This is a genomic window from Phenylobacterium sp. (assembly GCF_030693625.1).
GTDB classification, from domain to species: domain Bacteria; phylum Pseudomonadota; class Alphaproteobacteria; order Caulobacterales; family Caulobacteraceae; genus Phenylobacterium; species Phenylobacterium ferrooxidans.
The window spans coordinates 1-54,146 of the sequence record NZ_JAUYAF010000014.1; the positions used below are offsets into that span (position 1 = coordinate 1).

Annotated in this window: 56 protein-coding genes and 2 pseudogenes; 31 read left to right on the forward strand and 27 right to left on the reverse strand. The window is 68.3% G+C overall.

From position 1 onward, the window contains the following. Positions 1–122, forward strand: a pseudogene (locus tag Q8N10_RS02065) (IS630 family transposase); the annotation flags it as partial. Positions 123–134: 12 nt separating this feature from the next. Here the strand turns inward: Q8N10_RS02065 and Q8N10_RS02070 are convergent. From Q8N10_RS02070 to Q8N10_RS02085, 4 genes are read right to left on the reverse strand one after another with little or no spacing between them, the layout of a single operon-like run. Continuing rightward, positions 135–584, reverse strand: coding sequence for a DUF3429 domain-containing protein (locus tag Q8N10_RS02070; RefSeq protein WP_304700736.1), 450 nt, complete (start codon positions 582–584; stop codon positions 135–137). Positions 585–592: 8 nt separating this feature from the next. Continuing rightward, the gene (locus tag Q8N10_RS02075; RefSeq protein ID WP_304779717.1) at positions 593–1,375 is read right to left on the reverse strand and encodes a TIGR02186 family protein; all 783 of its coding nucleotides are present in this window, start codon (positions 1,373–1,375) and stop codon (positions 593–595) included. Beyond that, the gene (locus Q8N10_RS02080) at positions 1,375–2,295 is read right to left on the reverse strand and encodes a sulfite exporter TauE/SafE family protein (protein ID WP_304779720.1); all 921 of its coding nucleotides are present in this window, start codon (positions 2,293–2,295) and stop codon (positions 1,375–1,377) included. Before Q8N10_RS02080 ends, Q8N10_RS02075 begins: the two co-directional genes overlap by 1 nt. 26 nt (positions 2,296–2,321) lie before the next feature. Then, positions 2,322–5,303 (reverse strand): peptidoglycan-binding protein, encoded by a 2,982-nt coding sequence (locus Q8N10_RS02085; RefSeq protein ID WP_304779724.1) that lies wholly within the window; start codon positions 5,301–5,303, stop codon positions 2,322–2,324. A 311-nt stretch (positions 5,304–5,614) separates the two neighbouring features. Here Q8N10_RS02085 and Q8N10_RS02090 point away from each other — a divergent pair, with 311 nt between their 5' ends. Next, positions 5,615–5,806 (forward strand): hypothetical protein, encoded by a 192-nt coding sequence (locus Q8N10_RS02090; protein WP_370689262.1) that lies wholly within the window; start codon positions 5,615–5,617, stop codon positions 5,804–5,806. Here the strand turns inward: Q8N10_RS02090 and Q8N10_RS02095 are convergent. Continuing rightward, positions 5,790–7,475 (reverse strand): bifunctional lysylphosphatidylglycerol flippase/synthetase MprF, encoded by a 1,686-nt coding sequence (locus Q8N10_RS02095; RefSeq protein ID WP_304779726.1) that lies wholly within the window; start codon positions 7,473–7,475, stop codon positions 5,790–5,792. The two genes, Q8N10_RS02090 and Q8N10_RS02095, sit on opposite strands and share 17 nt — an antisense overlap. A gap of 150 nt (positions 7,476–7,625) precedes the next feature. Between Q8N10_RS02095 and Q8N10_RS02100 the strand changes: the two genes are divergently transcribed. From Q8N10_RS02100 to Q8N10_RS02120, 5 genes are all read left to right on the forward strand, one after another. Beyond that, the gene (locus Q8N10_RS02100) at positions 7,626–8,849 is read left to right on the forward strand and encodes an acyl-CoA dehydrogenase family protein (protein ID WP_304779728.1); all 1,224 of its coding nucleotides are present in this window, start codon (positions 7,626–7,628) and stop codon (positions 8,847–8,849) included. An 86-nt stretch (positions 8,850–8,935) separates the two neighbouring features. Continuing rightward, positions 8,936–10,147, forward strand: coding sequence for an acyl-CoA dehydrogenase family protein (locus Q8N10_RS02105; protein ID WP_304779731.1), 1,212 nt, complete (start codon positions 8,936–8,938; stop codon positions 10,145–10,147). Between the two features lie 69 nt (positions 10,148–10,216). Then, on the forward strand, positions 10,217–11,434 hold the full coding sequence (locus tag Q8N10_RS02110; RefSeq protein WP_304779733.1) for an acyl-CoA dehydrogenase family protein: 1,218 nt from the start codon (positions 10,217–10,219) through the stop codon (positions 11,432–11,434). Positions 11,435–11,540: 106 nt separating this feature from the next. Further along, positions 11,541–12,749, forward strand: coding sequence for an acyl-CoA dehydrogenase family protein (locus tag Q8N10_RS02115; RefSeq protein ID WP_304779736.1), 1,209 nt, complete (start codon positions 11,541–11,543; stop codon positions 12,747–12,749). Positions 12,750–12,829: 80 nt separating this feature from the next. Beyond that, a complete protein-coding gene (locus tag Q8N10_RS02120; protein ID WP_304779738.1) occupies positions 12,830–13,918 on the forward strand; it encodes an acyl-CoA dehydrogenase family protein in 1,089 nt (362 codons plus the stop codon). Between the two features lie 411 nt (positions 13,919–14,329). Here the strand turns inward: Q8N10_RS02120 and Q8N10_RS02125 are convergent, their stop codons facing one another. Continuing rightward, positions 14,330–15,349 carry an IS110 family transposase gene (locus tag Q8N10_RS02125; protein WP_304779741.1) on the reverse strand — a complete coding sequence of 340 codons (1,020 nt, stop codon included), beginning with the start codon at positions 15,347–15,349 and terminating at the stop codon, positions 14,330–14,332. Between the two features lie 207 nt (positions 15,350–15,556). Here Q8N10_RS02125 and Q8N10_RS02130 point away from each other — a divergent pair, with 207 nt between their 5' ends. Together Q8N10_RS02130 and Q8N10_RS02135 are read left to right on the forward strand one after the other, a co-directional pair. Continuing rightward, positions 15,557–15,868: a hypothetical protein gene (locus Q8N10_RS02130; protein WP_304779744.1), complete on the forward strand. Its 312-nt coding sequence runs from the start codon at positions 15,557–15,559 to the stop codon at positions 15,866–15,868. 23 nt (positions 15,869–15,891) lie between these two features. Continuing rightward, positions 15,892–16,308, forward strand: coding sequence for a PaaI family thioesterase (locus Q8N10_RS02135; protein WP_304779747.1), 417 nt, complete (start codon positions 15,892–15,894; stop codon positions 16,306–16,308). A gap of 237 nt (positions 16,309–16,545) precedes the next feature. Here the strand turns inward: Q8N10_RS02135 and Q8N10_RS02140 are convergent, their stop codons facing one another. Further along, a complete protein-coding gene (locus tag Q8N10_RS02140; protein ID WP_304779749.1) occupies positions 16,546–17,025 on the reverse strand; it encodes a hypothetical protein in 480 nt (159 codons plus the stop codon). Positions 17,026–17,304: 279 nt separating this feature from the next. On the opposite strand from Q8N10_RS02140, the gene Q8N10_RS02145 reads away from it, so the two are divergent. The 5 genes from Q8N10_RS02145 (at position 17,305) to Q8N10_RS02165 (ending at position 21,315) form a co-directional block, all read left to right on the forward strand. After that, positions 17,305–17,625, forward strand: coding sequence for a hypothetical protein (locus Q8N10_RS02145; RefSeq protein ID WP_304779752.1), 321 nt, complete (start codon positions 17,305–17,307; stop codon positions 17,623–17,625). Between the two features lie 11 nt (positions 17,626–17,636). Beyond that, a complete protein-coding gene (locus Q8N10_RS02150; protein WP_304779754.1) occupies positions 17,637–18,011 on the forward strand; it encodes a hypothetical protein in 375 nt (124 codons plus the stop codon). Between the two features lie 110 nt (positions 18,012–18,121). Then, positions 18,122–19,267: an NADH:flavin oxidoreductase/NADH oxidase gene (locus Q8N10_RS02155; RefSeq protein WP_304779757.1), complete on the forward strand. Its 1,146-nt coding sequence runs from the start codon at positions 18,122–18,124 to the stop codon at positions 19,265–19,267. Positions 19,268–19,330: 63 nt separating this feature from the next. After that, positions 19,331–20,107, forward strand: a complete 777-nt coding sequence (locus Q8N10_RS02160) for an EAL domain-containing protein (RefSeq protein WP_304779758.1) — start codon at positions 19,331–19,333, stop codon at positions 20,105–20,107. A 44-nt stretch (positions 20,108–20,151) separates the two neighbouring features. Next, complete coding sequence (locus Q8N10_RS02165) at positions 20,152–21,315, forward strand: patatin-like phospholipase family protein (RefSeq protein ID WP_304779760.1); 1,164 nt, start codon at positions 20,152–20,154, stop codon at positions 21,313–21,315. On the opposite strand, the gene Q8N10_RS02170 is transcribed toward Q8N10_RS02165, so the two are convergent. Further along, the gene (locus Q8N10_RS02170; protein WP_304779762.1) at positions 21,312–21,464 is read right to left on the reverse strand and encodes a hypothetical protein; all 153 of its coding nucleotides are present in this window, start codon (positions 21,462–21,464) and stop codon (positions 21,312–21,314) included. The two genes, Q8N10_RS02165 and Q8N10_RS02170, sit on opposite strands and share 4 nt — an antisense overlap. A gap of 225 nt (positions 21,465–21,689) precedes the next feature. Here Q8N10_RS02170 and Q8N10_RS02175 point away from each other — a divergent pair, with 225 nt between their 5' ends. Both Q8N10_RS02175 and Q8N10_RS02180 read left to right on the forward strand, forming a co-directional pair. Further along, positions 21,690–22,109 (forward strand): CBS domain-containing protein, encoded by a 420-nt coding sequence (locus Q8N10_RS02175; protein WP_304779764.1) that lies wholly within the window; start codon positions 21,690–21,692, stop codon positions 22,107–22,109. A gap of 77 nt (positions 22,110–22,186) precedes the next feature. After that, a complete protein-coding gene (locus Q8N10_RS02180) occupies positions 22,187–22,417 on the forward strand; it encodes a hypothetical protein (protein ID WP_304779765.1) in 231 nt (76 codons plus the stop codon). Here the strand turns inward: Q8N10_RS02180 and Q8N10_RS02185 are convergent. Then, complete coding sequence (locus tag Q8N10_RS02185; RefSeq protein WP_304779767.1) at positions 22,414–23,433, reverse strand: lysine-2,3-aminomutase-like protein; 1,020 nt, start codon at positions 23,431–23,433, stop codon at positions 22,414–22,416. The two genes, Q8N10_RS02180 and Q8N10_RS02185, sit on opposite strands and share 4 nt — an antisense overlap. A 106-nt stretch (positions 23,434–23,539) precedes the next feature. Between Q8N10_RS02185 and Q8N10_RS02190 the strand changes: the two genes are divergently transcribed. After that, entirely contained in the window at positions 23,540–24,487 is a 948-nt protein-coding gene (locus Q8N10_RS02190; protein ID WP_304779770.1) for an amidohydrolase family protein, read from the forward strand. A 182-nt stretch (positions 24,488–24,669) separates the two neighbouring features. On the opposite strand, the gene Q8N10_RS02195 is transcribed toward Q8N10_RS02190, so the two are convergent. From Q8N10_RS02195 to Q8N10_RS02210, 4 genes are all read right to left on the reverse strand, one after another. Beyond that, the gene (locus Q8N10_RS02195) at positions 24,670–25,254 is read right to left on the reverse strand and encodes a hypothetical protein (protein ID WP_304779773.1); all 585 of its coding nucleotides are present in this window, start codon (positions 25,252–25,254) and stop codon (positions 24,670–24,672) included. Positions 25,255–25,484: 230 nt separating this feature from the next. After that, entirely contained in the window at positions 25,485–26,495 is a 1,011-nt protein-coding gene (locus Q8N10_RS02200; protein ID WP_304779775.1) for an NAD(P)-dependent alcohol dehydrogenase, read from the reverse strand. Between the two features lie 103 nt (positions 26,496–26,598). Beyond that, positions 26,599–28,374, reverse strand: coding sequence for a DUF885 domain-containing protein (locus Q8N10_RS02205; RefSeq protein WP_304779778.1), 1,776 nt, complete (start codon positions 28,372–28,374; stop codon positions 26,599–26,601). 133 nt (positions 28,375–28,507) lie between these two features. Beyond that, positions 28,508–28,744, reverse strand: a complete 237-nt coding sequence (locus Q8N10_RS02210; protein WP_304779781.1) for a hypothetical protein — start codon at positions 28,742–28,744, stop codon at positions 28,508–28,510. A 254-nt stretch (positions 28,745–28,998) separates the two neighbouring features. Here Q8N10_RS02210 and Q8N10_RS02215 point away from each other — a divergent pair, with 254 nt between their 5' ends. Both Q8N10_RS02215 and Q8N10_RS02220 read left to right on the forward strand, forming a co-directional pair. Further along, complete coding sequence (locus Q8N10_RS02215) at positions 28,999–29,880, forward strand: PhzF family phenazine biosynthesis protein (protein ID WP_304779784.1); 882 nt, start codon at positions 28,999–29,001, stop codon at positions 29,878–29,880. A 216-nt stretch (positions 29,881–30,096) separates the two neighbouring features. Continuing rightward, positions 30,097–30,231 (forward strand): hypothetical protein, encoded by a 135-nt coding sequence (locus Q8N10_RS02220; RefSeq protein ID WP_304779787.1) that lies wholly within the window; start codon positions 30,097–30,099, stop codon positions 30,229–30,231. A 4-nt stretch (positions 30,232–30,235) separates the two neighbouring features. Here the strand turns inward: Q8N10_RS02220 and Q8N10_RS02225 are convergent, their stop codons facing one another. Next, on the reverse strand, positions 30,236–30,592 hold the full coding sequence (locus Q8N10_RS02225) for a response regulator (RefSeq protein WP_304779790.1): 357 nt from the start codon (positions 30,590–30,592) through the stop codon (positions 30,236–30,238). A 186-nt stretch (positions 30,593–30,778) separates the two neighbouring features. After that, complete coding sequence (locus Q8N10_RS02230; protein WP_304779794.1) at positions 30,779–32,041, reverse strand: cytochrome P450; 1,263 nt, start codon at positions 32,039–32,041, stop codon at positions 30,779–30,781. Here Q8N10_RS02230 and Q8N10_RS02235 point away from each other — a divergent pair. Continuing rightward, positions 31,970–32,674: an AAA family ATPase gene (locus tag Q8N10_RS02235; protein WP_304779797.1), complete on the forward strand. Its 705-nt coding sequence runs from the start codon at positions 31,970–31,972 to the stop codon at positions 32,672–32,674. The two genes, Q8N10_RS02230 and Q8N10_RS02235, sit on opposite strands and share 72 nt — an antisense overlap. A gap of 69 nt (positions 32,675–32,743) precedes the next feature. Then, positions 32,744–33,241 carry a pyridoxamine 5'-phosphate oxidase family protein gene (locus Q8N10_RS02240; protein WP_304779800.1) on the forward strand — a complete coding sequence of 166 codons (498 nt, stop codon included), beginning with the start codon at positions 32,744–32,746 and terminating at the stop codon, positions 33,239–33,241. A 151-nt stretch (positions 33,242–33,392) separates the two neighbouring features. On the opposite strand, the gene Q8N10_RS02245 is transcribed toward Q8N10_RS02240, so the two are convergent. Beyond that, complete coding sequence (locus Q8N10_RS02245; protein ID WP_304779803.1) at positions 33,393–33,983, reverse strand: sensor histidine kinase; 591 nt, start codon at positions 33,981–33,983, stop codon at positions 33,393–33,395. Between the two features lie 208 nt (positions 33,984–34,191). Here Q8N10_RS02245 and Q8N10_RS02250 point away from each other — a divergent pair, with 208 nt between their 5' ends. After that, positions 34,192–34,578 (forward strand): putative quinol monooxygenase, encoded by a 387-nt coding sequence (locus tag Q8N10_RS02250; RefSeq protein WP_304779805.1) that lies wholly within the window; start codon positions 34,192–34,194, stop codon positions 34,576–34,578. 6 nt (positions 34,579–34,584) lie between these two features. Here the strand turns inward: Q8N10_RS02250 and rsgA are convergent, their stop codons facing one another. The 7 genes from rsgA to Q8N10_RS02285 all read right to left on the reverse strand — a co-directional run bounded on the left by rsgA (position 34,585) and on the right by Q8N10_RS02285 (position 42,047). Next, on the reverse strand, positions 34,585–35,658 hold the full coding sequence (gene rsgA / locus Q8N10_RS02255) for a ribosome small subunit-dependent GTPase A (RefSeq protein WP_304779808.1): 1,074 nt from the start codon (positions 35,656–35,658) through the stop codon (positions 34,585–34,587). A 192-nt stretch (positions 35,659–35,850) separates the two neighbouring features. Next, the gene (locus Q8N10_RS02260) at positions 35,851–36,234 is read right to left on the reverse strand and encodes a VOC family protein (protein WP_304779810.1); all 384 of its coding nucleotides are present in this window, start codon (positions 36,232–36,234) and stop codon (positions 35,851–35,853) included. A gap of 74 nt (positions 36,235–36,308) precedes the next feature. Continuing rightward, on the reverse strand, positions 36,309–39,023 hold the full coding sequence (locus Q8N10_RS02265) for a TonB-dependent receptor (protein ID WP_304779813.1): 2,715 nt from the start codon (positions 39,021–39,023) through the stop codon (positions 36,309–36,311). A gap of 249 nt (positions 39,024–39,272) precedes the next feature. Next, entirely contained in the window at positions 39,273–39,869 is a 597-nt protein-coding gene (locus Q8N10_RS02270) for a TetR/AcrR family transcriptional regulator (protein WP_304779817.1), read from the reverse strand. A gap of 24 nt (positions 39,870–39,893) precedes the next feature. Further along, the gene (locus Q8N10_RS02275; RefSeq protein ID WP_304779819.1) at positions 39,894–41,177 is read right to left on the reverse strand and encodes a cytochrome P450; all 1,284 of its coding nucleotides are present in this window, start codon (positions 41,175–41,177) and stop codon (positions 39,894–39,896) included. Between the two features lie 241 nt (positions 41,178–41,418). Then, the gene (locus tag Q8N10_RS02280; RefSeq protein WP_304779820.1) at positions 41,419–41,796 is read right to left on the reverse strand and encodes a c-type cytochrome; all 378 of its coding nucleotides are present in this window, start codon (positions 41,794–41,796) and stop codon (positions 41,419–41,421) included. Next, entirely contained in the window at positions 41,793–42,047 is a 255-nt protein-coding gene (locus Q8N10_RS02285) for a hypothetical protein (RefSeq protein WP_304779822.1), read from the reverse strand. The genes Q8N10_RS02280 and Q8N10_RS02285 overlap by 4 nt, the downstream gene beginning before the upstream one ends. Before the next feature lie 137 nt (positions 42,048–42,184). Between Q8N10_RS02285 and ccoN the strand changes: the two genes are divergently transcribed. Genes ccoN through hemN form a run of 9 tightly spaced genes read left to right on the forward strand, consistent with a single transcriptional unit; the run spans position 42,185 to position 51,397 of the window. Beyond that, complete coding sequence (gene ccoN / locus Q8N10_RS02290) at positions 42,185–43,843, forward strand: cytochrome-c oxidase, cbb3-type subunit I (protein WP_370690212.1); 1,659 nt, start codon at positions 42,185–42,187, stop codon at positions 43,841–43,843. Positions 43,844–43,854: 11 nt separating this feature from the next. Further along, a complete protein-coding gene (ccoO, locus tag Q8N10_RS02295; protein WP_370690213.1) occupies positions 43,855–44,592 on the forward strand; it encodes a cytochrome-c oxidase, cbb3-type subunit II in 738 nt (245 codons plus the stop codon). Beyond that, positions 44,589–44,768 (forward strand): cbb3-type cytochrome c oxidase subunit 3, encoded by a 180-nt coding sequence (locus tag Q8N10_RS02300; RefSeq protein ID WP_304779824.1) that lies wholly within the window; start codon positions 44,589–44,591, stop codon positions 44,766–44,768. The genes ccoO and Q8N10_RS02300 overlap by 4 nt, the downstream gene beginning before the upstream one ends. Beyond that, the gene (gene ccoP, locus Q8N10_RS02305) at positions 44,755–45,621 is read left to right on the forward strand and encodes a cytochrome-c oxidase, cbb3-type subunit III (protein WP_304779826.1); all 867 of its coding nucleotides are present in this window, start codon (positions 44,755–44,757) and stop codon (positions 45,619–45,621) included. Before Q8N10_RS02300 ends, ccoP begins: the two co-directional genes overlap by 14 nt. Before the next feature lie 9 nt (positions 45,622–45,630). Next, a complete protein-coding gene (gene ccoG / locus Q8N10_RS02310) occupies positions 45,631–47,139 on the forward strand; it encodes a cytochrome c oxidase accessory protein CcoG (protein ID WP_304779828.1) in 1,509 nt (502 codons plus the stop codon). Then, the gene (locus Q8N10_RS02315) at positions 47,136–47,621 is read left to right on the forward strand and encodes a FixH family protein (RefSeq protein WP_304779830.1); all 486 of its coding nucleotides are present in this window, start codon (positions 47,136–47,138) and stop codon (positions 47,619–47,621) included. The genes ccoG and Q8N10_RS02315 overlap by 4 nt, the downstream gene beginning before the upstream one ends. Further along, positions 47,612–49,783, forward strand: coding sequence for a heavy metal translocating P-type ATPase (locus Q8N10_RS02320; protein WP_304779832.1), 2,172 nt, complete (start codon positions 47,612–47,614; stop codon positions 49,781–49,783). Before Q8N10_RS02315 ends, Q8N10_RS02320 begins: the two co-directional genes overlap by 10 nt. Further along, positions 49,780–49,974, forward strand: coding sequence for a cbb3-type cytochrome oxidase assembly protein CcoS (gene ccoS, locus Q8N10_RS02325; protein ID WP_304779834.1), 195 nt, complete (start codon positions 49,780–49,782; stop codon positions 49,972–49,974). Before Q8N10_RS02320 ends, ccoS begins: the two co-directional genes overlap by 4 nt. Positions 49,975–50,002: 28 nt before the next feature. Beyond that, positions 50,003–51,397 carry an oxygen-independent coproporphyrinogen III oxidase gene (gene hemN, locus Q8N10_RS02330; RefSeq protein WP_304779836.1) on the forward strand — a complete coding sequence of 465 codons (1,395 nt, stop codon included), beginning with the start codon at positions 50,003–50,005 and terminating at the stop codon, positions 51,395–51,397. A 12-nt stretch (positions 51,398–51,409) separates the two neighbouring features. Here the strand turns inward: hemN and Q8N10_RS02335 are convergent, their stop codons facing one another. From Q8N10_RS02335 to Q8N10_RS02350, 4 genes and pseudogenes are all read right to left on the reverse strand, one after another. Further along, the gene (locus tag Q8N10_RS02335; RefSeq protein WP_304779838.1) at positions 51,410–51,784 is read right to left on the reverse strand and encodes a response regulator; all 375 of its coding nucleotides are present in this window, start codon (positions 51,782–51,784) and stop codon (positions 51,410–51,412) included. A 75-nt stretch (positions 51,785–51,859) separates the two neighbouring features. Beyond that, entirely contained in the window at positions 51,860–52,468 is a 609-nt protein-coding gene (fixJ, locus tag Q8N10_RS02340) for a response regulator FixJ (protein WP_304779840.1), read from the reverse strand. Further along, positions 52,458–53,957, reverse strand: a complete 1,500-nt coding sequence (locus Q8N10_RS02345) for a PAS domain-containing sensor histidine kinase (protein WP_304779842.1) — start codon at positions 53,955–53,957, stop codon at positions 52,458–52,460. Before Q8N10_RS02345 ends, fixJ begins: the two co-directional genes overlap by 11 nt. Positions 53,958–54,009: 52 nt before the next feature. Beyond that, positions 54,010–54,146: pseudogene (locus Q8N10_RS02350) on the reverse strand (5-aminolevulinate synthase); the annotation flags it as partial.

Below are 54,146 nucleotides of genomic sequence, written 5' to 3' on the forward strand. Positions count from 1 at the left end.
TCCGAAAGGCCGCCGCCAGAACCCTCGAGCAGCTCTGGTCAGCCATCGCTCAAATCATCGACGCCTTCACACCAAGGGAATGCGCGAACTACTTCGCCGCCGCTGGATACGATGCAGACTGATCGAAAAATGCTCTAGAGCGCCATCGCCTGTTCCAGGGCCATGGCCAGGGAGACCGCGGCCCCCAGGGTCAGGACCGTCATCAGCCGCGGATATCGCGTCGGCACATCGGGCGCCGAGTGATCAAACAGCCACTGGATGATGAAGGCGGCCATCAGGCCAGTGATGATCCAGGAGGTTGGAATGTCACCGCGCGCGACCAGCAGGGCGAAGCCCGCGATCGGCGAGATGATCGAGCCGGCCAGCCTGGACCAGCGCGGCTGTTCCCGGCTGCTCTCCAGACCCCAGCGGATGCCGCCCAGGAAGCCCAGCATGATCGCCGACCAGGCCAGCAGCACGCTGAGGGCGTGTTCCGACCAGCCGGGCGGGCCATAGGCGTAGAGGGTGGCCGACACAGGGAAGGCGGCCAGGCCGATCAGGGCCAGGACCCACATCGGCTTGGGGGCGGAGGCCTCGGCGTCCATCACAGGCGTCAGTTCCTCCGGAAGACAAGTGAGGCGGCCCAGCCCGCGCCGAGCGCCAGGGCCATCGACACCAAGCCGTACAACCATGGGCTATGATGGGCGAAGAGGTAAAGGGTCCGCTCGATCCCGGCCTTCTCCACCGTCAGGGTTCGGACCTTTCGCGAGACCGGCTGACCGTCCTGGAAGAGGATGATCTCGGCCTGGTAGGTCCCGATCGGCGCCTTGGTGGGCAGGTCGATCTCGGCCTTGAACAGGTCCTTGTCGACGAAGGTCACCCCTTTGTCGTCAGCGTCGTAGAGGCCGGCGTTCTCCTTCAGGCGGATGACGGCGCGCCGCCAGTCCAGATAGTCGCCCCCCAGCCGGCTGACCACGACGTCGCGGACGCCGTAGCGGGTCTCGGTGCGCTGCTCGAAGGGGGCGTTGATGGCCAGGTGATCGATGCCAGCGCCCAGGCGGCGCAGGGTCCCGAAGCCGGCGATATCCTGCAACGGCCGGGTCGAGGCGGTCATGTAGAAGCCAGGCGCGCCACGGAACACCACCGGCCGGCTGTTGACCCAGAGCCCGCCCACCTTGGTCTTGCGGGCGATCCGGATCGGGTGCTCGGGGCCCCGGACGATGACCACCACGTCGCTGGGCTTGGTGGTCGGATCGAACACCGCGCCATAGAGCACGATGTGCGCGCCCCGGAAGCTGGAGGTCACGCGGACCTCCGTCGTGGTGAGCGCGGCGGAGACCGCGGCCGGCGAGGCGGTGAGTTGAGGGGCGGTGGGGCTGGGGATTTCGAGCGCCATCAGCCCATCCCCGTCATCAGCACGAAGGGCTCGTCGGGGGTGAAGAACAGACCAAGCCCCATGCGCAGGCCCACCAGCAGGACGATCAGGGCCAGCAGGGCGCGCAGCTCCTCGGCCCGGAAGCGCGAGGAGGCCTTGGCGCCGAGCTGCGCGCCCAGCACGCCCCCCACCAGCAGCAGGGTCGCCAGGACGATATCGACGGTCTGGTTGCGGCCAGCCTGCAGCACCCCGGTCAGGGAGGTGGTGATGATGATCTGGAAGAGGCTCGTGCCGACGACGACCCCGGCGGGCATGCGCAGGATGTAGATCATCGCCGGGACCAGGATGAAGCCGCCGCCCACGCCCATGACCGCCGAGAGCACGCCGACGAAGACCCCCAGCAGGACGGGCGGGATGACGCTGATATAGAGCCGCGAGCGCGGGAAGCGCATCTTCAGCGGCAGGCCGTAAAGCCAGGGCGGGCGGCGCTCTTTGCGGGGCTTGGGCGGCTGGCCGCTGCGCCGCCGCAGGATCGACTGCAGGGACTCCACCAGCATCAGGCCGCCGATCACCCCCAGGAAGACCAGGTAGGAAAGCGCCACCACCAGGTCGGCCTGACCCAGCAGCCGCAGCCAGCGGAACAGCTCCACGCCCACGATGGCGCCCACGACACCGCCACCCGCCAGCACCCCGCCCAGGCGGAAGTCCACGGCGCGCTTGCGGGTGTAGGAGATGACGCTGGAGGTCGAGGAGGCCGCCACGTGGTTGGCCATGCTGGCCACCGCCACCGCCGGCGGGATGCCCATCAGCACCAGGACAGGCGTCATCAGGAAGCCGCCGCCGATACCGAACAGCCCGGAAATGAAGCCGACGAGCGCGCCCAGCGCCACCAGGAGCGGTGCGTTCACCGAGACTTCGGCGATGGGAAGATAGAGGTCCAAGGTCGCCTCTTATGGCGCCTGACGTGTCACCGCGTGAAGACGGAAAGCTTGGAAACCGTCGAAGGGTCGAGTTGGCCGGTGGCCTGCATGCCCTGATCACGCTGATAGGCGGCGACGGCGAGTTTGAGGGCGCCCGAGGCGCTGCCGTCGGTCGGGCCCTGGTAGTAGCCCAGACGCGAGAGGGCCCGTTGGGCGGTGATCACGGTCGGGGAGGCCGAGGCGGCCGCCAGGGCGGTGGCCGGGGCGACGGAGGGATTGGGTGTGTTGGCGCGGAACGCCGCCGCCGTGCGCTCGGCCACGGTGCGGGCGTCGGTCGACAGGCCGGCGGCCACGCGCTGAGCGCTGGAGCGGGCCTCGCCGTCGCCGGTGCGGGCGGCGACCAGGTACCACTTGTAGGACTCCGCCGCGTTCTGGCTGACCCCCAGCCCCTGCTCATAGAGGGCGGCCAGGTTGTACTGGCTGTCCACCAGGCCGAGGTCGGCGGCGCGACGGAACCACTGCGCTGCGGTGGTGGAGTTCTTGGGACCGCCCGAACCGGAGATGTAGGAGATGCCCAGGTTGTGCATGGCCTTGGGATCACCGCCCTCGGCGGCGCGCTCGGTCCAGCGGCGGGCCTCGACGAGGTCCTTCTTCACCCCGCCCGAGCCGCTCTCATAGAGCTTGGCGAGATAGAACTGGGCTGGGGCGTGGCCCTGGTTGGCCACCGCCTTGAGTTGGTCGAGTCCGCCGGCCTGCTTGGTCTCCACCGCCGAAGCGGCGGTCGCGAAGCGCTGGGCTAGGTCCGCCGCGAGGGGCGTTCCGGGTGCGATAGGCTGGGGCGAGAGCGCGATGGCGACCCGGGGGCCGTCGCCGAAGGGGGTCGTGTCGGCCTCCGCCGCCATGATCTCCTCAGACTTGCCGGCGTTCATGGCGGCCAGCGCATCGGCCACCCGCTTGGGCGGAGCGCCACCGGGCTTGCCGTCCATCAACATGAAGCTGGCGGTGGCCAGGCTGAGGCAGGCCGCGCCGCCCACCACCAGCAGGGCGGTCTGCAGCGAGGAGCCGGCCCGTCGCTTGGGCCGCGCGCCGAAGCCAGCGAACAGTGACGTCCCCGGCTCCTTGGCGACCTTTTCCGGCTTGGCCTTCTTCTCCTTGGGGTCCTTGGCCTTGCGGCCCTTGGCGTCGTTCGGCGTCGAGGCGCGGGCGGCGGCGCGGGCCTGCTCGATCACTTCGCGGGTGGACAGCGGCCGACCGGGCTCGGGCGGAGCCACGACGGTGTTGGAGCTCACCGGGGGCTCATAGGCCGCCTCGCGGGCAGCCTCTTCCTCGTGCTCGCCGATGGGGGCGAAGCCGTCGGCGGCCTCGAAGTCCTCGGCGTCGAAGGCCGGGCGCTCAGGCTCGCCGGAGAAGGGTTGGCCCGGGAAGCCGTCCGGGGCGTCGGGACCGGTCTCCGGCGGGGCGAAGGCCTGGCGGGCCAGAGGATCAGCGGCGCCCTCGGCCGGGCCGAAGCTCGGGAACGGGTCGGGGCCGAAGGGGGAGAGAAGCTCCGGGACGACGGCCGGCGCGCGCACGATCGGCGCCGCCGCCACCTGTTCCGACAGCCGGCGGTGGGACTCGCCCAGGCGCGCATCGATCTTCTCGCGCGCCTCCTCCAGCATGCGCGCGGTGCGCTCCTCGCTCTGGCGGATACGCTCGACGAGGTCGTCGGAGGCGCGTTCGCTGCGCTGGTTCATGCGCTCGGTGACCCGGGCCACCTGCTCGCCGACATCGTCGATCGCCTGGGCCGAACGGCGCTCGGCGTTGGCGATGCGTTCGGAGAGCTTCTCGGTGATGCGGCCGATCTCGGCGCCCAGACGCTCCAGGGCCTCGGCATGGACACTGTCGGTACGGCCCAGCTTGCTCTCCATCGCCTGGGCGATGCGGGCCACTTCGCCGCCCACCTGTTCAATCGCGTCAGCGCTGCGGTGTTCGGTGGACTGGACGCGGCGGTTGAGGTTGTCGGCCACGGTCAGCACCTCCCGGCCCATTTTCTCGATCGCCTGGGCGGAGCGCTGCTCGGCCAGCCGGACGTGATCGCTCATCTCGGCCAGCTTGCGCTCCATGCGGTCGAAGCGGCCTTCCGCGGAGACCTGGAGCTTCTGGGCGATCTCGCCGCGCGCGGCGTCGACCCGGCTGCTGAGATTGGCGGCGAGCTGTTCCAGGCGCCGGTCGAGGGCCGGCGAGGCGCCGCCCTCCACCGCGCGCAGCCGGCCGTCCACGGTGGAGAAGGCGTCCTTCAGCCCCTCCATGGCCGCGGCCGTGCGCAACTCGGCATCGGCCAGGCGGTCGCCCACGCGGCTGACCACCTCCTCGATGAGGGCGGTGGGGTCCCCGCCGCCTCCATGGGCCTGGACCTCATCCACCCGCTCACGCAGGGCGCCCAGGGTCTCGCGGGTGCGGGCCTCGCCTTCGTAGAGGTGATTGGCCACCTTGCCGAGCGCCTGCTCCAGGGCGCGCAGCGCCTCGGCCGAGCGCGGGCCGGCGGCTTCACTTTCCACGCGCCGGACGCGTTCCGCCAAGCGGGCCTGCTCGGTGCGAGCTTCGTCCACCGCGCCTTCGAAGCGGGCCGCCACGGCGACGTTCTCGCGCTCGGCGATCTCGATGCGGGACAGGGCGTCGCGGACCGAATGCTCCACGGCGCTGATGGCCAGGCCGGCGCGGCCTTCGGAATGCTCGATACGGTCGGTCAGGCGGTCGAGCGCCAGGGTGACCCGGCCGATCTCGTCGGCGGGATGCTCGGGCGCCTCGTAGCGTTGGGCGGCCTCCGGCGCGCGGGGCGGGGCCATGGGCCGTGGCGTCTCGGCGCGGGGCGCATCGTGACGCAACGGCGCTTCGTAGATCACCTCCCGAGGCGGCCGGTCGAGGAAGGCCTCGGGCCGGGTTTCCGGCGCGTCGTCGACCGCCCGCTCCGTGAAATAGGTTTCCGAGGTGACTTCCTCCGGACCCTCGTCCTCGAGGATCATGCGGTTCAGCCATTCACCCAGAGTCATGCCGGAGCGCCGAGCGAGGTCCTTGGCGACCTCCCGGGCTTTTGGGTCGATCCCTTTGACGCTCCATGGCGTCCCCGAGCTCATACCGAATCGTTCTCCGCAGGACTGACCTCAGACGCTATCCACCGATCCTTGGGGTGTAAACGCGAGGTTAACGCAAGATGTAGCGTCTGGGGCGATTGGCTGTGGATGATCCGGATCGTCCGTGAACCCAGGCGGGAACGGCTCTTGCGAATGGGAGACAGTCAAGAATCCGATCGGCTTTGCGGGCTGATCGCGCCTGCGCTACGCCGTCGCACATGACACTTTCCGTGACCCTCGGCTTGATCGCCGCCTTCCTGGCCGTCGCCGTCTTCGCCGGCTGGCGCGGAGCCCAACCGCCCAATCCGCTGAAAGGGGTGCGCATGGCGCCCTACCGGCTGATCATGGTGACAGCGGCGGCGGCGGTGCTGATCCTGCTGGTTCACCTGGTGAACCTGCTGGGCGTCAAGACGGGGCGCTGACCGTCTGCGAGGGGGCTTCCGGGCTCTCGGCCTTCTTCGGCCGCTTGGCGAGACCCGCCACCCCGCCCGAGGACAACAGGCCCACATCGGCCAGCAGCAGGGGGATAGCCCATTTGCGAGGGGCGGCGATGTAGCGGGGCTGCCAGAGCGGGTCGTACTTGTCCTTGTAGGTGCGCACGCCCTGGAAGTTATAGATCTCCTCGGCGTGTTCGAAGAACAGGTTGCCGACCCGGGACATCACCGGCGCCAATGGGCGATCCTCCAGCCCCGCCAGGGGGGCCATGCCGAACTCCACGGCCTTGTAGCCCTGGGCCCGGCCCCATTCGATCAACTCCACGAACAGGTAGTCCATGATGCGCTTGGGCGCGCCGGGGGCGTAGCGCATCAGGTCCATGGAGAAGGAGGTTTTGGCCGCCGTGATCCAGAGGGTTGCGAAGGCCACCACGGCGCCCTCGAACCGAACCACGGCCACGGGGAATTCCGAAACATAGCCGGGATAGAACCCACCCATGGAAAACCCCTTCTCGCCGCCGGCGTGCTCGGCCAGCCACGCGTCGGATATCTTGGCCAGGGTGGGGACGAGGTCGCTGATCTGGTGCGGCGGGATGACCTCGAAGGTCGCGCCCTCCTCGCCGGCCTTGCGCCAGGCGCGGCGCAGATTGCCGCGCTTGGTGCCCTCGATGCGGAAGGTCTCGAGGGGCACGGCGGCCGCCTCCCCCACCTTCTGGATCGAGAAGCCCAGCTCCACCACGTCGGGCAGGTGGTCGGCGCCAATCCCATAGATGCCCGGCCGGGCGGCATGGGCGTCGGCCAGTTCCCGGAACCGCCACAGCAGCTCCAGTTGCTCGTCGCGGCGGCCGACCGGCGCCCCGAGCGCGATCCAGGAGCGCCCCCGCACCCCGAACATCAGAAAGCTCTCGCCGCTGGCCGAGAACAGGAACCGCTTGTCCCCCAGCAGGGCGACGTTGGAGCCCGGCTCGGCCACCTCCGCCTTGGCCAGGATGTGGCGTACGCGCTGGAAGTCACGGTCGGCCTCTCCCACCACCGGCGGCGTGGCCGCGGTCGCCAGCATCCGCCACAGGCCGAAGGCGAAGAGGGCCAGGGCGGCCCCGGCCCAGGCGCGGATCGATCGGGCGGCGTCGGCGTCCACCATCATCCGCCAGAAGGGCTGGTCGGCGTAGTCGGCGTGCTCAAAGGACCAGAGGCCCAGCAGGCCCGCCCCCACCAGGGCGGCGAAGGCCGAGGCCAGCCAGCCCGGCGTGATCTCCATGCGCGACAGTCGCGCCGTCCGCGGGAAGGCCTTGCGGAACGGCAGCAGCGCGAAGGCCAAGGTCACCAGCAGCGCCGTGTCTTCCCAGACAAAGCCCTTCAGCAGCGAGAGCGAGGCGGCCAGCAGCAGGGCCCCTATGGTCGCGCCCCAGGCGGCGTCGAGCCGGGAGCGCAATCCGAAGGCCAGCATGACCAGGGTCAGACCCAGGATGGACGAGAGGAAGTGGCTGACCTCGATCAGATAGACTGGCGTCATCTCGTAGAGGCGCAGGAAGCGGTCGGGGACCGAAGGCGTGGCGCCCGAGGCCACCAACATGACGCCGGCCGCCAGGGTCAGGACCGCGCCAAGGACGGGGGCGACCGCAAGGGCCGCCGGCTTCAGTTCTCGCCAAAATCTCATATGCGGTCCGTGCGTCGCCGAAGGCCCAGCCGCCTAGATAGCCGATTTTTTGAGCTTTGGGCCGCGTCAAACAAGCGTTTCGTTCCTTGCTCTTGGGGCGCCCGACGCTAATGTGGCGACGGCTTCAGCTTGAGACCTCGGGAGGATTCCATGGCCGACTTCGGCGGTGGCGACATCGACGCGTTCCGCAACGAGGTGCGCGCCTGGCTTGAGGCCAACTATCCGGCTGAGCTGCGCGACCCCAAGGCCAAGACCGATCCCGAAGCCGTCTGGGGCGGCCGCGCCTTCGCCGGCGGAACCGACCCCCAGGCCGTCTGGACCCAGCGCATGGGCGCCAAGGGCTGGACGACGCCGACCTGGCCCAAGGAATATGGCGGCGCGGGCCTCTCGCCCGCCGAGGCCCGGGTGCTGGACCAGGAAATGGCCGCCGGCCGATATCGCCCCGGCGTGCTGGCCTTCGGCATCTGGATGCTGGGGCCCGTCCTGCTGGAATACGGCACCGAGGCGCAGAAGAAGACCTTCCTGCCCCCCATCGTCCGCGGGGAGATCCGCTGGTGCCAGGGCTATTCCGAACCGGGCGCCGGCTCCGACCTCGCCAGCCTCGCCACCCGCTGCGAGGACAAGGGCGACCACTGGCTGATTAATGGACAAAAGGTGTGGACCAGCTACGCCGACAAGGCCGACTGGTGTTTCTGCCTGGTGCGTACCGATACTTCGAAAAAGCATGAGGGGATTTCCTTTGTGCTGATCGACATGCGGACGGAGGGCGTGGAGACGCGGCCGATCCAGCTGATCTCGGGCGAGAGCCCGTTCTGCGAGACCTTTTTCAACGACGTGAAGATCCCCAAGGACCAGCTGGTGGGCAAGGTCAACGGCGGGTGGGAGATCGCCAAGCGGTTGCTGCAGTACGAGCGGCAGAACATTTCGGGCGGTTTCGGCGGCGGCGGCGGGGCCGGCGGTTCGGCTGCGGACCTGCCGGTGGTGGCCAAGAGCTACAATGGGACCGATGAGACCGGTAGACTTGCCGATACCGACCTGCGCCAGCGGATCACCCGCAACGAGATGGACTTCCGGTCGCTGCGGCTGACCATCGGGCGGACGGCCGCCGAGGCGCGGGCCAGCAATGGGCCCAGCGCGGCGACCTCGATCATCAAGTACGCCGCGGCCGAGTTCGCCAAGGAGCGGTCGGAGCTGATGGTGGAGTCCATGGGCCACCAGGGCCTGGGCTGGGAGGGCGACGCCTTCACCACCGGAGAGCTGACGGCGACCCACGGCTGGCTGCGCTCGAAGGGCAACTCCATCGAGGGCGGCACGACCGAGGTGAACATCAACGTGGTGGCCAAGCGGGTGCTGGGCCTTCCCGATCCGAAGTAAGCGCTTACATCAAGGGCGCCGCTCAATTTCAGGGCGGCGCTCTCTTCGACTTGAACGACTGATTTTTTCGAGAAGGCGATTTTCCCATGGCTGATTTCGGCGGCGAAGACACCACCGCGTTCCGGGCTGAGGCCAAGGCCTGGCTCGAGGCGAACTTCCCTGAGTCCCTGCGCAAGAACCCGGCCGCCCAGCTGGCCGCCCAGATGGGCGGGACCGAGAGCGAGGACGCCAAGGCCTGGCGCCAGGCCATGGGCGCCAAGGGCTGGGGCACCCCCACCTGGCCGGCCCAGTACGGCGGCGGCGGTCTGAGCCGCGCGGAAGCCCGGGTGCTGGCCGAGGAGATGGCCGCCATCGGCGCCCGCAACCCCATCGGCGGCATGGGGGTGATGATGTTCGGCCCCACCCTGGTGGAGTACGGCACCGAGGAGCTGAAGCAGCAACATCTGCCCGGCATCATCAAGGGCGAGGTCCGCTGGTGCCAGGGCTATTCCGAGCCGGGCAGCGGCTCGGACCTTGCGAGTCTTCAAACCCGCGCCGAGGACAAGGGCGACCACTGGCTGGTAAATGGTTCAAAGATTTGGACGTCTGGCGCAAATCTGGCCGATCGATGCTTCTGCCTGGTGCGTACCGATACCTCAAAGAAGCATGAGGGCATCAGCTTCCTGCTGATCGACATGACGGCGCCGGGCGTCGAGGTCCGGCCAATCCGGCTGATCAACGGCACCTCGCCCTTCTGCGAGACCTTCTTCACCGACGTGAAGGTCCCCAAGGACCAGCTGTTTGGCCCGCTGAACGGCGGCTGGACGGTGGCGAAAAGGCTGCTGCAGTTCGAGCGCGACAACATCTCGGCGGGCCTGGGCGGCGGCAATCTGGGCGCGGCCCAGGCGACCATGACCGTCAGCGAGGCGGCCAAGCACTATATGGGCGTCGACGACACCGGCCGGCTGGCCGACACCGACCTGCGCCGCCGGATCACCGAACACCTGATGGAGACCCGCGCCTTCCAGCTGACGGTGCGGCGGGCGGCCGACGAGGCCAAGTCGAACCAGGGCCCCTCCTCGGCCACCTCGATCATGAAGTACGCCGGCGCCAAGATCGCCCAGGACCGCAACGAGCTGATGGTCGAGGCGATGGGCCACAGCGGCCTGGGCTGGGAAGGCGAGGGCTTCGAGGGTAACGAGCTGGCCACGGTGCGCGCCTGGCTGCGCTCGAAGGGCAACTCCATCGAGGGCGGCACCTCGGAGATCAATCTCAACGTGGTGTCCAAGCGCGTGCTGGCTTTACCGGACCCCAAGTAGGGGGACTCCGAACCGGCGTATTTTGTGTTATACTGATAGCTAAGAATTTGAATTCAGGGAGAATTTTAAATGGCTGATTTCGGAGGCGCTGATCTCGACGCTTTCCGCGCCGAAGCGCGCGAGTGGCTCGAGGCGAATTTCCCCAAGTCCCTGGGCAAGGATCCGGAGGCCCTGCAGGCCGCCGCGATGAGCCCCGAGGCCCCCACCGGCGACTACGCCACGTGGAAAGAGCGCATGGGCGCCAAGGGTTGGGGCGTTCCCACCTGGCCGGCGGCCTATGGCGGCGGCGGCCTGTCGGCCGGCGAGGCCCGCGTGCTGGCCTCGGAGATGGCCAAGATCGGCGCCGTGAACCCGATCGGCGGCATGGGCGTGGGCATGTTCGGTCCCACCCTGCTGGAATACGGTACTGAAGAGCAGAAGCAGAAGTATATCCCCGACATCGTCACCGGTAAGGTGCGTTGGTGCCAAGGCTTCAGCGAGCCGGGCGCCGGGTCCGACCTGGCCGCCCTGCAAACGAAAGCTGAAGACAAGGGCGACCACTTCCTGGTCAACGGAAGCAAGATCTGGACGAGCGGCGGCCAATACGCCGACATGATCTTCTGCCTGGTCCGCACCGACCAGGCGAAGAAGCACGAAGGCATCTCCTTCGTGGTCTTCGAGATGCACCAGCCGGGCGTCGAGGTTCGCCCGATCCGCCTGATCGCCGGCTCTTCGCCGTTCTGCGAGACCTTCTTCACCGACGTGAAGGTGCCCAAGGAAAACCTGATCGGCCCGCTGAACGGCGGCTGGACCGTGGCCAAGCGCCTGCTGCAGCACGAGCGTTCGGGCATGGGTGGCCGTCAGGGCGAGGGCGGAAACCGCTCCAAGGCCGACATCCTGGGCGTGGTGGCCAAGAAGTATGTGGGCGAGGACGCCAAGGGCCGACTGGCCGACAGCGACCTGCGCACCCGCATCATCCAGAACGAGATCGACCAGCGCGCCCTGCAACTGACCGTGCGCCGCGCGGCCCTGGAATCCCGCAGCAATTCGGGTCCGTCGGCCGCCACCTCGATCATGAAGAACGCCAACATGAAGGTCGCCCAGGACCGGGCCGAGCTGACCCTGGAATTCATGGGTCACCAGGGCCTGGGCTGGGAAGGCGGCGATTTCACAGCTGAGGAGCTGACCGCCGTGCGCGGCTGGCTTTCCGGCAAGGCGGGTTCGATCTATGGAGGTTCCAACGAGGTGCAGAACAACATCATCTCCAAGCGGATCCTCGGGCTGCCGGACCACATCCAGCAGCACTAGGGCGTCCCCCTCCTCCGTCGGGCCGTACGCCCGACATCCTTCTCCCCCCACGGGGAGAAGGCCCCCAGTTTTCGAGTGACCTGAATTTTCAAGGAGACTTTCTAAAATGGCAGACTTTGGCGGCGGCGACCTGGACGCCCTGCGCACAGAGGCCAAGGAGTGGATCGCGGCGAATTTCCCCGCCTCCCTCAAGGGCCGTCCGAACCCGATGATGCGGGAAGAGCGCTCGACGCCCTCCCCCGAGCAGGAAGCCTGGCGCAAGGCCATGGGCGAAAAGGGTTGGGGCGTTCCCACCTGGCCCAAGGCCTATGGCGGCGGCGGCCTGTCGGGCGCCGAGGCCCGCGTGATCCAGCAGGAGCTGGGCCGCGCCGGGGCCTATAACCCCATCGGCGGCATGGGCGTGATGATGTTCGGCCCGACCCTGCTGGAATACGGCACGGAAGAGCAGAAGCAGGAACACATCCCGCCGATCGTGAAGGGTGAGCTGCAGTGGTGCCAGGGCTTCTCCGAGCCGGGCGCCGGCTCCGACCTCGCCAGTCTTCAGTGCAAGGCTGAAGACAAGGGCGACCACTTCGTCATCAACGGCCAGAAGATCTGGACGAGCGGCGCGCAATACGCCGACTGGTGCTTCTGCCTGGTCCGCACGGATACTTCGAAGAAGCATGAAGGCATCTCTTTCGTGCTGTTCACGATGCATCAGCCGGGCGTCGAAGTCCGTCCGATTCCTCTGATCGCCGGCAACTCTCCTTTCTGCGAAACCTTCTTCACCGACGCGATCGCCGACAAGAAGAACCTGGTGGGCCCGCTCAACGGCGGCTGGACCATCGCCAAGCGGCTGCTGCAGCATGAGCGCTCCGGCCTCAGCGGCGCCGGTGGCGGCGGCTTCGGCATGGGCGGCCGCGGCATCGTGCAGATGGCCAAGGACTATGTGGGCGCCGACGAAGACGGCCGTCTGTCCGACAGCGACCTGCGCACCCGGCTGATCATGAACGAGATGGACGGTCGCGCCTTCCAGCAGACCGCCGTGCGCTCGATGATGGAATCCCGGTCGAACTCCGGCCCCTCGGCCGCGACCTCCATCATGAAGAACGCCGGCACCCGCTGGATGCAGGACCGCGCCGAACTGACCCTGGAGATCATGGGTCACCAGGGCCTGGGCTGGGAAGGCGACGACTTCTCGGCCGAGGAACTGGGCGCCGTTCGCGGCTGGCTCGGCGGCAAGGCCACCACCATCTATGGCGGCTCGCAGGAGGTGCAGAACAACATCATCTCCAAGCGCATCCTGGGCCTGCCGGACCTGACGCAAAATAACTAGAGCCCTGCCCGCCCCTCTCCGGAGGGGCGGGACAGCGGATTTGAAACCAACATTCGAGATTCAATAGGGAATTATTTGAAATGGCCGTTCTGAACGAAGAACAGAGCATGCTCCGCGACGCCGCGAAGAGCTGGACCCAGGAAAAGAGCCCGGTCACCGCCTTCCGCAAGATGCGCGATAGCGGTGTGGACGTCGGCTATGACGCCGCCGCCTGGAACGAAATGGCCGAGATGGGCTGGGCCGGGGTGATCATCCCCGAGGAATACGGCGGGTCCGACTTCGGCTACCTGTCGATCGGCCTGATCCTGGAAGAGCTGGGCCGCACGCTCACCGCCTCTCCGCTGCTGGTCTCCGCCGTCGGCGCGGCCTCGGCCCTGGTCCTGGGCGGCACCGACTCCCAGAAGACCGAGTGGCTGCCGAAGATCGCTGAAGGCACCGCCGTCGGCGCGCTCGCCGTCGACGAAGGCGCCCACCACAACCCCGACAAGGTGGAAACCAAGTTCGAGGGCGGCAAGATCACCGGCAAGAAGACCTTCGTCCTCGAAGGCTTCAAGGCCGACGTGCTGATCGTCTCGGCCAAGGGCCCGGACGGCGTGGGCTTCTACCTGGTCCGTGGCGATGACGCCGGCGTCAGCCGCACCCGTCTGGCCCTGGCCGACAGCCGCGGCGCGGCCAACATCGAGTTCAAGGGCGCGGCCGCCGAGCCCCTGACCGGTGGCGCCGCCGTCGTGGAACAGGTCCTCGACCGCGTTCGCGCCGCGCTTTCGGCCGAAATGCTGGGCGCCGCCGTCCAGGCCTTCGAAGTGACCCTGGACTACCTCAAGGTCCGCGTTCAGTTCGGCCAGGTCATCGGTTCCTTCCAGGCCCTGCAGCACCGCGCGGCCAAGATGTTCACCGATCTGGAACTGGCCCGCTCGGCCGTCGAAGCCGCCCTGCAGGCGATCGACGCCGGCACCCCCGACGTGCCGGAGCTGGTCTCCCTGGCCAAGGCCAAGATGGGCGACACCTTCCACCTGGTCTCCAACGAGATGGTCCAGATGCACGGCGGCATCGGCATGACCGACGCCCACGACGCCGGCTTCTACCTCAAGCGCGCCCGCGCCGCCGAAGCCGCCTTCGGCAACCAGGCGTTCCACCGCGACCGCTACGCCAAGATCCAGGGCTACTAAACAGCTTCGCCGCCCGGCTAGCCGGGCGGCGGGTTTGGCTCTGAGTTCGAGATTGAGAGACCCCGTCGGTGTGAGCCGGCGGGGTTTTTCTTTGGGGTCGATCCGCCCATCTAGAGTGCAAGTTTACCCCGAGAATTACGGTGACAGTGCACTCAATGCCTAACGCGCTGAATTGAATGCACTGTTGTCTAATTGATTTCTCTGTCTGGGGCCGTGGTTGGCGTTGATGACCTTGGTCTATGGTTGTCTTCGTGGTCATGCCCTGGCTGGGGAGCCCTTTGGCCATGCCGCATGATCGCGGTCAGGCGAGGATGGTGGCGGGACGTCCTGATGTCACCGGCGCGCTCTTTGGCTGCAACAGTGTAAGCGGGATCGTCCCTGTGTGGCCTTCGGTCGTGGTTCGCCGGACGGTCAGGCCCAGCGGGGCTCGGTTTCCGACAGCCACAGTCTGTGAAGCAGGATGGCCAGCTTGCGGGCGACAGCGACGCGGGCGCGCTTGGGGCCCTTGGTTTCGGCGAGCTGCCTGCCCCAGGTCTGCAGGGCGCAGGGCCGCTTGACCCGGACGAGCAGGTTGTTGGCCGCCTCATAGAGAGCCGAGCGCAGCATGGGATCGCCGGCTTTGGAGATGCGGCCCCTGTGATCGCGCTCGCCCGACTGGTTTCGCCGGGGCGCCAGGCCGGCGAAGGCGCCGGCGTCCTCGCCCCGGTCGAAACGGCTGGGGTCTTCGATGCTGGTCTTGAAGACCAGGGCGGTGATCGGCCCGACGCCGGGCGTGGTCATCAGCCGCGCGGCCACCGGATCGGCGCCGGCCTGGGCCGCCAGCTGCCTTGTCGAGCGGGCGATCTGCAGCTCAAGCGCCTCCAGGCCCTCGATCAGCGGCGCCAGGATCGGCTCGAGGTCCGGTTTCTGGGCGAACAGGGCCGCCAGGCGCTCGCGGCGCTTGCCCGGGGTCGTCACCTTGCCCAGGCGCAGGCCAAAGAGCTTGAGCAGGCCGCGAAGCTGGCCGGCCATGGCCAGGCGCCAGGCGATCAGCTGCTGGCGGATCTTCAGCCGCGCCCGGTCCATGTGGGTCGCCTCGGCCTTGATCCGCACCGCCTTGAACCAGCCCGTCCGCGCCATCTGGGCCAGGCCCTCGGCGTCATGGGGATCGCTCTTGTTGACCCGCGCCGACAGCACCCCCTTGGCATGGCGCGCGCAGACGCAGATCACCGCAACCTCGTGCTCGACCAGGCCGTGATAGAGAAAGGCCGATAGGGGACCGGTCTCCAGGACCACCCGCACAAGGCCCCTGGCCCTGGTCTTCAGCGTCCGGGCGATAGCATCCGGATCGGTGGCGCAGGCCCCGCTCCAGACCACCATCCCAGAACCGTCCACCACACAGACATGGGTGGACTTGTCGGAAACATCCAACCCGGCATAGACTTCAACCACGGCCCATCCTCCTTCTTGAAGCAGCGCGATCACCTCGCACCGACTTCGTAATCCAAGGCTTGGATGGGCCTACCTCAATTACGCGATGTCACCGTATTGAGCCGCCGGCGCCGCGCTCCGTTTCGACCCATAGGCGACCCGATACCTTGGCTCTAAGCTTGCGGTTCCTGGAGCCGTCGCGAGCGGCTGTCAGCGGAGCGACCGAACATGGGCTTCAGGCGCCTGCCGATCTTTCTGCGTTGGGCGCTGATCGTCGTTCCGACCTACGGCCTGGCCACCGTCATTCGAGCGCTGGTGGAGGCGTATCCGAACCAACAGGCAGACATTCAGTTCAACGCTGAATATCTGTTCTGGATATGGGTCATCCCCACAGGTCTCCACTATGTGGGGAGCGGGATAGCGCGGTTACTCTCTTCTCGTGAGGCGCGCCGGCCCTTGCCTGGCGCAAGCCCAGATGAACTCGCATGGAAGGTGTTCAGCCGTGGCGCGCACGCCCCTCAAGAGCGGGACGCTCCCTGAGCCGCCATTCAACTAGGATGCCCATGACCGCCCTCCCCTCCCTCAACGAAACCCTCGGCCAGCAGCGCGTGGTGTCGAACGCCGACGGGCGCGCGGTGATCGAGTATCTGGCGGGGGCGCATATGTGCCACTCGGGCGGGGTCGTGCAGGGCGGCTTTGTCAGCGGCTGGATCGACGCGGCCATGGCGCATGCGGCGATGAGTGCGGGCGGCGACGTGACGCCGATGTCCCTGGAACTGAAGGTCAGCTTCTTCGCGCCCGCGCGGCCGGGCCCGGTGATCGCCGAGGGTTGGGTGGAGCGGCAGGGGCGCTCGGTCTGCTTCCTGGAGGGGCGGTTGACGGACGGCGCGGGCGCCGTGCTGGCCAAGGCGTCCTCCACCGTGCGGCTGATGGATCGCGCGCGGGTCGAGGGGGCGGCGCGGGCGGCGACCGCCACCTGAGCCCTTGTTCGTGGGGTTCGAGGGGTTCGTGGTTCCAAGTCCTGCGGCGGTGACGCGGCGAGGCGGATGAGATTGACCACGAACCTCACGAACCACACGAACGGGGATCAACTCCAAGGGCCCGGATGACTCTGGGCCCCGGCCTGCGCCGGGGTGAGCGGGTGGGGAGGCCGGGACAGGCCCGAGGATGACGGCTGAGAGGTGGGGCCAGGGCGCCGGGTCAGAGGATGACGCGCCTCACGCCGGGGTCTTCGGATTGTCCGCCTGCGGCGCGACCGTGTCCGGGGGGCTCTGGGTGAGGTTGATGTTGAAGCTGCGCAGCCACCAGTCGCCCTTGGGCTGGGCCGGGACCAGGACCGAGGTCACCACGATGTCGGCGTCGCCGTAGTCGTAGGTGTGTTGCAGGGTCAGGGTGGTTCCGCCCGTGCCGACGAAGGTCTTCCAGTTGGTGAGGACCGGGGCCGGGACAAGGGGCGCGCCGGCCGCGCGGGGCGGGACCAGGGCGCGCATCTGGGGCAGGATCGCGCCGGCGCGGGGGGTCCGCTGGGCGGGCTCGAACATGCCGATGAGGGCGGCGTCGTCCTCCTGGACCAGACTGACATAGGCCGCCTTGGCGACCGCCTCGGCCTCCGCGTCGATCTTCAGGCTGTCGCAGGCGGCGAGCGCCAGGACACCGGCGAGAACAAACCCTCGGCGCGTCGGATAGCGTGCAGCCATACCGGGTTCCCCAACCTGAGGGTGAAGCTTGCAAGCTCCACGGGCGGCTGTCCATCCCGGGATATGCGCGGGACAGGCCGCAGGATGACGGCTGAAAGGCGGGTGGCCTGTGGCGGTGGCGCGGGCGCTCGAGACAGGGTCGGCGGCGTGGGGTTCGTGGACAATCTGATCGGCCGCCCCGCGACACCGGCGCAAGACGTCGAACCCCGGACTCCCGGAGCGATTCCTGATCCGCGCCAGGCGTGCTATCGTCGAACGGTGTTCGGCGGAGGATCGGCGATGCGACGGGGGTTGGTGTTGGTGTTGATGGCCCTGGCGGGCGGCGCCCGGGCGGAGACCTGGGTCGACACCCGCCACGTGACCTATGTCGATGTCGACAGCTTTCAGCGCGGCGCCGACGGGTTGATCTACTATCTGGAGAAGGACAAGTACGGCGACGATCCCACGCCCCGGCAGGCCGCCGTCGATTGCGTCCGGCGGCTCGCCTACTCGTCCTATGATCTCAAATACACCACCGACTGGCGGTCCCACGGCAAGGCGGTGGTTCCCGGAACCATGGGCCAGGAGCTGTTGGATTTCGTCTGTTCCCGAGTCCGCTAGGAGCCGCGGCCATGCGTAGAACAACCCTGCTTTCCCTGGCGCTGGGCGCGGCCCTGGTCTGGCCGGAACCCGGCGCCCAGGCGGCCCCGACCTTCCCCACGGGGGCCGACTTCGTCGCCGGCTGCGCGGCGACCCCGTCCAACGAGGACTGCACCGGTGCGGTGCTGCATGTGGAGCAGGTGGTGAACGACCGCGACAATCCCAACGCCACCTGCGACGGCGGGATCGACGGCCTGCTGCAGGCCCGCGACAGCGCCGAACTGGAGCGGCGGCTCACCCAGCGGGTGGTGGCCATCGTCGCCTGGCTGAAGCTGCATCCGGAGTATGACCGCATGTCCTATGGCGACGCGATCTGGGCCGGACTCAAGGGCGCCTACTGCCGCTGAGGGGGGCGGCCAGCGGGGTTCGAGGCGGTGACGCAGGCGTTCGCGGGATGAGCGCGCGTTGACATCGGGGGCGGGGCTCGGCACGCCCCTGGCGTCCGCTGGAGTTCCCGATGCCCGACCTGTTCTCGCCCTACACCCTGAAGGACGTCACCCTGCGCAACCGCATCGTCATGTCGCCCATGACCATGTACCGCTCCCGCGACGGCCTGATGAGCGACTTCCACCTGATGCTGCTGGGATCGCGGGCGGCGGGCGGCTTTGGCCTGGTGTTTCCCGAGCAGCTGGCGATCACCGCCGAGGGGCGGACCAGCATCAGCTGCGGCGGCATCTATGACGACGCCCAGGTCGAGGGGCTGGCGCGGGTCTGCGCCCTGATCAAGGACATGGGCGCCACACCCGCGGTGCAGCTGGGCCACACCGGGCGCAAGGGCAGCGAGGCCAAGCCCTGGGACGGCGGGGCGCAGCTGCCGGCCGATGACCCCAATGGCTGGCAGGTGGTGGGGCCCTCGGCCCTGTCCTATGGCGGCAAGGCCAATGAGCCGGTGCACGCCCTGACCGGGCCCGAGATCAAGGACATCCACCGCGCCTATCGCGACGCCGCCCGGCGCGCGGTGGACGCCGGCTTCCAGTGGCTGGAGCTGCACTTCGCCCACGGATATCTGGGGGCCAGCTTCTTCTCGCCGCTGGCCAACCAGCGGACCGATCTCTACGGCGGCAGCCCGGAGAACCGCCGGCGCTTCCACCTGGAGGCCCTGGACGCCGTGCGCGAGGTGTGGCCCGAGCGCCTGCCCCTGTCGGTGCGGCTGGGGATCGACGACCTGCACGACGACGGGGTGACCTTCGACGAGGCCCTGGAGGCGCTGCGCGCGATGAAGGCCCACGGCCTGGACTTCGCCGACCTCAGCCTGGGGCTGAACACCCCGCAGCCGCAGCGGCGGCCCTTCAACGATCCGGGCTTCATGCTGGCGCCCGGCGCGCGGGTGCGGCGCGAGGTGGGCGTTCCGGTGGGTGTGAGCTGGAACCTGGGACAGCCGCAGCTGGCCGACCGGGCCATCCGCGAGGAGCTGGTGGACCTGGTGCTGCTGGGCCGGCCGGCGCTCGCCAATCCGCACTGGCCGCTGTGGGCGGCCCGTGAGCTCTCGCGCGAGGATCCCTTTGGCCTGGTCCCGGAGGACTGGGCCTGGTGGCTGCGCAACTTCCGCGGCCATGCGCCCTCCATCGGCTGGCCCGAACCGCCGGCTTACGGTGGCGCTTGACGACCGATCTTTTACCGACCGGCGGTAGACCGGAGGGGACTAGGATTCCCGGAGCGTACCTGCATGTCCCGCCCCCCTCCCTGCGCCGGTTGCCGCGATGGCGAGGCCGTCGACTTCGACATCGCCATGGCCTTCCAGCCGATCATGGACCTGCAGACCGGCGCCCCCTTCGCCTATGAGGCCCTGGTCCGGGGCTCCAACGGCGAGTCGGCGGCCAGCGTCCTGGCCCAGGTGACCCCGGAAAACCGCTACGCCTTCGACCAGCAGTGCCGGGTCAAGGCGATCCAGGGGGCGGCGCGGGCCGGGCTGCTGGACGGCCCCGCGCGGCTGTCCATCAACTTCCTGCCCAATGCGGTCTATTCGCCCCAGGCCTGCATCCAGCTGACCCTGGCCACCGCCGCGGCGCTGGACTTTCCCACCGACCGGCTGATCTTCGAGTTCACCGAGAACGAGGAGATGACCGATCCGGCCCACGTCTCCAACATCGTCGCCAGCTACCAGAAGATGGGCTTTGGCGTGGCGCTGGACGACTTCGGGGCCGGGCATGCGGGGCTGAACCTGCTGGCCCGGTTCCAGCCCGACCTCATCAAGCTGGACATGGAGCTGATCCGCGGCCTGGACGCCAGCCTGCCGCGGCGGATCATCATCGACGGGGTGATGAAGATGTGCGCCGCGCTGGGGGTCGAGGTGATCGCCGAGGGTATCGAGACCCGGGCCGAGCTGGACGCCCTGCGCGAGATCGGGGTGCGCTACATCCAGGGCTATCTGTTCGCCAAGCCGGGCTTCCAGAGCCTGCCGGCGGTGAACCCCATCGATGTGCGGGCCGCCCGCGCCGCCTGACGCCATGCGTTGAGCCTGGCCCCGCGATGGGTCAGGATGGGCCCATGCCCGACCGACACATCACAAGGCGGAACGGCCTGTTCCGCACCCGCCTGCCGGCCCCCGCCGCCGGGGTGCGCGCCAGCATGCCCGGCTTCGAGGGCGTGCGGTTCAGCGTCGAACAGGCCGAGGACAGCCTGAACGCGGCGGCCGACCGGCTGTCGCTGCCGCGCTCGGCGGTGGGGCGCAAGGAGTTCAACATCCTGGCCATCTCCGGCGGGGCGGCCGGCGGGGCCTTTGGGGCCGGCGTGCTGGTGGGGATGACCCGGGCCGGCAAGCGGCCCGACTTCGCCATCGTCACGGGGGTGAGCACGGGCGCCCTGATGGCTCCCTTCGCCTTCCTGGGGCCCACCTGGGACGCGCGGCTGACCGACGCCTATACCGGCGGCCACGCCAAGAACCTGCTGTCCCTGCGCCGTCTGGCGCCCGCCTTCGGGTCGGGAATCTTCCAGGCGGCCAACCTGGAGGAACTGGTGGACTCCTTCATCGACCAGGCCGTGGTCGACGCCGTGGCGGTGGAGCATCTGAAGGGGCGGCGCCTGCTGGTGGCAACCACCGACCTGGACAGCCAGCAGACCGCCATCTGGGACATGGGCGAGATCGCCTCGCGCGGCGGCGAGGCGGCCCTGGTGCTGTTCCGCGACATCCTGGTGGCCTCGGCCAGCCTGCCCGGCCTGTTCCCGCCCCGCAGCTTCCCCTGCGAGGCCGACGGGGTGGCCTATGAGGAGATGCACGTGGATGGCGGGGTCTCGGCGCCGCTGTTCATCATGCCCGAGGCCATGCTGCGCTGGAAACAGCTGGGGCGCAGGCTGAAAGGCGGCCGCATCTATGTGGTGGTCAATACGGTGCTGGAGCAGGCGCCGCGCACCACCAGCCCGAACCTGGCCTCCATCCTGGTGCGCAGCTTCGACACCATGCTGCGGTTCTCCTATCGCAACGCGCTGTCCAACGCGGCGACCTTCTGCGCCGGGATGGGCCTGCCGCTCTCCTTCACCTCGATCCCCGACGTGGCGGAGAACGGCAACATGCTGTCCTTCGACACCGCCAACATGAAGCGCATCTTCGACGAGGGCGTGGCCCTGGCCCAGGGGCCCCTGTGGGTCACCCCGGTGGCCGAGCCGCCGACGCTGGGCCAGTTCATCGAGAACATGACCCGGCCGAGGGACTAGCCTCCGAACAGCTTCGCCAGCCAGGAGCGCTTGGCCGGCGGATCGGGCTCGCCGATGCGGCGCAGGCGGGTAAATGCGACCTCGCCCCAGTCCTCGTTGTCCATGTCGGGACGCCAGCCGCAGATCGCGCCCGACATCGCCTGGGGCACGTCGAAGACAAGGTCGACATCGGCCTCGTCGCCCCCTCCTCCGCCTGGTCGGCTCCCAACCCACCGGCTTGCTCCCTAAGGTTGAGCTTCAGCTTATTGTTCCCTATTTGTTCGCGTCAAGAGGGCGGCGTCTCCGCTTTGAGGCCGACATGGCCGGGGATCGAAGGAACAGCGGCGGCGGTGGGGGGTTTGGGTGTCGAGTTCAACACATAGAGGACGACCCCCATGAAAGTCAGTGAAGCCATGACCGCCCAGGTTGCGACCGCGGGCCCGGCCGACAGCGTCCAGAAGGTGGCGGGCATCATGGCCAGCATCGAGACCGGCGCCGTACCCATCGTCGAGGACGACAAGGTCGTCGGCCTGATCACCGACCGCGACATCGTCCTGCAGGTGGTGGCCAAGGGCGGCGCGCTTTCCACCCCCGCCAGCGACGTGATGAGCGGCGACGTGCAGACCTGCAAGGAAGACGACAACCTGGCCGACGCCGCCGCGCAAATGGCCAACCACCAGATCCGCCGCCTGATCGTCGCCAATGACGCCGGCAAGCTGGTGGGCATCCTGTCGCTCGGCGACATCGCCACCGACTACGGCGCCAAGGTGGTGGGCAAGACCCTGGAAGAGATCTCCACCGACAACGACGCCTAGAGCCTTTTGACCGGCGTCAAGGCGGGGCCCGCGCGGTCCCGCCAGTCTCCAGGGGCCATCGCACCTGGAGACCCGCCATGGGTAACCTGATCTACCGCATCGCCGCCATCATCACCGTCGCTCTCGGGACGGCCCTGACGGTCTTCGCCCTGATGGCGGCCTATCGCACCGACGACGAGTGGGCCCGGGTGCTGTTCACCCTGGGCATGCCCGCCAGCCTGCTGCTGCCGGCCCTGGGCGCTCTACTGGCCGCCATCGGAGTGGCGATGTTCATCCACGCCCTGAGGGCCATGGAACGCAAAGGCTAGGGCCGGTAGGGGTGGAGGCCGCCGTTGGGGTCCTCCACCTCGCCCTCGGAGACCAGATAGTCCGGCCCCACTGGGACCTTGCCGTGGCCGCCGGGGATATCCAGGACATAGGTCGGCTGGGCCAGGCCTGAGAGCCGGCCACGAAGCTCGCGCATGATCGCCTGCCCCGCCTCCAGCGTGGTGCGCAGGTGGCTGGTGCCGCGGGCGAGATCGCCGTGGTGCAGGTAGTAGGGCTTGATCCGGCTCTCCACCATGGCCCGCAGCAGGGCCTCCAGCACCGCCGGGTCATCATTGACCCCCTTCAGCAGCACCGTCTGGCCGACCATCGGGATTCCCGCATCGACGAACTTCGCGCAGGCGGCGCGGGCGGCGGGGGTCAGCTCCGACGCGTGGTTGGCGTGCAGGGCGACATAGACGGCCTTGCCCGGGGCGTTCAGCGCGGCGACCAGCTCATCGGTGACGGCGGCCGGATCGACGGCCGGGACGCGGGTGTGAATCCGCAGCACCTTCACGTGCTCGATCTTCGCCAGCCGGCCCATGATCGCTGAGAGGCGCCGGGGCGACAGCACCAGGGGGTCGCCGCCGGTGAGGATCACTTCCCAGACTTCGGGACGCCCGGCGATGTAGGCGAGGGCGGCGTCCAGCGCCTTGCCAGACAGGGCCGGGACCTCGGCGGTGGGCCCCACCATCTCGCGCCGGAAGCAGAACCGGCAATAGACCGCGCAGGTGTGGGTGACCTTCAGCAGCACCCGGTCGGGATAGCGGTGGACGATGCCCTCGACCGGCATGTGGGTGAGGTCCCCCACCGGGTCGGCGTCCTCGCCCGGCTGCACCTCGAGCTCGGCCAGGTCAGGCAGGAACTGGCGGGCGACGCCCGGCTCGTCCATCAGCTCGGCCATGGCCGGAGTGACGGCCACCGCATACTGCGCCGCCACCCGCTCCAGGGCGGGCAGGCGCTCGGCCTCGATAAGGCCCGCCCGGGCCAGGGCCGGCAGGGTGCGAAGGGTGCTGGTCACGCGCCGCCTATGACGCAAACGGGCGCGCGCGGCAATGTTGTCGGGGGCGCCTGGCCGTGTCACCTCTGATGGATTCTTAGGCGCCGTCATTTTCAAGAGAGCCCCGATGCAGATCATCGACTTCGAGTGCGACACCCCCACCAAGGAGGCCGTCGAGGACACGGTGCGCCTGATCCAGTCGGGGCGCGGCTTCGACAAGGAAGGCTACGCCCAGCAGATGGCGCCCGGCTGGGCCGCCCAGATCGGCATGTCGCTGGAGGAGTTCAATGAGGCCAAGGCGACGGTCGGCCTGACGGCGCTCGCGCTCAAGCTCTGCGAGGTCGACATGACCAAGGCCATGACCCATGCGCAGGTCATCGCCATGCTGGACGGGGCCGGCGTCGCCATGGCCTGCATCGGCAATGCGGGCCGGCGCGCCAGCAATGAGGACGTCGCGGCCTTCGCCGCCGAATATCCCGACCGCCTGATCCCCTGGTTCCGCATCTGGGGCGACGAGGGCGAGGCGGGCGTCGCGGCCCTGGAGCGCGGCGTGCGCGAGCGCGGCGTACGGGGCTTCGAGATCAGCTCCTACCGCGAGCAGCGCTACATCAATGATCCCGTCTACCGGCCATACCTCGCCAAGTGCGTGGAGCTGAACATCCCGGTGCGGATCACGGTCGGGGTCCACCTGCTGTCGGACCGGCCCTATGACTACGCCCACCCCAAATATATCGACGAACTGGCCATCGCCTTCCCGACCCTGAGAATCGTCTCCGGCCTCGGCGGCTATCCCTGGATCCCTGACATGGTGGCGATCGCCGGACGGCACCAGAACGTCTTCATCGACTTCGCCTGCCGCAGGGTGAAGTACATGCTGTCGCCGGGCGCGGGCTATGAGGCCCTAGTCTATTACGGAGCCCGCGGCCTGCAGGACAAGATCATCTTCGGGTCGGGCTGGGGGACGTCCATGGTCCCGCTGGCGCAGCTGGTGGCGGAGACCGACGAGCTGCCGCTGAAGGACAGCGTGCGGGCCAAGTGGATGGGCGGCAACGCGGCGCGGGCGTTGGGGCTGTAGGGGGCGGAGCGCGACGCGGGATGACTACAGAGCGTCTTTCCTCCCCTGTTTACGGGGGAGGGGGACCGCCGATAGGCGGTGGAGGGGGCGCGACCGGGCTCGGAGCCTGAGGCTCGCCCCCTCCACCACGCCTGCGGCGCGGTCCCCCTCCCGGTCCGCTCCGCTTCACAGGGGAGGAAGGGTCAGCCGTCGTTGGCCCTGGGCATCACCACCGGCTCGCGGGCCAGCTCCTCCAGGCGGCGCTCGCCGTAGGTCTTGTCGTTCGGCGGCGTGGGCCAGCGGACGTCGCAGTCCCACTTGGAGGCGCCGCATTTCAGGCAGGGCTTGCTGGTCTTGGTGACGAGCTCGGTATGCAGGGTGCTGGAGGTCCCGGTCCTGGCGGCCACCAGTTGCGCGATGGCCTGGCCAGGCGTGATGGCCTTTTCCCACTTGCAGCCGCCGCACCGGAAGAGGATGCGGACCTCGCGGTTGGCGGCGAGGACCGAGAGCGGTAGGCCTGAGCCGGCCTTTTCGTCCTGGAAGGTCATGCGGCAGCCGCCCGGCATATTGCAGCGAAGCAGGCGCTGAATTTCGGCCATGCGGACATAGGCGTAGCCGGCGCGGAGCAACTGCTCGAAGTCGAGATGGTAGTTCCGCCGGCAGTCGCGGGTGTAGCAGGACCCCCGGACGATCTGCTTGCGGTGCAGATAGCCCCAGAGCGTGGCGTCGGGGATCAGCTGGCCGTTGAAGACGCGCCAGCCCTTGGGCGGCGGGATGTACTCGGTCATGGGACGGCCTGCTCCGGAGATGGAACAAACGCAGAACATGATGTGTCGGGCGACTCCGCCCTGGATGTATTTGGCGGGGCGGCACAACCTGGGGCGAAGGGGTGGCGTGGGGAAGATGCTCCCCCTCTGGGGGAGCTGCCAGCGAAGCTGACTGAGGGGGACTTTGACTCTTGTCTTGGGGTCGACGGGGTAAACTACGTTGATCCCCCTCCGTCACGGACCTGCGGTCCTCAGATATCCACCACGATCTTGCCGAAGTGGGTGTTGGACGCCTGGTGGCGGAAGGCGTCGGCGAGGTTGGCGAGCGGGAAATGCTTGTCGAGGACGGGGCGGTAGCCGGCGACGTCGATGGCGCGGATGAGGTCGAGTTGGTGGCGGCGGCTACCGACGGTCAGGCCCTGGACCTTCAGTTGCTTGCCCATGATGGCGACGGTGGGGATCGGGCCGGCATAGCCCGCGAGCACGCCGATCACCGCGATATGGCCGCCGTTGCGGGTGGCGGCGATGGACTCCGGCATCGTGCCCGAGCCGCCGATCTCCAGGATGTGGTCGACGCCGCGGCCGCCGGTGAGCTTGGCCGCCGCCGCGCCCCAGGCCGGCTCGGACTTGTAGTTGATGACGTGGTCGGCCCCCAGGCTCTTGAGCCGCTCCAGCTTCTCGTCGGAGGAGGAGGTGGCGATGACGGTGCAGCCGAAGGCCTTGGCGATCTGCAGGCCGTAGATGGAGACGCCGCCGGTGCCCTGAACGAGCACGGTCTCGCCGCCCTTCAGGGCGCCGTCGGCCACCAGGCCGCGCCAGGCGGTGACCCCGGCGCAGGTGATGGTGGCGGCCTCCGCGGCGCTCCAGCCCTTCGGCGCGTGGGTGAAGGAGGTGGCCGCCGTGGTGATCATCTCCCGGGCATAGCCGTCAGCGCCGTCACCGGGCACGCCGGAGAAGCCGCCGTCCGGCGCGTCGACCCCGTCCAGCCAGGCAGGGAAGAAGGTGGAGACCACCAGGTCGCCCACCGCGAAGCCCTTGACCCCCTCGCCCACCGCGGTGACCTCGCCGGCCCCGTCGGACATGGGGATGCGGCCCTGCGGCGTGGGGATGGCGCCCAGGACCACCATGTAGTCGTGATAGTTCAGCGAGCTGGCCCGCAGGCGGACGGTGATCTCGCCCGCGGCCGGGGGCTTGGCCTCGGCGATGTCGGCGTAGCGCAGGGTGTCGAGGCCGGTGGGGTGGACGGTCTGGATGGCCTTCATGGGGTGTCGCCTCGTGCTGGGGTTTGGCGGGCAGTGAGGCGCGGCTACCCCCGGGGAACGCAAGAACGCTTTCCTCTCCCGTTCACGGGGGAGGAAAGGGTCCTCAGGCGATCGGCAGGTCGAACAGCAGCTGCCCGGCGAAGCGTGCGGGGGGTGAGCCGAAGGAGAGGATGCCGTCGTGGTAGCGCTTCAGGGTGAAGGTCTTGCCCCACTTGGCTTCCGCCTGCTTGCGCAGGGCCTTGTGTTCCTCCCAGCCGACGAAATAGGTGGGGAGCTGGGCCTGGCTGAGCTGGGCGCGGACCCATTTGCCGGCGGCTTCGCGCTCCTGCTGGAAGGCCTGGACGGTCATCAGCTTCATGGCCTCGTCGCGGCTGATGTTGTCGACGTGGACGGCCTGGTCCAGCAGGGCGTTGGCGCAGACCCGCAGCTGGAGCTTCAGGTGGACCAGCAGGTAGAGCGGGTCCCTGTCCAGGTAGCCCTCGTCGGCCATGACGTCCTGGGCGTAGCAGGCCCAGCCCTCCACGAAGGGACCTGAGGAGAGCACCGCGCGCAGCACCGAGGGATAGGCGTTGGCGTGGGCCAGCTGCAGGTAGTGGCCGGGCATGGCCTCGTGGACCGTGACCTCCTGGATACCCAGGCTGTTGTATTCGCGCAGGAAACTCTCGGCCTGGGCGGCGGTCCAGTCGTCGGGGATGGGGGAGATCTTGTAGTAGGTCTGCTGGCCCTTATCGAGGGGACCGGGCGCGTCGCAATAGGCCACGGCGACGCCGCGCTGGAACTCCGGCACCAGGCCGATCTTCACGGGGTCCGCAGGCACGGTGACGATGTTCCTGGCGCGGACGAAGGCGGTGGCCTCCACCAGAGTGGCCTCGGCGGCCTCCACCAGTTTGTCGCGCGCCGGCTTCTGGGCGTAGGCGTACTCGAGGGCGGCCTCGATGGCGGCCTGGCGCTGGGCGCCGGTAGGGCGGGCCGGGGTCGGCGGGGCGCCGGGCTTGCCGGCCAGGAACCTGGCCGAGATGTCGTACATGGTCGCCCGCAGCGAGGTCATCTCGGCGAGCGCCCGGGCCTTGATCTCCGCGCGGCTGAGCGGGGAGTTGAGCGCGAAGGCCAGCTTGGCGTCGTAGAGCGCCGCGCCCAGGCGGAACTCGCCCTTGGCGCCGGGGACCAGCACGGTCTCCAGCCAGGTCTGGTGCTCGTCGATGGCCGCCTTGCAGGTCTTGGCGGCGGCTTCCAGCCGGGCGCGGTCGGCGGGGGGCAGCTTGGCCCCGTCGGCGACGATGCCGTCCACCAGGGAATGCAGCCCCTTGTTCTGGCCCACCACGGTGTCGGCGTGGATCTTCGGCACGCGGGCCGGGACCAGCTCCTGGCGCGCCTGGGCCAGCAGGGCCGGCAGCTTTTGCATCCGCGCAGTGGCGCTGCGCAGGCGCACGTCGAGGGGGGCGAACTCGCGGGCGGTGAGGTTGTAGAGGGCGCCGCCGGCCACGGCGTTCCAGGTGAGCGGGTCCCAGGCGTAGGGCTGCAGGGTTTGCAGGGTCCACAGGTCGCTGCGGACCTGGTTCTCCAGGATGGCGGCGTCCACCTGGTTGGCGCGGGAAAGCTCGGCGCGCGGCGTGGCCTGGAGGGCGGCCAGGGTCTCGGTGGCCAGCTTGATGACGGCGGCGCGGCCGGTGGGGCCCATGTCGTCGATCTGGTCGTCGAAGCGGTGGTCGCCCACCTGGGTGGCGCCGACCGGATTGAGCCGCAGGTTGGCGTCGACCCAGCCCTTGGCCAGGGCCTCGAACTTCGCATCGGCGGGCCCGGCGGCGCGGGCGATGGCGGGCAGGGTCAGGGGGGCGGCGGCCGAGAGGGCGAGGACCGCGCGGCGGGAGACCTTGGGCATGGGCGTTTTCCTGGAAGTGTCACCTCCAGTGTTACCAGCGGCCGCGGGACGGGGGAACAGGGCGGCCCCGATGCAAAACGCCCCGCCGTCCAGAGACAGCGGGGCGCCTGAAACGTGGTCGCGGGCGGTCGACCTACTTGGTGGTGGGGGTGTTTTGGGTGGTGGCGCCGCCGTCGGCGTTGCCGGCCTGTTGCTCAATGACGTCGGCCTGCCTGTTGAGCGCGGTCTCGGCGGCTTCGTTGGAGGTGGCCGCCGCCTGGGCTTCCAGGGAGTCGGCTTGAACTTCGGCGGCCTTGTCGGCCTTGCTTTCGCAGGCGGCGACGCCGGTGAGGGCGAACAAGGCGACGGCGGCGATGGCGAACTTCTTCATGGGGGGTTCCCTTCCAGCTGAAGCTCTACAAACGCCGCTGGGCCCGGCAGGTTCACAGGCCAGGCGCAAAATCTGAAGCCCCCTCCCCCGCAACACGCCGCGCAGATCCCACCGATACTTGAGGCTGGCGGGATTCGCGTGGGAGATTGGAGCAGGCCCCGCCCGCAAACCCTGCGGTCATTACATCTTTGGCACTTTGCCAACTGGCTAATTCATGGCAAGGCGTCATGGCAAAGCGACACTGGATAGAGCCCATGCCGACCTACGCCTTCGTCACCCTTGACGTCTTCACCGACCGCCCGTTCGGGGGTAACCCGCTGGCGGTGTTCACTGACGCCCGCGGCATGACCGACGCCCAGATGCAGTCCCTGGCCGCCGAGATGAACCTGTCGGAGACCACCTTCGTCCTGCCGCCCAGCGATCCCGCCAACACCGCCCGGGTGCGGATCTTCCACCGCACGGGCGAGATGCCCTTCGCCGGACACCCCAGCATCGGCACCGGCTATGTGCTGGCCACCCTGGGGCATGAGGGCGCCCTGAGCCTGGAGATGATCGCGGGCCTGGTGAAGGTGGACATCAACCGCGACGGCGACGGCGCGCCAACCGGGGCGGTGATCGCCGCGCCCCAGGCCCTGACCACCAGCGCCGATATCCCCATCGATGAGGTGGCCGCCTGCGCCGGAATCGGTCCCGGCGACGTGGTGACCGCCACCCACACCCCGGTGCTGGCCACGGTGGGGGTGCCCTTCATCCTCGCCGAGGTGACGGGGCAGGCGCTGAGCCGCGCCGAGCCGGACGTGGCGGCGTTCCGCAAGGCCGAGGGCGGGCGCCCCGACCTGGCGGGGCGCTACTCCCTGCTGCTCTACGCCCGCGACGGCCAGGACATCCGAGCCCGCATGTTCGCGCCGCTGTCGGGGACCTATGAGGACCCGGCGACGGGCAGCGCCAATGCGACCCTGGCGGCCCTGCTGGTGTCGCTCTCCGGCGTCGACCAGGCCGCCTTCACCATCAGCCAGGGGGTGGAGATGGGGCGGCCCAGCATCCTGAAGGCGACCGCGCGCCGGACCCCCGACGGGGTGCGGGCGACGGTGGGCGGCGGTTGCGCGCCGATGTTCCGGGGTGAGGTGACGCTCTGATTCCCTCCCCACTCGTCCCGGCGAAGGCCGGGTTTCAGATAGAACCCAGAGGCGCCTGATGGGCGTCCGAGATCACATTCGGCGTCCATGCGGCGTAGAACGTTGATGAATCTGGATCCCGGTCTTCGCCGGATGAGCGGTTGTCAGTGTGTCACGCTTGCGGCGCGCAGTGCGATACGCCAGATAAGCCACTGACTAGAAGGAGAGCGGCCCACCATGGCGCGGACACCCAACTACAGTTTCGAGCGGATGGAACGCGACAAGGCCAAGGCCGCCAAGGACGCGCAGAAGGCCGCCGCCAAGGCCGAGAAGAAGGCCGCCGCGGCCGCCGAGAAGGCGCCCAAGGAATAGGACTTCAGGCCTCGAGACGCCCAAGCGCCCGGGCGAGGGCGCCGGCGACCTCGGCGGGATTGCACGGCTTGGCGACGAATTCCGAGCCGGGAACCCCCTCCGCGACGTGCCGCGTCGAGGCTGTGCCGGAAATATAGACCACCGGGAGACCCGGATGGGAGAGCCGGGCGGCGCGGGCGATATCGAATCCGTCCGGCCCGGGCCCAAGGTCCACATCGGTCACCAGGGCCAGCAGGGGCTGGTCCGCCGCCAGGGCCTCAAAGGCGCCCGCGGCGTCATAGAGGCTGACCACCTGATAGCCTAGATCCCGCAGGATGGAGCCGGTCTCCAACCCACAGACCGCAATGTCATCGACAAACAAGACAGCTGCATCATCTGCGAAGACGGGGAGTGAATTAGACATAACGCGCAGCCTCGAGGAGACTGAACAACCGTTGGATGGCGGATTGTTTCCCTTGCCCCGATAGTTATTCGTCAAAGCGTTGATAAATCACAATTCGTTCTGACCATGATTACAACGGTTGGCAAAATACTGATGCCCGCCAGGTCAGCCTGGGATGCGCACGGGCAGGTATTCGTAGCCCTTCACGAAGTTGGAGGTCAGGCGGCGCGGCTCGCCAACCACCTCGATGAACGGGAAGCGCTTCATCATCTCCTCCCAGACCACGCGCAGCTGCATCTCGGCCAGGCGCTGGCCGACGCAGCGGTGGACGCCGAAGCCGAAGGCGACGTGCTGGCGAGGCCGCTCGCGATCGATGATGAAGGCGTCGGGATTCTCGATGGCGCAGGCGTCGCGGTTGCCCGAGACGTACCACATGATGACCTTCTCGCCGGCCTTGATGGTCTTGCCGCCGATGGTGGCGTCGGCCAGGGCCGTGCGGCGCATGTGGGCCACGGGGCTCTGGTAGCGGATGATCTCGGGCACCATGCCGGCGATCAGGCCGGAGTCTTCCCGCAGCTTGGCGTACTGCTCGGGGTTCTCATTGAGGGCCAGCAGGCCGCCGGTGATGGAGTGACGGGTGGTGTCGCTGCCGGCCACGATCAGCAGGACGAGGTTGCCCACGTATTTGTAGGGGTCGCCGCCCCCATTGGTGGCCGGGTCATGGGCCAGCATGGAGATCAGGTCGTCATTGCGCGGGTTGGCGGCGCGCTCGGCGAAAATCCCCACCAGCCGGGTGAAGGTGGCCATCAGCTCGGCCTGGCGGGCCGGCTCCCCGGCCGGTGAACCGCCGCCGAGAATCGGGGCGGCCAGCAGCAGGTCCGAGGCGCGCGGCAGGAGCCGGCGCTCCTCGAAGGGGAAGTCCATCAGGGTGGCCAGCATCTGGGCGGTGAGCTCCACCGAGACGCGGTCCACGAAATCAAAGGTCTCGCCCACCGGAAGTTCGTCGAGGATGGCGGCGGCCCGGCTGCGGATCAGCGGCTCCATGGCCGCCATGGCCCCGGAGGTGAACATCGGGGCGACCACCCGGCGCTGGGCCTCGTGGCGGGGACTGTCCTGACTGATGAAGCTGGCGCCGGCGGCGGACTCAAAGGAGTCGCCGAGCGCGATGCCGCCGCGCTCGGAGGAGGACGAGAAGGTGTTGTGGTCGCCGTCGACGGCGACGATGTCGTCGAACTTGGTCACCGACCAGGAGGGGCCGAAATCGCTGGCCTTGCAGTGGTGGACCGGGTCCTCGGCCCGCAGGCGCTCAAACCACGGCCAGTGGGTGTCGGTGCGGAACAGCTCCGGATCACCGACGTGGAAGTCCTCAAGAGGGGTGGAATAGGCCCGGTCGCGAGCCTCCGCAGCGATGCGTGCGCCGTCGGCCATGTCGGCCTCCCATGGATCCTGCGGCCTGATCTTGACCGTCGTTATCGAGATCAGAGACCATCCCCGGCGCACTGTCCACCGCGAGAGAGACCCATGCCGGGCCGCATCATCCTGCTGACCGGCCCACCGGGGGCCGGCAAGACCACGGTGGCGCCGCTGCTCTGCGCCAATGCGCCGGGGCCCCTGGCGGTGCACCTGGAGACCGACAGCTTCTATCGCAGCATCCGCAAGGGCTGGCTGGCGCCCTGGACGCCGGAGTCCCACGGCCAGAACCAGGTGGTGGCTGCGGCCATGCTGCGAACCGCGGTGACCTACGCCCAGGGCGGCTATGAGGTGATCACCGACGGGATCATCACCGACTGGGTCCGCCGAGTGTTCATCGACGGCGCCCGGGAGGCCAGCCTGGCGCTGGACTTCATCGTGCTGATCCCGGAGCAGGCGATCGCGGCCGAACGGGGCCGGACGCGGACCGCCGATCCCCTGCCCGACTACAGCCCCTATATGACGCTCTATACCCAGTTTGCCGCCGAGGACGCGACCCACGCCGTGGACACCGGAGAGGTAACGCCCACCGCCCTCGCCGCGGACCTGCGGGAGGGGATCGAAGCGGGGCGGTTCGCCCTGGGCAGATAGGGAGCGCCGGAACAACCGCCCCGCTCCAGGGTTGAATCGGCGACCGAAACCCCAACCCAGGAGCCTCTCATGAGCACCGACCTGAGCAGCCGCGCCGACGTCGAACGCCGGCTGTGGGATGAGATCGAGACGCACAACACCGGCATGCTGGGGGTCACCGGGTCCGCCGCGCATCACACCCAGCCTATGACCGCCTTCGTGGAGCCCAAGACCAACCAGATCTGGTTCTTTACCCGCACCGACACCGACCTGGCCCGCGAGATCGGCGAGGGCGCCAGCGCGATGTTCGTGCACCAGCAGAGGGACATCCAGGCCTGTATCGGCGGCAAGCTGACCGTGCAACGCGACCCCGTCCGCATCGACAAGTACTGGAACGCCGTGGTGGCCGCCTGGTATCCGGAGGGCAAGGCCGACCCCAAGCTGACCATGCTGCGCCTGGACTGCGACGACGCCCAGGTCTGGATCAGCCAGGGCGGCCCGATCCGGTTCGTCTGGGAGATCGCCAAGGCCAACGCCACCCACACGACGCCCGATGTCGGCGGCAGCACCAGCCTGGACTTCCATTAAGACACGACCGGATCGTGGACATCATCGATCGCAACGGCGTCGAGGCCATGACCTGCGAATGCTACGGCGTCGTCAAGCGCACCTATGGGCCACTGCTGCCGGGCTAAGATTTCCAGCCGCTGTTCCCGCCCTGCTTTAGGGGCGAGAAAATCTAGAGACTGAAGGTCAGCCTGGCGGTGCAGCTGGGCCCGGGCGTGAGCACGAACTCGCCGCGCACCTGGGCCGCGAGGCTGCGGACGAACCAGAGGCCGAACCGCTCGCGGGCCCGTTCGGGATCGAAGCCCTGCCCGTCGTCGGTGACGGTGAGCTCGTGGCGGCCGTCGGCGGCCTGGGTCAGGCTGATCTCCACCATGCCGGGTCGATCGCCCAGGTAGCCGTGGGCCAGGGCGTTGCCCACAAGTTCCTGAGCGATGAGGGCCAGGGTCGAGGCCGCGGTATCCGGCGCGAAGACGGGAATCGCGGAGACGCGCACCTCGGTCTGGCGCCCGGCATGACGGCGGCGCCAGACCGGCGCCATCTCCACCAGATAGGACGTGAAATCGACCCCTTCAGGGGTGCGGTGGCGCTCAAGGGCGCCCAGGGAGCCGATGGCGTCAGCCATCCACAGCAGCTGGCGGCGGGCTTCGGGATCGCCGGACCGCTGGCTGCGCATGCGGCCAAGCGCCGACATCAGCTGGAAGGTGTTGGCCATCCGGTGCCGCATCTCGGAGGCGGCGCGGGCATCTGTGTTGTCGTCGCTCATCCAGCCGGCGGCCCCACGCGGTGACTATGACCGCAAGTAAAACGCGAACGGCGTCCCCAGTCCGTCGCTCGGACGACAGATTACCCAGGACGACAGCCGCCGGTCCACGAAATCAGCAGCTTGCGACGAATCGTCAGCCCCTTGCGGGTTCTCGCGTCGGTCCAGCATCGCCTGCTGATTTCCCCCGCCAACCTTGTATCCTGACCCCATGCCTATCGAACGCAGAACAATGCTGGGCGGGGCGCTCGCCGCCGTGGGCGCAGCCCGCGGCGCCCAGGCCCAGGAGACCTCCGCCATGTACGGACTGATCGGCAAGATGACCGCCAAGCCCGGCCAGAGGGACTCCCTGATCGCCATCCTGCTGGAGGGCGTCTCGGGCATGCCTGGCTGCCTGAGCTACATCGTGGGCCAGGACCCCAAGGACGCCGACGCGATCTGGATCACCGAGGTCTGGGAGACGGCCGCCAGTCACAAGGCCTCGCTATCCCTCCCCTCCGTCCAGGCCGCCATCGCCAAGGGCCGGCCGCTGATCGCCGGGATGGATGCGGGGACGGAGACGGTTGTGGTGGGCGGGCACGGGCTGGTGAAGAGCTAGGGCGGCTCACTCCATACCCCCGCGCTTGTGCTTCATGTGGGCGCGGGCGGCCTTGTGGCGGCCGATCCAGACCTTGCGAACCTCGGCGCGGGCCAGCGGGTCGTCCTTCAGGTCCAGATGTGCGAGTTCTCGCTGAAGTTTTCCGAAGCTCTTCCAGCGGCCGGGATCGAGGGTTCCATCCTCCAGGGCGGCGCGAACCGCGCAGCCGGGCTCGGTGCGGTGGGCGCAGTCGCCGAAACGGCAGTCGGCGGCCAGGGCCTCGATGTCGCTGAAGGTCGCCGCCACGCCGGCTTCGTTGTCCCACAGGCCCAGCTCGCGCATGCCCGGCGTGTCCAGCACCAGCCCGCCCGAGGGCAGCAGGATCAGCTCGCGGTGGGTGGTGGTGTGGCGGCCCCGCGCGCCCTCCTCGATGATGCCTTGGGTGGCCATCAGGGCCTGGCCGGCCAAGGCATTGACCAGGGTGGACTTGCCGACCCCCGATGAGCCCAGCAGGACAGCGGTCTGGCCGGGTCCCAGCAGGGCGGCGAGCGCCTCCAGCCCCTGGCCCGTCACCGCCGAGACGGCGTGGACAGGGCAGCCGATGGCGATGGCCTCCACCTGCGCGACCAGGGCCTCCACATCCTCGCAGGCGTCGGCCTTGGTGAGGACGATCACCGGCTGGGCGCCGCTCTCCCAGGCCACGGCGAGGTAGCGCTCCAGGCGCCGCAGACTGAGGTCGGCGTTGAGAGAGGCGGTCAGCAGGGCAATATCGACATTGGCCGCCACCGTCTGGGGCGCGACATTGGGGCCAGAGGCCTTGCGCACGAAGACGCTGGCGCGGGGCAGGACCGCGTGGATGGTGGCCGCGCCCTCGCTGGGGCGGGCGGCGCAGGCCACCCAGTCCCCGGCTACGGGATAGCCGCCCTCACCCGCCTCATGGGCGAGCCTGCCCGAGAGCTCGGCGGAGAGGTCGCCGTCCTCGGTGGCGAGGCGATAGAGACCGCGCTGCTGCACGGTGACCCGGCCGGGGACGAGGCCGCGGTCGGCATGGGCTTGAAATTGGGCCTGGAGCCTGTCGCTCCAACCATAGGACTTGAGCAATGGGATGATCCGTCGATCGGAAGTGCGTCTGAGCGCCCGGCCGACGGAGAGTCTAAGGTATCAGGATACCCGGTCGGCGGCGCGGCGAAGGAGGTTCTGGATGAGCACAGTCATGGCGAAACCCTCCTTTCGAGGCGTGTTGACGACGAGATGAGGCTAAGGGCGCGGAAAGATGCGGTCAAGCCGCGGCTTTTACCCCTTCGGTTCGATCAGGTCCCAGCGGTTGCCGTAGAGGTCCTGGAAGACCGCCACCATTCCGTAGGGCTCGGCGCGGGGCGCTTCGAGGAAGGTGACGCCGGCGGCGGTCATGCGCCCGTGGTCGCGGGCGAAGTCATCGGTGTGGAGGAAGCCCATGACCCGGCCGCCGGTCTGATGGCCGACGCTGGCGACCTGGGCGGCGCCCGAGGCCTGGGCGAGCAGCAGGCCCGCGCCGCCGCCAGGCGGCGTCACCACGACCCAGCGCTTGCCGCCGCCCAGGTCGCTGTCCTCGGTGAGGACGAAACCCAGGCCGTGGACGTAGAAGTCGAGGGCGTCGTCATAGTCGGCGACCACGAGGGTGGTGAGGGCGATGCGCATGGCGTGGCCTTAGCCGACCGCTCCACCAAAGTCAGCAGGCGGGCTCCGGGGGACGGAGCCCGCCTGCCGCCGCCCTAGAACCCCTTGGTGATCGAGATCCCGTAGATGCGGGGATCGAGCAGGAAGAGGCTGCGGGTGGAACCGAGATTCTCGTCGGCGATGTCGAAGCCGACGATGGTGTCCTCGTCCATGGCGTTCTTCACGAACATCTGGAACGTCAGGTCGATGTCAGGATTGGCGACGATCAGACTGGCGTTGAGGTTGTCCCAGGCCTGGATGCGGTCGAAGGACGCGTTGTTGTAGCGCATGAAGCTCTCGGTCTGGCGGTAGTAGTCGCCCCGCAGGGTGACGTTCCAGCCGTTCTCCAGCTCCCACCTGTATTGCGCGCCCAGGGACATAGTCCACTTGGGGGCGTTGGGCAGCTCATTGCCCTTCAGGTTCTGCCGCACGCCTTCCCCGGCCCCGTTGGTGTACAGCGAGACATTGGAGCCGTAGCTGTACATGCCCGCCGCCAGGGCCGCGGCCGTGGCCGGCGTGTTGCCTGCCGCCACCAGGCCCGCGGTGACCGAGGTCGGGCCCGAACAGACCCGGTTGGCCAGGGTCGCGGCCCCGCCGGGCGCCGCCAGGATCGCCGCCACCCCGGTGGCTCGCACCACGCAGCCACCGCTGGTGGAATTGCCGTAGATATAGGTGCTGTCGCCCCGGGTGCGGTTGAAGGTGTCCACCACCACGCCCTGCTCGATCTTGGTGTCGAGGTAGCCGATATTGGCGTTGAGTTTCAGGTTCTCGATGGGGCTCCAGACGCTCTCCAGTTCCAGCCCCTTGATCTTGGCGTCGATGTTCTCGTTGTAGACCGACCGGTTCACGCTGCGACCGATCTGGTAGCCTTTGTAGTCATAGGAGAAGGCCGTCAGGTTCAGCAGCAGCTGGCCGTCCATCAGGGTGTTCTTCATCCCGACTTCCAGGGCGTTGACGAACTCGGGCGCATAGCTGGGGTTCAAACCCAGGGCCACGACGCCGGGCGGGTTGAAACCGCCGCCCTTGTAGCCCTTCGAATAGGACCCATAGACCAGGGTCTCGTCGGTGAAGGGAAGATCGGGCTTCCAGTCGAGGTTGAAGCGGCCCGTGGTCTCCTTGAACTGCACCCTCTGTTCGGCGGTGAAGACCGGGCCACGGCCCGGGGTGAACAGGGTCGAGCCGGAGCCGCGGGTCCATTTCTTGTCGTCGGTGTAGCGCAGGCCGAGCGTCGCCCGCAGGGTGTCGGTGGCCTGCCAATAGACCTCGCCGAACACGGCCTTGGACTTGAGTTTGTATTCGGTCAGGCTGACGAAATAGTTGTGGCCCGTGAAGTCGGGCTCCCTCAACGGATCGACATAGCCGCTGGGCACCAGCACCTTCAGAGCCGCCGTCGCCGCATTGGTGGCGACATAGGTGATGCTCATGGCGTCATAGTCGAGATAGATGCCGCCGATATTGAAGTTCAGCGCCCCGTCGAAGCTGGACTGCAGGCGCAGTTCCTGGGTCACCTGCTCGTTATGGCCGATGCCGCCGGACTCGCTCTGCAGGCGGTCGGTCGCCCCGAACTGCGGGTCGTTGAGGATGCCGCCCGGGGTATAGGGCGTGACCCCGAAGAGCACCGAGGAATAGCCGCCGGTGGAGTCGCCGCGGGAATAGTTCTCGTTCTCGTTATAGCTGGTGAGCGAGGTGAAGGTCAGGCCCGGCGTCAGGTCCCACTCGAGGTTGAACTCATAGAGGTCGGTGCGCGGCCGGTAGATCGGCTGACCCACCACCTCCACTTCCCGCAGGTCGCGGGAGACGCTCTTGCCCAGGAAGGAGTCCTGCGGCTGCAGGCCGATCTGGCGGGCGATGATGCCGGAGAAGGTGGAAAGCTGGTTGGTGGTCCCGTAGGCGTTGGGATCGTAGACCGAGGCCGCGAGGCAGCCTTGGGTCAGGCCCGCCTGGGCCGCGCCGGTGGCCACGCCAAGCACGGAGGTCGGACCGGGATCCTTGACGCAGAGCTGCTTGCGCGCGCCGCGGCTGTCGTCCTCGGCGAAGGTCTCCCAGAGCAGGAAGGTGCGCAGGTTGTCAGTGGGGTTGAAGGCCAGGGTGACCCGCCCGGCCCAGATGTCGCGGCTGTCGATGTCCTGGCCGTTCAGCCTGTTGGTGGTGTAGCCATCGCGCTGCAGGGCGAAGCCGGCGGCCCGCAGAGCGAACTTGTCGCCCAGCGGGAGGTTGATGTAGCCCTGATACTTCAGCGAGTTGTAGTTCCCGAACTCCGCCGTCAAGGCGCCGCTGCGCTGGTCGTTCGGCTTGTTGGAGATGATGTTCACCACCCCGCCGGTGGCGTTGCGGCCATAGAGGGTGCCCTGCGGCCCCCGCAGGACCTCCACCCGCTCCACATCATAGAACTCCGCATCAGCGATGCGGTTGGCGGTGAGCGGCACGTTGTTCTCGTGGATCCCCACTCCGTCGTCGCCGGACAGGGAGACCAACTGGGCGCCGACCCCGCGGATCTGGAAGTTGGTGCGCAGGGCGCGGCGGGTGAAGGTCAGGTTGGGCACGGACTGGACCAGGTTGCCGGCGCCGTCGATGCCCTGGGCCTTGAGGGCCTGCTCGCTGAAGGCCGAGACGGCGATCGGCACGTCCTGAACCGACTCTTCCCGCTTCTGGGCGGTGACGATCAGTTCGTCGATCAGACTGCCCTTGGAGGCCTCCTGGGCCAGGGCGAGCTGCGGCAGGCCCAGAACCAGGGCGAGCGCGGTCGCCGACAGCATCAATCGCTGAGTCATGTCTTCCTCCCAAGAACGTCCGATAGTCGGACGCCATCCCTGCGGGCCTCATCGAGGGGCCTCTTATGCTTGACGCTAGGTCCGCAAAGTCGAGGTCGTCAACTCATCACGTAACATCGTGATTTAGAGAAAATATCCTTTATTAATACATAGTTATCCCATTCGTTCAGTGAACGGATGAATTATTCCGAACCCGCTTCATAAGTCGAAATTTGGTGAACGTTGTTCGGATCGCCGACGTGGGGGACGTCAGTCGGCGAAGCGCGGGGAGAGCAGGAAGGCGAAGCCCGAAATCACCTTGGCCACAAGACGCCCGGCCGCGCCCGGATCGTCCTCGCCCTGCATCAGAACCGCCGAGGCGATGCCGCGCCCCAACACCCAGATGGTCAGGGAAACCTCCTCCACGCGCTCGGCCGGCACACGATCGTCCCCCTCGAACGAGGTCTGGAAGGTGGCGAAGGCCGCCCGCTCGGCGGCGCGGACGGCGTCGTTGGCGGCGAGCGCCTGCTCGGTCTGCATCAGGGCGTAGAGCTGCGGATTGCGGTGGATGAAGGTGAGGAAGGCCCGCGACGCCGCGTCGATGCGGTGGGGGAACTTCCCGCTGGCCATGGCCTGGTCGATGGCCCGGGTGAGCTCCTCCCAGCCCTCGATGGCGAGCGCCGCCAGCAGGGCGTGCTTGTCGGCGAAGTGGTGGTAGAGGCTGGCCACCCCGTTTCCCACGCGGGCGGCGATGGTCCGCAGGTGCAGCCCCTCGGCGCCGCTCTCCTCCAGCAGCGCGCGGGCCGCGTCCAGGACACGGCGGCGCAGGGATCCCGGCCCGGCGTTCAGCTTCAACTCTTCACCCACGGCGTCCTCCGCCGCCAGCATGGGCTAGAGTTTGGACGGAAGCACCACCTTCATCTCTTCATAGCCCTTCACGAAGATCGAGAAGGAGCGCTTGGGCTCTTCCAGCAGCTTGATGTCCGGGAAGCGCTTCATGATCTCCTCCCAGATGATGGTGAGCTGCAGCTCGGCCAGGCGGTTGCCGACGCAGCGGTGGATGCCGAAGCCGAAGGACATATGCTGGCGCGGCCGCTCGCGATCGATGATGTAGCTGTCGGGATTGGCGATCACCGTGTCGTCGCGGTTGCCCGAGACGTACCACATGGCGACCTTGTCGCCTTCCTTGATGGTCTTGCCGCCCAGCTCGAAGTCCTGGGTCGCCGTGCGGGCCATGTGGGCCAGCGGAGTCTGCCAGCGGATGGTCTCCGACACCATGGACGGGATGAGGGCGGGGTTGGCGCGGAGCTTGGCGTACTGGTCGGGGTTCTGGTTCAGGGCCAGGACCGAGCCGGAAATGGTGTTCCGCGTGGTGTCGTTGCCGCCGATGATCAGCAGAGCCACGTTGGCGTGGAACTCCTGCTGGGTCATGTTCCGGGTGTCGGCCCCGTGGGCCAGCATGGAGATCAGGTCGCCAGCCGGCTCGGCGTTGACCCGCTGGTTCCAGAGTTCGGTGAAGTAGCCGAAGCACTCGGCCATCATCGCCCGCATCTCCATCAGGTCGGCTGCGGGGCCGAAGCCCGGCGCGGTGGTCATGACGTCCGACCAGCGGGTGAGCTTGCGGCGCTCTTCGAACGGAAAGTCGAAAAGCGTCGCGAGCGTCATGGTGGTGAGCTCTTTGGAGACCAGGTCCACCCAGTCGAAGTCCTCACCGATCGGCAGGGAGTCGAGGATCAGGCCGGCGCGCTCGCGGATCAGCGGGGCCATGATCGACAGCGCGTGCGGCGAGACCGCCGGGCTCACCGTCTTGCGCTGCACGTCGTGGCGCGGCGGGTCCATGGCGATGAAGTTGGTGGCGGTGTTGTTGGGGTCGCGGAAGCCCTGGGCGGCCTTGGGCGTCAGCGTGATGCCCTTGGCCGAGGAGAACACCTGATGGTTGGAGTCCACCGCCAGGATGTCGTTGTACTTGGTGATCGACCAGTAGGCCCCGTAGTTGCTGTCGGCCGTGTAGTGGACGGGGTCTTCCTTCCGCAGCCGCTCGAACATCGGCCACATGGCGTCGTCGCGGAAGAGCGAGGCCCGCGCCGGGTTCAGGTCCTCGACGGGGCCTTCGTAGGCAGCCTTGCGCGCCGCTGCGCGCTTGTCGTTCAGGATGTCCACGGCGCCGTCAGCCATACTCGTCTCCTACCAGGGGCGTGTGGTCCACGCGCATTGCCCCCATCGAGACCTTCCGAACACAGTTCGACAAGCCCTGGGTTGGCTGACAGCGACTTGGCCGCCTTGGCCAGGGACTCCTCAAAGCCATTCCGCTGAGCGTCGATGAAGGAGACAAGCGCCACCAGGGACCGGGGCGGGTGATGGGGTTCGAAGCCCCGGGCATCCGCTCGGCAAGCCGGATGGCCGGAGGCGTCAAAACCTAGCGCGCGGCAGCGGCAGGTTCCAGGCTGTTGATGTAGGCCACCACGTCCTGAACCTCGTCGGCGTGCAGGTTGATCGGCGCCATGTCGTAGTGGCCGGTTTCAGCGATGTCGGCCAGGCGGCGCTGCAGGGTGAGCGGGACATGGCGCCCGGCCAGGTCGCGGAATGGCGGCGCCTTGGCGTTGGGGCTGGCCTCCTTGGTCTCCACCGCATGGCAGGAGGCGCAGACGCTCCGGGCGAGCGCGTGGCCGCGCGCCTGGCTCGCCGGCAGCGGATTCTCACCGGCGGTCGCGGCGGAGGGGGCCGCCAGGAGGGTCAGCACCAGCAGACCGAAGTACATGATCGACCCCCCTGGGCGGCGCGACAGGGTGGTCATTCCGATCTGGCCTTGGCGCAAGCGGCGCTGCTGCGATGGGCGTGCCAGGCCGTGAGGGCGGCCATGGCCAGGAGGGGGGCGACGTAGCAGGCCCAGCAGTGGCCGCCATCGGACACGCCGCAGATCGGGCCGCGCTGTGCGGTGAGCCACATGTGCGCGGCGGCGATCGCCCCGGTCACCAGGGCCGAGGCGCCCAGCAGCGCGGCGACAGCCGGGAGCGGCGAAGGACGGGAAGGATCAGGCTGGTCCATGGCTTCGAATTCGGCGCCGCAAATCGGCGTGACCCCATCAGAGGGTGCGACGGTTTCGACGGCCTTGATCTCTGTCAAAGTTCCCCACGGCGATACCTGCCACTTCGGCCCAGCTTTGCAGTTTGGGTCGGGGATCTATGACACAACTATCAGTCCAGCATGATGAGGGCGCGCCGTTCGACGTGGTGCTGCTCTACATCTTCACAGGGGTGGGAGCCTTCGCGGCGCTGCTTGCCGCGGCCTTCACCGAAGACCCCCTCTTCCGTTTCCACAGCTACCTATTCCTGGTGGCCTTCGTGCTGGCCGCCGGCGTGATGACGGCGGGCATCGGCTACGGGAAGTTCCGGTCCGACCCCACCCGCTATTCTGACGGGGTGATCCGCGCGGGCGTGATCGCCACCATGTTCTGGGGGGTTGTGGCCATGCTGGTGGGGGTGGTGATCGCCGCCCAGCTCACCTGGCCGACCATCTTCTATTTCCCGGAGGCCGGCTGGCTGAACTTCGGCCGCCTGCGTCCGCTGCACACGTCGGGCGTAATCTTCGCCTTCGGGGGCAACGCCCTGATCGCCACCTCCTTCTGGGTGGTGCAGCGCACCTGCCGCGCGCGCCTGGGCGGCGGCGTCGCCCCCTGGTTCGTATTCTGGGGCTATCAGCTCTTCATCGTTCTGGCGGCTACCGGCTACCTGGCCGGCATCACCCAGTCGAAGGAGTACGCCGAACCTGAGTGGTACGTGGACCTGTGGCTGGCCGTCGTCTGGGTCGCCTATCTGCTGGTCTTCCTGGGCACCATCTGGAAGCGCAAGGAACCCCACATCTACGTGGCCAACTGGTTCTACCTGGCCTTCATCATCACCGTGGCGATCCTGCACATCGTCAACAACCTGTCCCTGCCGGTCGACCTGCTGCACCACCGGAGCTATTCGGTCTATGCCGGTGTCCAAGACGCCCTGGTGCAGTGGTGGTATGGCCACAACGCCGTCGGCTTCTTCCTCACCGCCGGCTTCCTGGGGATGATGTACTACTTCGTGCCCAAGCGGGCCGAACGGCCGGTCTATTCGTACCGCCTGTCCATCGTCCACTTCTGGTCGCTGATCTTCATCTACATCTGGGCCGGCCCGCACCACCTGCACTACACCGCCCTGCCGCAGTGGACCCAGACCCTGGGCGCCACCTTCTCGATCATGCTCTGGATGCCCTCCTGGGGCGGCATGATCAACGGCCTGATGACCCTGTCGGGCGCCTGGGACAAGCTACGCACCGACCCGGTGATCCGCATGATGGTGGTGGCTCTGGCCTTCTACGGCATGTCCACCTTCGAGGGCCCGCTGATGAGCCTGCGGGAGGTCAACGCCCTGTCCCACTACACCGACTGGACCATCGGCCACGTGCACTCCGGCGCCCTGGGCTGGGTCGGCTTCATCTCCTTCGGGGCCGTCTACTGCATGGTTCCGTGGCTGTGGAAGAAGGACCGCATCTACTCCAACACCCTGATCGAGTGGCACTTCTGGATCGCGACGACGGGCATCCTGCTCTACATCGCCGCGATGTGGGTCTCCGGCATCATGGAAGGCCTGATGTGGCGCGAGTACACGCCTCAGGGCTTCCTCGCCAACAGCTTCGTCGAGACCGTCGCGGCCAAGCACATCGAGAACATCATCCGCACGGTTGGAGGGCTCATGTACCTCTCCGGCACGGTGATCATGTCCTACAACCTTTGGCGGACCGTCAGGATGCCCGGTCATGAGGCCCTGCCTCAAGGCGCAGCATCCCTGCCCGCCCTCGCAGCGGCGCAGTAAGGGCCCTGACCATGTGGAACAAGCACGCCAAGTTCGAGCGTCATTCGCTGTGGATGATCATCGGCATCGTCATCGTCGTCTCCATCGGCGGCCTCGTGGAGATCTCGCCGCTCTTCTACCTGGAGAGCACAGTGGAGGAGGTAGAGGGCATGCGTCCCTACACGCCCCTGGAGCTCGAGGGCCGCGACATCTACGTCCGTGAGGGCTGCTACACCTGCCACTCGCAGATGATCCGCCCGCTGCGCGACGAGGTGGAGCGCTACGGGCACTACAGCCTGGCCGCCGAGAGCATGTACGACCACCCCTTCCAGTGGGGCTCCAAACGTACCGGGCCTGACCTGGCCCGGGTCGGGGGCAAGTACTCCGACAGCTGGCACAAGGACCACCTGACCGACCCGCGCTCTGTGGTGCCGGAATCGGTGATGCCGCCCTACGCCTTCCTGCGCGACAAGGACCTCGACTACCGCGAGGTCCAGGCCAAGCTCTCGGCCATGACCAAGGTTGGCGTGCCCTACACCCAGGACCAGATCGACCACGCCAAGGACGACCTTGAGGCCCAGGCCGATCCCTTCGACAGCCGCGCCACGGCCCTGAAGAAGCGCTACGGCGCCAAGCTGGCCCAGCGCGACTTCGACGGCGATCCCAACAGGGTCACCGAGATGGACGCCCTGATCGCCTACCTGCAGATGCTGGGCGGCCTGGTGGACTTCCGGACCTATCGCGCCGAAGCCCCGGAGAACCAACGATGAGCGGCCTGTCCTACGAGGCGGTCGCCCGCTTCGCCCAGCAGGGGGGGACGGTCTACTTCGCCATCCTCTTCTTCGCCGTGGTGATCTACGCCCTCTGGCCTCGCCACACCGAGACTTTCAAGCGCCTCGCGGCTCTGCCGCTGGAGGACAATGAGGACAACCATGTCCAACCGTGAAACCGACGAGCATTCCGGCGTCGAGACCACCGGCCACGAGTGGGACGGTATCCGAGAGCTGGACAATCCGCTGCCCCGCTGGTGGCTCTACATCTTCTACGGCAGCATCGTCATCGCGGTGATCTACTGGGTGCTGATGCCGTCCTGGCCGGGGATCAACAGCTACGCCAAGGGGGTGCTGGGCCAGTCCGACCGGGTCGATGTGGCCCGGCAGCTGGAGGCCCTGAACCAACAGCGCGGAGCCGAGGGGGCGATGCTGCGCACCGCCTCGCTGGAGACCATCGAGGCTGATCCCAAGCTGCAGGCCTATGCGCTCGCGGTTGGCCAGTCCGTGTTCGGCGACAACTGCGCCACCTGCCATGGCGTGGGCGGCACCGGCTTCAAGGGCTATCCCAACCTGCGGGATGACGTCTGGCTCTGGGGCGGCAGCCTCGAGGAGATTCAGCATACCCTTCAGGTGGGGGTGCGTTCGGACAATCCGAACACGCGCCAGTCCCAGATGCCCGCCTTCGGCCGCGACCAGATCCTGCAGCCGGCTCAGGTCGATGACCTGACCGAATTCGTGGTGGCGCTGTCGAGCCGATCGGCCAATGTCGCGGCCATCAAGCGCGCCGCGCCGGTCTATGTCGCGCAGTGTTCGGCCTGCCATGGCCCCCAGGGCAAGGGGGACATCAAACAGGGCGCGCCCGATCTCACGGACGCGGAGTGGCTGTACGGGGCCGAGCGCGCCGACATCCGCAACCAGATCTGGACCGGCCAGGGCGGCGTCATGCCCACCTGGGAAGGCCGCCTCAGCCCGGAAACCATCAAGGCCCTGGCGGTCTACATCCACGCCAACGCCGGCGGCCAGTAGAGCGTACCCATGACCGTCGTCATCGATCGGACCAAGCCCACGCCACCGCCGCCCGGAGAGGGCTCCGGCCCCGTTTCGGCGGCGGCGAAGGCGCGGGCCAAGGGTTTCACCCTGGGCCTCTACAAGCCCCGGACCCCGATCTATCCGAAGCTGGTCCACGGCCAGTGGCGGCGGATCAAGTGGGTCCTGCTGATCCTGATGCTGGCGATCTACTACCTCACCCCCTGGATCCGATGGGAACGTCCCGGCGTCCTGCCGGACCAGGCGGTGCTCGTCGACTTCGCCGGTGGGCGGTTCTACTTCTTCGGCATCCAGCTCTGGCCGCAGGAGGTTTATTTCATCACCGGCCTGCTGGTGATCTCCGCACTCGGCCTCTTCCTGGTGACGGCCATGTTCGGTCGTTTGTGGTGCGGCTACGCCTGCCCGCAGACGGTGTGGACCGACCTGTTCATCTATGTGGAGCGGGCCTTCGAAGGCGACCGCAACGCCCGGATGAAGCTCGACGCCAGTCCCTGGTCCTTCAACAAGGCCTGGCGGAAGATCGGCAAGCACGCGGTCTGGCTGGGGATCGGGTTCGGCACCGGCGGGGCGTGGATCTTCTATTTCCACGACGCGCCGAACCTGCTGGCCGATTTCTGGGTCGGCCAGGCGCCGGCCACGGCCTACATCTTCTGCGCCCTGCTGACGGTGACCACCTACGCCTTCGCCGGGCACATGCGCGAACAGGTCTGCACCTACCTGTGCCCCTGGCCGCGTATTCAGGGGGCCATGCTGGACCAGCATTCCCTGCAGGTGACCTATCTGCGCGACCGGGGCGAAACCCGGGGGCCGCACAAGAAGGGCCAGCCCTGGGAGGGACGGGGCGATTGCATCGACTGCAACGCCTGCGTCGTGGCCTGCCCCGCGGGCATCGACATCCGTGACGGCTCCCAGCTCGAATGCATCAACTGCGGCCTGTGTATCGACGCCTGCGACGAGATCATGGAGAAGATCGACCGTCCCAAGGGCCTGATCGCCTACGACACCGACGCCGCGGTCGCCGCGCGCGAGGCCGGGCGGCCTCCGATCTACCGGTTGTTGCGGCCCCGGACCGCCTACTACGCCGTGGCCCTGAGCCTGGTGAGCGCCCTGATGATCTGGGGCCTGACCCATCGCAGCGCCCTGGATGTCCACGTCCTGCGGGACCGCAATCCCATGTTCGTGCGCCTGCACGACGGGGCGATCCGCGACGGCTACACCCTGAAGATCGCCAACCGCGGATTCGAGGCGCGCGACGTCCAGGTGACTTTCACCGGACCGCCCGGCGCCAAGCTGCGGACGCCCGGCGCCAAGGCGGCGGGCGACACCCTGAGCGTCCGCGTCGAGGCCAACGAGGTGCGCGCCGTGCGGGTCTTCGTCACCGTGCCCGCCGCCGCCATCGACGCGCCCAACATGCCCGCGGCCTTCGCGGTGCGCGCAGGCGACGAGGTGAAGACCGTCGAGACCAACTTCCTCTCAGGGGCCGCGAACGCGCCATGACCGACATCCCGCACAAGAGCTTCGAGCTGAAGGGTCTGCACGTCCTGGGGCTCTTCGTCGGCTTCTTCCTGGTGGTGATCGTCGTGAACGTCGCCTTCACGGTGATGGCCATCCGCACCTATCCCGGAGAGGTCTCGCGCACGCCGTATGAGGACGGGGTCGCCTACAACGCCAAGCTGGCGCAGCTCGAGGCTCAGTCCCGTCTCGGATGGCGCGCGGCGGCGCAGGCCGGGCCCGACGGCGCCGTGGTGGTCACCTTCCGCGACCGCGCGGGCCGCCCGCTGACCGGCCTTCGGGTCGCCGCCAAGCTGCAGCGTCCCGCCACCGAGAGCGGCAGGAAGGACCTTCCGCTGGCGGAGATCGCGCCCGGGACCTATTCGGCCCGTCTCGGCGACCTGAGCGGCGCCTGGGACCTCGGCCTGCTGGCCCATGACTCGGCCGGTGCGCGGTTCGAGGCCGAGCGGAGGCTGACATGGCCGTGACCTATGACGTCGCGCCGGACTATTCGGCCTTCCTGAAGCCCGCCCAGGATGGCGGGGCGACCTTCGACCTGCTGGTGAAGGGCGCGCGTTGCGCCGCCTGCATGGCCAAGATCGAGGGGGGCGTGAGCGCGCTGCCAGGCGTGCGCAGCGCACGCCTGAACCTTACCAGCGGCAAGCTCACGGTGGGCTTCGAGGGCCGGTCCGGCGATCCCGGGCGGGTGATGTCCACCCTTGAGAAGCTGGGCTACGAGACCGCGCCCTATGATCCGGGCCAGGCCGCCGCCGCCCAGGACCGGGAAGGCCGGCGCCTGACCCTGGCGCTGGGAGTCGCGGCCTTCGGCGCCGGCAACGCCATGATGTTCTCGGTGCCGATCTGGGCGGGGCTGTTTGGCCAGGAGCTAGGTCCGGCGGCGCTGACCATGATGCAGTGGGCTAGCGGCCTCATCGCCACCCCCTGCGCCCTCTATGCCGGCATGCCCTTCTTCCAGTCGGCCTGGCGCTCCCTGCGGGTGGGCCGGGCGAACATGGACGTGCCAATCTCCATCGGGGTGCTCCTCAGCCTCGCGATCAGCTTCGTCGAGACCCTGCTGCACGGTCGCGACACCTATTTCGACGCCGCCATCTCCCTGCTGTTCCTGCTGCTGATCGGCCGCTGGCTGGACCACACCCTGCGCAGCCGGGCCCGGGGGGCGGCCGCCGACCTCCTGGCCATGCAGGCGCCCGCCGCAACGGTCCTGACCCCCGATGGCGGCCAGCATCGCAGGCCCCTGGCGGAGATCGCCGTGGGCGACCTGATCCTGGTGCGTCCTGGTGAACGCCTGCCCGTCGACGCTCGTATCGAGGCCGGCGCGTCCCAACTGGACAATGCGCTGCTGACCGGAGAGTCGCGCGCGGTGGCCGTCGGCCAGGGAGATGTCTGCCGCGCCGGGGCGCTCAACCTGTCGGGGATGCTCACCCTGCGAGCCGAGGCGCGGTCCGACGATTCCGCGGTGGCCGCCATCGCGCGGCTGGTGGAGGCGGGCGCGCAGTCGAAGTCGCGCTATGTCCGTCTGGCCGACCGCGCCGCGGCCATCTATGTCCCCGTGGTCCACACCGCCGCGGCGCTGACCTTCGTGCTGGGCTGGGGTCTCGGCCTGGGCCCGCGCGAGGCCCTGCTGCGGGCGGTCGCGGTGCTGATCATCACCTGCCCCTGCGCGCTCGGCCTCGCGGTTCCGGCGGTGCAGGTGGCGGCGTCGGCGCGATTGTTCCGCAAGCAGGTCCTGGTGAAGTCCGGCGCGGCCCTGGAGCGCCTGGCGGAGGTGACCCACGTGGTGTTCGACAAGACTGGTGTCCTGACCCTTGGCCGGCCCACCCTGATTGCTCCCGACCTGGCCGCCGCGGCCCTGGCGGCGCCGCTGGCGCGGGCCTCCTCCCACCCCCTGGCGCGCGCCCTGGCGGCGCAGGATGGCGGAAGCGACCTAGCGCAGGACGTCGTGGAGACCGCCGGACAGGGGGTCGAGGGCGTCATCCACGGCCGTCGCGCCCGTCTCGGCCGGGCGTCTTTCGTGGGCGCCGAAGGGGCGCAGGGCTCTGAGACCGAGCTCTGGTTCGGCTTCGAGGGTGAGACCAAGATCCGCTTCCGGTTCGCCGACAGCCTGCGGCCGGATGCGCGCCAGACCATCGCCGACCTCCGCGCCCGGGGACTGAGCGTGGAGATCCTGTCAGGCGACCTGCCGGACGCGGTGCGCGCCGTGGCCCAGGCCGTGGACGTACGCCATTGGCGGGGCGGCATGACCCCCACCGACAAGGCCGCCTGGGTCGAGAGCCTGGCCCGCGTCGGCCACAGGTCGCTGATGGTGGGCGACGGGCTGAACGACACCGCCGCGCTGGCCACCGCCCATGCGGCCATGGCGCCGGGCACAGCCCTGGACGCCAGCCAGAACGCCGCCGATCTGGTGTTCTCCGGCGAGGGCCTGGGCGCTGTGGTGACCGCCATCGACGTGGCGCGCGCGGCCCGGCGTCGCGCCGTGGAGAACTTCGGATTTTCCGCGCTCTACAACCTGATCGCCGCGCCAGCGGCCATGCTGGGCCTGATCAATCCCTTCGTCGCGGCCTTGGCGATGTCGGGGTCGTCCCTGGTGGTGACCCTCAACGCCCTGCGCATGCACCGGGCGGGCCGATGACCATCTTCTTCCTGCTCGCGCCGTTCTCGGTGATGCTGGCCCTGCTGGGACTGTGGGGCTTCTGGTGGACCGTGCGCAGCGGCCAGTACGATGATCCCGCCGGCGACGCCGCCCGCATCCTGCTGGACGACAGCGACATGGGACCGCCGGCTTTGATCCAGGTCACGGCGGGGGGCACCGATCCGGAGTGAATGGGGCGACCCTTCCCGGAGATTCGCCGTGACCTCGCCTTCCGTTCTGCACGCTCCCAAGCCCGTAACCCTGGCCCTGGACGAACTGATCGCCAGGTACGACGGCCGGGCCCCGCGCTACACCAGCTATCCGACCGCCGTGCAGTTCACGCCCGCGGTGGACGCAGCGACCTATCGGGGCTGGCTGGCCGCGCTTCCCGCCACCGACCCGGTCTCCCTCTATCTGCACATCCCCTTCTGCGCCCGCCTGTGCTGGTACTGCGGGTGCAACACCCGGGCGGTGAACCGGCATGAACCCGTGGGAGACTACGTCCAGCATCTGCTCGCCGAGGCCGCCCTGCTGGAAGCCGCCTTGCCGCGACGCCTGCCGGCCAACGCCATCCACCTGGGGGGCGGCACCCCAAACATGCTGGCGCCCACGGAAATGGACGCCATCTTCGGCGCCCTGCGGCGGATCTTCGATGTCACCGAGGACGCCGAAGTCGCCGCCGAGCTGGACCCCGCGGTCCTGACCCGCGAGTGGGTCCAGGCCGCGGCTTCCCACGGCCTGTCGCGCGCCAGCCTGGGGGTGCAGAACCTGTCGCCCCAGGTCCAGGCCGCCGTGAACCGTGAGGAGAGTTACGAGGAGATCGCCCAGTGCGTCGCCTGGCTGCGGGAGGCCGGCGTCGGCTCGATCAACCTGGACCTGATGTACGGCCTGCCGCACCAGACCACGGTCAACACCCTGAGCACCATCGACCAGATCGTGGCTCTGAGACCCGAGCGCCTCGCCCTGTTCGGCTACGCCCACGTGCCATGGATGAAGGCCCACCAGCAGCTGATCGACGAGTCGGCCCTGCCCGGCGCGGCCGAGCGCCTCGACCAGAGCGAGGCCGCCGCCGAGCGCCTGGTGTCGGAGGGCTATGTCCGCATCGGCCTGGATCACTTCGCCCTGCCCGACGACACTCTCGCGGCCGCCCAACGGGAAGGCCGGCTGCGGCGCAATTTCCAGGGCTACACCACCGACAGCGCCCAGACCCTGCTCGGCCTGGGGGCCTCCTCGATCGGCAGCCTGCCCCAGGGCCTGGTGCAAAACGTCGCCCAGGAGCTTCCCTGGCGCAACGCGGTGGTCGCGGGCGACCTGCCTATCGCTCGGGGTGTCGCCCTCACAGACGATGACCGGTTCCGCGCCGAGATCATCGAGCGGCTGATGTGCGATCTGTCGGTTGATCTCGCGGCGGTGTGCGCTCGGCATGGCCGGACCTTGGGTGATCTGGCGCAGGAGCTTTCGGCCCTCAAGCGGTTCGCCGACGATGGTCTGGTGGAAATCCTAGAGGCGCGGCTGACGGTCTCGGAGCTGGGCAGACTGGTGGTGCGATCGGTCTGCGCCGTGTTCGACACCTATTTCACGGCCGAGGCGGGACGCCACTCCAAGGCGCTGTGAGGCGCCTCGCCCTTACGATAGGGCGGCGTTGATGGCGGCGCTGAGAGACTCGCCCATCAGAGGCTTCTCGACGATGACCGCGCCCAGGGCCGCAGCGGTCTCTCGGGTGCTGGTCCGGGGGTGGCTGGTGATCAGCACGGCTGGCAGGTGCTCCATCCTGGCGCGGAGGACAGCGAGGGCCTCCAGGCCGGTAAGGCCGGTGAGGTTCTGGTCAAGGACCAGGCAGACCGGGGGGGGCGGGAGGGCGGCCTGCAGGAGCGCCTCACCGCTCTCGAGGGCCGTGACGGCGAAGCCGTCCAGTTCCAGCATGAAGGTCAGGGCCAGACGCAGAGCGCTGTCGTCATCAACCAGGACGACCGTGCGGATGGCGGGTGGGAGTGTAGACAAGCTCAGCCTCCAGGGAATCTGGAGACCCTAGGCCCGAGCCCGACGCCCGGCTTTGATACAGCGCAATCGCGGCGATCAGGCGAAGCCGGCCGTCAAGGCCATGCGAATGAGCTGAGAGAGGCTGGAAGCGCCGGTCTTGGTCATGACGTTGGCGCGATAGACCTCGACGGTCCGGGGGCTGATGCCAAGCTCGAAGGCGATCACCTTGTTGGCCTTGCCATCGACCACGCCGCGCAAGACCTCAGTTTCGCGGGGCGACAGGCTGGCCAGGAAGGCCTGGAAGGGACCCGAGTTCTGCGGGGGCGCACCTGGACGGGCCTGGGCCAGGACCGAGCGGATGGCGCGCAGCAGGGCCTCGTCATCGAAGGGTTTTTCCAGGAAGTCGGCGACTCCGGCCTTCATCGCCTCCACCGCCAGGGCCACGTCGCCATGGCCGGTGATCATGATGATCGGCAGGTCGATATGAAGCGCCTTGAGGTGGCGGCACATCTCCAGGCCGTTCATCCCCGGCATACGCACATCGGTGACGATGCACCCGCCGGAAAGGCGGCCAACGCCCTCCAGGAACACCATGGCGGAGTCATAGGTGCGCGTCTCGAAACCGGCGCTGTCCAGGAGGAAGGACAGGGAGTCGCGCATGGCCTCGTCGTCGTCGATCACATGCACGAGTTCGTCAGTCGTCAACGTTCAGCTCCTCCTCCGGGACCGTCTTCAAGGTGAATGAAAACACTGTCCCGCCGCCCGGCGCGGATTCGGCCCAGATGCGACCGCCGTGAGCTTCGATGATCGTACGCGAAATGGAAAGCCCAACCCCCATGCCCGTGCTCTTGCTGGTGACGAAGGGCTGGAACAGGCGACTGGCCACTTCAGGGGCGATGCCCGGGCCGGTGTCGATCACCTTGACGATGACGCTGTTGTCCTCAGCCAAGGCGGAACTGATGGTGAGGGCCCGCCGAGGGCTATCCTGCATCGCCTCGATGGCGTTGCGCATCAGGTTCAAAAGCACCTGCTGCACCTGAACCTTGTCGGCGAGCACATAGGGCGCCGCCGGCGAAATATCGAAACTGACCCTCACACCGGATTCCTTGGCTCCGATCATGGCCAAAGCGCCGGCTTCCTCGATGAGCTTGGTCAAGGGTTCGACCCGGCGCTCGGACTCGCCCTTGGAGACAAAGTCGCGGAGCCTGCGGATGATCTCCCCAGCGCGAAGGGCCTGGTCGCCTGCCTGGATGAGGGCGTTGCGAACCTTGGCCGGATCTGGCTGTTCCTGATCGAGAATGCGGACTGAGCCCTTCACATAGTTGGCGATGGCCGACAGGGGCTGGTTGAGCTCGTGCGCCAGGGCCGACGCCATTTCCCCAAGCGCCGTCAGGCGGGAGACATGGACCAGTTCGGCCTGCAGGTCCTGCAGGCGCCGTTCGGTGGCCTGACTTTCGGAGAGGTCGCGGACGAAGCCGGTGAAGAACCGCTCCGAACTCGATTGCATCTCGCCGACCGCCAGCTCCATCGGGAAGGTGGAGCCGTCCTTGCGCTCTCCCACCACCACGCGGCCGATACCTATAATGCGCCGCTCGCCGGTGGTCAGGTAGCGTACGAGGTAGCTGTCATGGGCGTCACGGTAGGGCTGCGGCATCAGCATGCTGACATTGCGTCCGATGACCTCTTCGGCGCGCCAGCCGAACAGCCGCTCGGCGGTGGCGCTGAAGGACTGCATCAACCCGTGCTCATCGATCACCACCATGGCGTCGGGCACCGTATCCAGGATCGATCTGAGATGGGCCTCGCGCTCGCCCAGATGCACCAGCGCGTCAGCCGTGCGATCGGTCTGCCGGCGAAGGCGCCAACCTCCATAGGCGATGGCCGGTCCCATCACCATGAAGAGCAGGGCGTTCACCTGGTCGGCCGGATGCGAGAGTACGGCGATGTCGTTAAGGGCGACCCCCCCGACAAAGGTCAGGCTGGTGGCCAGCAGGGCAGGGCCGGGCCCCCAGAACGCCGCGCTGAGAATCACCGCGGGCATGAACAGCAGGAAGGAGGGTTGATCGTGGAAGATCGGCGTCAGGGCCCATCGCAACGACACCGCCAGGCCCGACAGCAGGGCCGCCCCGACGTACCCGGTCAGCGCACCGCTCCTGGAGCGCGGCTCGACGGTGGCTGACGGGGTAGATCGCATGCCTCTGGGCTAGGCCGCCGCCTTGCCTGGCGCAAGGGTCAATTGACGGCCGTCAGGCGGCGTATCCGCCGACGCGCTTGATGTTGCAGTGGGCCCAGAGCCTTTCGAGGGCTTGGGCCAGGTCGTCCATCATGGCGTCGGTGTGGGCGGGCGACGGGGTGAAGCGCAGGCGCTCGGTGCCGCGCGGGA

What these genes read in the sequence shown, in the direction of transcription:
- Q8N10_RS02105 (WP_304779731.1), top strand. Translation starts at nt 8,936, where the DNA reads ATGGCTGATTTCGGCGGCGAAGACACCACCGCGTTCCGGGCTGAGGCC.
- Q8N10_RS02155 (WP_304779757.1), top strand. Translation starts at nt 18,122, where the DNA reads ATGCCCGACCTGTTCTCGCCCTACACCCTGAAGGACGTCACCCTGCGC.
- Q8N10_RS02180 (WP_304779765.1), top strand. Translation starts at nt 22,187, where the DNA reads ATGGGTAACCTGATCTACCGCATCGCCGCCATCATCACCGTCGCTCTC.
- Q8N10_RS02190 (WP_304779770.1), top strand. Translation starts at nt 23,540, where the DNA reads ATGCAGATCATCGACTTCGAGTGCGACACCCCCACCAAGGAGGCCGTC.
- Q8N10_RS02315 (WP_304779830.1), top strand. Translation starts at nt 47,136, where the DNA reads ATGACCGACATCCCGCACAAGAGCTTCGAGCTGAAGGGTCTGCACGTC.
- Q8N10_RS02150 (WP_304779754.1), top strand. Translation starts at nt 17,637, where the DNA reads ATGCGTAGAACAACCCTGCTTTCCCTGGCGCTGGGCGCGGCCCTGGTC.
- Q8N10_RS02280 (WP_304779820.1), bottom strand. Translation starts at nt 41,796, where the DNA reads ATGACCACCCTGTCGCGCCGCCCAGGGGGGTCGATCATGTACTTCGGT.
- Q8N10_RS02345 (WP_304779842.1), bottom strand. Translation starts at nt 53,957, where the DNA reads ATGCGATCTACCCCGTCAGCCACCGTCGAGCCGCGCTCCAGGAGCGGT.
- ccoS (WP_304779834.1), top strand. Translation starts at nt 49,780, where the DNA reads ATGACCATCTTCTTCCTGCTCGCGCCGTTCTCGGTGATGCTGGCCCTG.
- Q8N10_RS02250 (WP_304779805.1), top strand. Translation starts at nt 34,192, where the DNA reads ATGCCTATCGAACGCAGAACAATGCTGGGCGGGGCGCTCGCCGCCGTG.
- Q8N10_RS02220 (WP_304779787.1), top strand. Translation starts at nt 30,097, where the DNA reads ATGGCGCGGACACCCAACTACAGTTTCGAGCGGATGGAACGCGACAAG.
- Q8N10_RS02285 (WP_304779822.1), bottom strand. Translation starts at nt 42,047, where the DNA reads ATGGACCAGCCTGATCCTTCCCGTCCTTCGCCGCTCCCGGCTGTCGCC.
- Q8N10_RS02195 (WP_304779773.1), bottom strand. Translation starts at nt 25,254, where the DNA reads ATGACCGAGTACATCCCGCCGCCCAAGGGCTGGCGCGTCTTCAACGGC.
- Q8N10_RS02145 (WP_304779752.1), top strand. Translation starts at nt 17,305, where the DNA reads ATGCGACGGGGGTTGGTGTTGGTGTTGATGGCCCTGGCGGGCGGCGCC.
- Q8N10_RS02200 (WP_304779775.1), bottom strand. Translation starts at nt 26,495, where the DNA reads ATGAAGGCCATCCAGACCGTCCACCCCACCGGCCTCGACACCCTGCGC.
- Q8N10_RS02120 (WP_304779738.1), top strand. Translation starts at nt 12,830, where the DNA reads ATGGCCGTTCTGAACGAAGAACAGAGCATGCTCCGCGACGCCGCGAAG.
- Q8N10_RS02240 (WP_304779800.1), top strand. Translation starts at nt 32,744, where the DNA reads ATGAGCACCGACCTGAGCAGCCGCGCCGACGTCGAACGCCGGCTGTGG.
- Q8N10_RS02275 (WP_304779819.1), bottom strand. Translation starts at nt 41,177, where the DNA reads ATGGCTGACGGCGCCGTGGACATCCTGAACGACAAGCGCGCAGCGGCG.
- ccoG (WP_304779828.1), top strand. Translation starts at nt 45,631, where the DNA reads ATGACCGTCGTCATCGATCGGACCAAGCCCACGCCACCGCCGCCCGGA.
- Q8N10_RS02095 (WP_304779726.1), bottom strand. Translation starts at nt 7,475, where the DNA reads ATGAGATTTTGGCGAGAACTGAAGCCGGCGGCCCTTGCGGTCGCCCCC.
- ccoO (WP_370690213.1), top strand. Translation starts at nt 43,855, where the DNA reads ATGTGGAACAAGCACGCCAAGTTCGAGCGTCATTCGCTGTGGATGATC.
- Q8N10_RS02100 (WP_304779728.1), top strand. Translation starts at nt 7,626, where the DNA reads ATGGCCGACTTCGGCGGTGGCGACATCGACGCGTTCCGCAACGAGGTG.
- Q8N10_RS02110 (WP_304779733.1), top strand. Translation starts at nt 10,217, where the DNA reads ATGGCTGATTTCGGAGGCGCTGATCTCGACGCTTTCCGCGCCGAAGCG.
- Q8N10_RS02135 (WP_304779747.1), top strand. Translation starts at nt 15,892, where the DNA reads ATGACCGCCCTCCCCTCCCTCAACGAAACCCTCGGCCAGCAGCGCGTG.
- Q8N10_RS02070 (WP_304700736.1), bottom strand. Translation starts at nt 584, where the DNA reads ATGGACGCCGAGGCCTCCGCCCCCAAGCCGATGTGGGTCCTGGCCCTG.
- Q8N10_RS02130 (WP_304779744.1), top strand. Translation starts at nt 15,557, where the DNA reads ATGGGCTTCAGGCGCCTGCCGATCTTTCTGCGTTGGGCGCTGATCGTC.
- Q8N10_RS02085 (WP_304779724.1), bottom strand. Translation starts at nt 5,303, where the DNA reads ATGACTCTGGGTGAATGGCTGAACCGCATGATCCTCGAGGACGAGGGT.
- Q8N10_RS02300 (WP_304779824.1), top strand. Translation starts at nt 44,589, where the DNA reads ATGAGCGGCCTGTCCTACGAGGCGGTCGCCCGCTTCGCCCAGCAGGGG.
- Q8N10_RS02160 (WP_304779758.1), top strand. Translation starts at nt 19,331, where the DNA reads ATGTCCCGCCCCCCTCCCTGCGCCGGTTGCCGCGATGGCGAGGCCGTC.
- Q8N10_RS02260 (WP_304779810.1), bottom strand. Translation starts at nt 36,234, where the DNA reads ATGCGCATCGCCCTCACCACCCTCGTGGTCGCCGACTATGACGACGCC.
- Q8N10_RS02265 (WP_304779813.1), bottom strand. Translation starts at nt 39,023, where the DNA reads ATGACTCAGCGATTGATGCTGTCGGCGACCGCGCTCGCCCTGGTTCTG.
- Q8N10_RS02165 (WP_304779760.1), top strand. Translation starts at nt 20,152, where the DNA reads ATGCCCGACCGACACATCACAAGGCGGAACGGCCTGTTCCGCACCCGC.
- Q8N10_RS02245 (WP_304779803.1), bottom strand. Translation starts at nt 33,983, where the DNA reads ATGAGCGACGACAACACAGATGCCCGCGCCGCCTCCGAGATGCGGCAC.
- ccoN (WP_370690212.1), top strand. Translation starts at nt 42,185, where the DNA reads ATGACACAACTATCAGTCCAGCATGATGAGGGCGCGCCGTTCGACGTG.
- Q8N10_RS02210 (WP_304779781.1), bottom strand. Translation starts at nt 28,744, where the DNA reads ATGAAGAAGTTCGCCATCGCCGCCGTCGCCTTGTTCGCCCTCACCGGC.
- ccoP (WP_304779826.1), top strand. Translation starts at nt 44,755, where the DNA reads ATGTCCAACCGTGAAACCGACGAGCATTCCGGCGTCGAGACCACCGGC.
- Q8N10_RS02205 (WP_304779778.1), bottom strand. Translation starts at nt 28,374, where the DNA reads ATGCCCAAGGTCTCCCGCCGCGCGGTCCTCGCCCTCTCGGCCGCCGCC.
- Q8N10_RS02115 (WP_304779736.1), top strand. Translation starts at nt 11,541, where the DNA reads ATGGCAGACTTTGGCGGCGGCGACCTGGACGCCCTGCGCACAGAGGCC.
- Q8N10_RS02215 (WP_304779784.1), top strand. Translation starts at nt 28,999, where the DNA reads ATGCCGACCTACGCCTTCGTCACCCTTGACGTCTTCACCGACCGCCCG.
- Q8N10_RS02140 (WP_304779749.1), bottom strand. Translation starts at nt 17,025, where the DNA reads ATGGCTGCACGCTATCCGACGCGCCGAGGGTTTGTTCTCGCCGGTGTC.
- Q8N10_RS02320 (WP_304779832.1), top strand. Translation starts at nt 47,612, where the DNA reads ATGGCCGTGACCTATGACGTCGCGCCGGACTATTCGGCCTTCCTGAAG.
- Q8N10_RS02075 (WP_304779717.1), bottom strand. Translation starts at nt 1,375, where the DNA reads ATGGCGCTCGAAATCCCCAGCCCCACCGCCCCTCAACTCACCGCCTCG.
- Q8N10_RS02175 (WP_304779764.1), top strand. Translation starts at nt 21,690, where the DNA reads ATGAAAGTCAGTGAAGCCATGACCGCCCAGGTTGCGACCGCGGGCCCG.
- Q8N10_RS02230 (WP_304779794.1), bottom strand. Translation starts at nt 32,041, where the DNA reads ATGGCCGACGGCGCACGCATCGCTGCGGAGGCTCGCGACCGGGCCTAT.